The organism is Thiocapsa sp. C2-2m (assembly GCF_041903745.1).
In the GTDB taxonomy this organism is placed as follows: domain Bacteria; phylum Pseudomonadota; class Gammaproteobacteria; order Chromatiales; family Chromatiaceae; genus Thiocapsa; species Thiocapsa roseilacustris.
In genome coordinates, this window is sequence record NZ_JBBWVD010000038.1 from 1 (window position 1) to 53,266 (window position 53,266).

General features: G+C 61.8%; 54 protein-coding genes, 2 pseudogenes and 1 CRISPR repeat array. Of the genes and pseudogenes, 43 read left to right on the top strand and 13 right to left on the bottom strand.

Features of this window, described 5'->3' with window-relative positions:
• The 31 genes and pseudogenes from tuf to AADX97_RS23545 all read left to right on the top strand — a co-directional run.
• Positions 1-224, top strand: a pseudogene (gene tuf, locus AADX97_RS23395) (elongation factor Tu); the annotation flags it as partial.
• Between the two features lie 4 nt (positions 225-228).
• Positions 229-540 carry a 30S ribosomal protein S10 gene (rpsJ, locus tag AADX97_RS23400; RefSeq protein ID WP_007191159.1) on the top strand — a complete coding sequence of 104 codons (312 nt, stop codon included), beginning with the start codon at positions 229-231 and terminating at the stop codon, positions 538-540.
• Positions 541-550: 10 nt separating this feature from the next.
• Positions 551-1,201, top strand: a complete 651-nt coding sequence (gene rplC / locus AADX97_RS23405; protein WP_374234975.1) for a 50S ribosomal protein L3 — start codon at positions 551-553, stop codon at positions 1,199-1,201.
• Positions 1,202-1,207: 6 nt separating this feature from the next.
• A complete protein-coding gene (gene rplD / locus AADX97_RS23410; RefSeq protein WP_374234976.1) occupies positions 1,208-1,819 on the top strand; it encodes a 50S ribosomal protein L4 in 612 nt (203 codons plus the stop codon).
• Positions 1,816-2,112: a 50S ribosomal protein L23 gene (gene rplW, locus AADX97_RS23415; RefSeq protein ID WP_374234977.1), complete on the top strand. Its 297-nt coding sequence runs from the start codon at positions 1,816-1,818 to the stop codon at positions 2,110-2,112. The genes rplD and rplW overlap by 4 nt, the downstream gene beginning before the upstream one ends.
• Before the next feature lie 32 nt (positions 2,113-2,144).
• Positions 2,145-2,972: a 50S ribosomal protein L2 gene (gene rplB / locus AADX97_RS23420; protein ID WP_374234978.1), complete on the top strand. Its 828-nt coding sequence runs from the start codon at positions 2,145-2,147 to the stop codon at positions 2,970-2,972.
• A 19-nt stretch (positions 2,973-2,991) separates the two neighbouring features.
• Positions 2,992-3,270 (top strand): 30S ribosomal protein S19, encoded by a 279-nt coding sequence (gene rpsS, locus AADX97_RS23425; protein WP_374234979.1) that lies wholly within the window; start codon positions 2,992-2,994, stop codon positions 3,268-3,270.
• 12 nt (positions 3,271-3,282) lie between these two features.
• On the top strand, positions 3,283-3,615 hold the full coding sequence (gene rplV, locus AADX97_RS23430) for a 50S ribosomal protein L22 (protein WP_374234980.1): 333 nt from the start codon (positions 3,283-3,285) through the stop codon (positions 3,613-3,615).
• Between the two features lie 10 nt (positions 3,616-3,625).
• Positions 3,626-4,303 carry a 30S ribosomal protein S3 gene (gene rpsC / locus AADX97_RS23435; protein ID WP_374234981.1) on the top strand — a complete coding sequence of 226 codons (678 nt, stop codon included), beginning with the start codon at positions 3,626-3,628 and terminating at the stop codon, positions 4,301-4,303.
• A gap of 3 nt (positions 4,304-4,306) precedes the next feature.
• Entirely contained in the window at positions 4,307-4,720 is a 414-nt protein-coding gene (gene rplP / locus AADX97_RS23440) for a 50S ribosomal protein L16 (RefSeq protein ID WP_093027490.1), read from the top strand.
• Positions 4,720-4,920 (top strand): 50S ribosomal protein L29, encoded by a 201-nt coding sequence (gene rpmC / locus AADX97_RS23445; RefSeq protein ID WP_374234982.1) that lies wholly within the window; start codon positions 4,720-4,722, stop codon positions 4,918-4,920. The genes rplP and rpmC overlap by 1 nt, the downstream gene beginning before the upstream one ends.
• Positions 4,917-5,189, top strand: coding sequence for a 30S ribosomal protein S17 (gene rpsQ / locus AADX97_RS23450; protein WP_374234983.1), 273 nt, complete (start codon positions 4,917-4,919; stop codon positions 5,187-5,189). The genes rpmC and rpsQ overlap by 4 nt, the downstream gene beginning before the upstream one ends.
• A gap of 93 nt (positions 5,190-5,282) precedes the next feature.
• Positions 5,283-5,651 (top strand): 50S ribosomal protein L14, encoded by a 369-nt coding sequence (gene rplN / locus AADX97_RS23455; RefSeq protein ID WP_007191148.1) that lies wholly within the window; start codon positions 5,283-5,285, stop codon positions 5,649-5,651.
• A 13-nt stretch (positions 5,652-5,664) separates the two neighbouring features.
• A complete protein-coding gene (gene rplX, locus AADX97_RS23460; protein WP_120795548.1) occupies positions 5,665-5,982 on the top strand; it encodes a 50S ribosomal protein L24 in 318 nt (105 codons plus the stop codon).
• A 14-nt stretch (positions 5,983-5,996) separates the two neighbouring features.
• The gene (rplE, locus tag AADX97_RS23465; RefSeq protein WP_374234984.1) at positions 5,997-6,536 is read left to right on the top strand and encodes a 50S ribosomal protein L5; all 540 of its coding nucleotides are present in this window, start codon (positions 5,997-5,999) and stop codon (positions 6,534-6,536) included.
• A gap of 10 nt (positions 6,537-6,546) precedes the next feature.
• Entirely contained in the window at positions 6,547-6,852 is a 306-nt protein-coding gene (rpsN, locus tag AADX97_RS23470; RefSeq protein ID WP_374234985.1) for a 30S ribosomal protein S14, read from the top strand.
• Between the two features lie 106 nt (positions 6,853-6,958).
• The gene (gene rpsH, locus AADX97_RS23475) at positions 6,959-7,354 is read left to right on the top strand and encodes a 30S ribosomal protein S8 (protein WP_120795546.1); all 396 of its coding nucleotides are present in this window, start codon (positions 6,959-6,961) and stop codon (positions 7,352-7,354) included.
• 12 nt (positions 7,355-7,366) lie between these two features.
• Entirely contained in the window at positions 7,367-7,900 is a 534-nt protein-coding gene (gene rplF / locus AADX97_RS23480) for a 50S ribosomal protein L6 (RefSeq protein WP_374234986.1), read from the top strand.
• Positions 7,901-7,914: 14 nt separating this feature from the next.
• Positions 7,915-8,271, top strand: coding sequence for a 50S ribosomal protein L18 (gene rplR / locus AADX97_RS23485; RefSeq protein ID WP_213462001.1), 357 nt, complete (start codon positions 7,915-7,917; stop codon positions 8,269-8,271).
• Between the two features lie 10 nt (positions 8,272-8,281).
• Entirely contained in the window at positions 8,282-8,788 is a 507-nt protein-coding gene (gene rpsE, locus AADX97_RS23490; protein ID WP_093027509.1) for a 30S ribosomal protein S5, read from the top strand.
• 3 nt (positions 8,789-8,791) lie between these two features.
• Positions 8,792-8,998 carry a 50S ribosomal protein L30 gene (rpmD, locus tag AADX97_RS23495; protein ID WP_374234987.1) on the top strand — a complete coding sequence of 69 codons (207 nt, stop codon included), beginning with the start codon at positions 8,792-8,794 and terminating at the stop codon, positions 8,996-8,998.
• Positions 8,985-9,419: a 50S ribosomal protein L15 gene (rplO, locus tag AADX97_RS23500; RefSeq protein WP_374234988.1), complete on the top strand. Its 435-nt coding sequence runs from the start codon at positions 8,985-8,987 to the stop codon at positions 9,417-9,419. The genes rpmD and rplO overlap by 14 nt, the downstream gene beginning before the upstream one ends.
• Positions 9,420-9,437: 18 nt before the next feature.
• Positions 9,438-10,790: a preprotein translocase subunit SecY gene (gene secY, locus AADX97_RS23505; RefSeq protein WP_374234989.1), complete on the top strand. Its 1,353-nt coding sequence runs from the start codon at positions 9,438-9,440 to the stop codon at positions 10,788-10,790.
• 29 nt (positions 10,791-10,819) lie between these two features.
• Positions 10,820-10,933, top strand: a complete 114-nt coding sequence (gene rpmJ, locus AADX97_RS23510) for a 50S ribosomal protein L36 (protein ID WP_374234990.1) — start codon at positions 10,820-10,822, stop codon at positions 10,931-10,933.
• An 85-nt stretch (positions 10,934-11,018) separates the two neighbouring features.
• Positions 11,019-11,375, top strand: a complete 357-nt coding sequence (gene rpsM / locus AADX97_RS23515; protein WP_093027517.1) for a 30S ribosomal protein S13 — start codon at positions 11,019-11,021, stop codon at positions 11,373-11,375.
• 38 nt (positions 11,376-11,413) lie between these two features.
• The gene (gene rpsK / locus AADX97_RS23520; protein ID WP_007191136.1) at positions 11,414-11,803 is read left to right on the top strand and encodes a 30S ribosomal protein S11; all 390 of its coding nucleotides are present in this window, start codon (positions 11,414-11,416) and stop codon (positions 11,801-11,803) included.
• Positions 11,804-11,822: 19 nt separating this feature from the next.
• A complete protein-coding gene (gene rpsD, locus AADX97_RS23525) occupies positions 11,823-12,443 on the top strand; it encodes a 30S ribosomal protein S4 (protein WP_374234991.1) in 621 nt (206 codons plus the stop codon).
• Between the two features lie 22 nt (positions 12,444-12,465).
• Positions 12,466-13,476 (top strand): DNA-directed RNA polymerase subunit alpha, encoded by a 1,011-nt coding sequence (locus AADX97_RS23530; protein ID WP_374234992.1) that lies wholly within the window; start codon positions 12,466-12,468, stop codon positions 13,474-13,476.
• A 36-nt stretch (positions 13,477-13,512) separates the two neighbouring features.
• Positions 13,513-13,905, top strand: a complete 393-nt coding sequence (rplQ, locus tag AADX97_RS23535; RefSeq protein WP_374234993.1) for a 50S ribosomal protein L17 — start codon at positions 13,513-13,515, stop codon at positions 13,903-13,905.
• 61 nt (positions 13,906-13,966) lie between these two features.
• Entirely contained in the window at positions 13,967-14,716 is a 750-nt protein-coding gene (locus AADX97_RS23540; protein ID WP_374235033.1) for an S-adenosyl-l-methionine hydroxide adenosyltransferase family protein, read from the top strand.
• Positions 14,717-14,997: 281 nt separating this feature from the next.
• Positions 14,998-15,798 (top strand): tellurite resistance TerB family protein, encoded by an 801-nt coding sequence (locus AADX97_RS23545; protein WP_374234994.1) that lies wholly within the window; start codon positions 14,998-15,000, stop codon positions 15,796-15,798.
• 140 nt (positions 15,799-15,938) lie between these two features.
• Here AADX97_RS23545 and AADX97_RS23550 read toward each other — a convergent pair whose 3' ends face one another.
• Positions 15,939-17,336, bottom strand: coding sequence for a DEAD/DEAH box helicase (locus tag AADX97_RS23550; RefSeq protein WP_374234995.1), 1,398 nt, complete (start codon positions 17,334-17,336; stop codon positions 15,939-15,941).
• Between the two features lie 115 nt (positions 17,337-17,451).
• Between AADX97_RS23550 and AADX97_RS23555 the strand changes: the two genes are divergently transcribed.
• From AADX97_RS23555 to AADX97_RS23610, 12 genes and pseudogenes are all read left to right on the top strand, one after another.
• Positions 17,452-18,546 (top strand): B12-binding domain-containing protein, encoded by a 1,095-nt coding sequence (locus AADX97_RS23555; RefSeq protein WP_374234996.1) that lies wholly within the window; start codon positions 17,452-17,454, stop codon positions 18,544-18,546.
• Complete coding sequence (locus AADX97_RS23560) at positions 18,546-19,538, top strand: GGDEF domain-containing protein (protein WP_374234997.1); 993 nt, start codon at positions 18,546-18,548, stop codon at positions 19,536-19,538. Before AADX97_RS23555 ends, AADX97_RS23560 begins: the two co-directional genes overlap by 1 nt.
• A 145-nt stretch (positions 19,539-19,683) precedes the next feature.
• Positions 19,684-23,892, top strand: a complete 4,209-nt coding sequence (gene gyrA, locus AADX97_RS23565; protein WP_374234998.1) for a DNA gyrase subunit A — start codon at positions 19,684-19,686, stop codon at positions 23,890-23,892.
• A gap of 394 nt (positions 23,893-24,286) precedes the next feature.
• Complete coding sequence (gene serC / locus AADX97_RS23570; RefSeq protein WP_374234999.1) at positions 24,287-25,369, top strand: 3-phosphoserine/phosphohydroxythreonine transaminase; 1,083 nt, start codon at positions 24,287-24,289, stop codon at positions 25,367-25,369.
• 194 nt (positions 25,370-25,563) lie between these two features.
• The gene (locus tag AADX97_RS23575) at positions 25,564-26,748 is read left to right on the top strand and encodes a phosphoglycerate dehydrogenase (RefSeq protein WP_374235000.1); all 1,185 of its coding nucleotides are present in this window, start codon (positions 25,564-25,566) and stop codon (positions 26,746-26,748) included.
• Positions 26,748-27,854, top strand: a complete 1,107-nt coding sequence (gene pheA, locus AADX97_RS23580; RefSeq protein ID WP_374235001.1) for a prephenate dehydratase — start codon at positions 26,748-26,750, stop codon at positions 27,852-27,854. The genes AADX97_RS23575 and pheA overlap by 1 nt, the downstream gene beginning before the upstream one ends.
• A 178-nt stretch (positions 27,855-28,032) precedes the next feature.
• Positions 28,033-28,362 (top strand): UPF0175 family protein, encoded by a 330-nt coding sequence (locus tag AADX97_RS23585; RefSeq protein WP_374235002.1) that lies wholly within the window; start codon positions 28,033-28,035, stop codon positions 28,360-28,362.
• Entirely contained in the window at positions 28,363-28,848 is a 486-nt protein-coding gene (locus AADX97_RS23590) for a hypothetical protein (RefSeq protein WP_374235003.1), read from the top strand.
• A complete protein-coding gene (gene hisC / locus AADX97_RS23595; RefSeq protein WP_374235005.1) occupies positions 28,845-29,957 on the top strand; it encodes a histidinol-phosphate transaminase in 1,113 nt (370 codons plus the stop codon). The genes AADX97_RS23590 and hisC overlap by 4 nt, the downstream gene beginning before the upstream one ends.
• Complete coding sequence (locus AADX97_RS23600) at positions 29,954-30,826, top strand: prephenate dehydrogenase (protein ID WP_374235007.1); 873 nt, start codon at positions 29,954-29,956, stop codon at positions 30,824-30,826. Before hisC ends, AADX97_RS23600 begins: the two co-directional genes overlap by 4 nt.
• Positions 30,827-31,049: 223 nt before the next feature.
• Positions 31,050-31,289: pseudogene (locus AADX97_RS23605) on the top strand (PAS domain-containing protein); the annotation flags it as partial.
• Positions 31,290-31,296: 7 nt separating this feature from the next.
• Positions 31,297-32,052 (top strand): PAS domain-containing protein, encoded by a 756-nt coding sequence (locus AADX97_RS23610; RefSeq protein ID WP_374235035.1) that lies wholly within the window; start codon positions 31,297-31,299, stop codon positions 32,050-32,052.
• 13 nt (positions 32,053-32,065) lie between these two features.
• Here the strand turns inward: AADX97_RS23610 and AADX97_RS23615 are convergent, their stop codons facing one another.
• From AADX97_RS23615 to AADX97_RS23670, 12 genes are all read right to left on the bottom strand, one after another.
• Positions 32,066-33,373, bottom strand: coding sequence for an FGGY-family carbohydrate kinase (locus AADX97_RS23615; RefSeq protein ID WP_374235009.1), 1,308 nt, complete (start codon positions 33,371-33,373; stop codon positions 32,066-32,068).
• A 35-nt stretch (positions 33,374-33,408) separates the two neighbouring features.
• Complete coding sequence (gene queF / locus AADX97_RS23620) at positions 33,409-33,798, bottom strand: preQ(1) synthase (protein ID WP_374235010.1); 390 nt, start codon at positions 33,796-33,798, stop codon at positions 33,409-33,411.
• 911 nt (positions 33,799-34,709) lie between these two features.
• Positions 34,710-38,105 (bottom strand): DUF2126 domain-containing protein, encoded by a 3,396-nt coding sequence (locus tag AADX97_RS23625; RefSeq protein WP_374235011.1) that lies wholly within the window; start codon positions 38,103-38,105, stop codon positions 34,710-34,712.
• A 1,110-nt stretch (positions 38,106-39,215) separates the two neighbouring features.
• Complete coding sequence (locus AADX97_RS23630; RefSeq protein ID WP_374235013.1) at positions 39,216-40,565, bottom strand: ThiF family adenylyltransferase; 1,350 nt, start codon at positions 40,563-40,565, stop codon at positions 39,216-39,218.
• Complete coding sequence (locus AADX97_RS23635) at positions 40,565-41,185, bottom strand: hypothetical protein (protein WP_374235015.1); 621 nt, start codon at positions 41,183-41,185, stop codon at positions 40,565-40,567. The genes AADX97_RS23630 and AADX97_RS23635 overlap by 1 nt, the downstream gene beginning before the upstream one ends.
• The gene (locus AADX97_RS23640; protein WP_374235017.1) at positions 41,185-41,712 is read right to left on the bottom strand and encodes an NYN domain-containing protein; all 528 of its coding nucleotides are present in this window, start codon (positions 41,710-41,712) and stop codon (positions 41,185-41,187) included. The genes AADX97_RS23635 and AADX97_RS23640 overlap by 1 nt, the downstream gene beginning before the upstream one ends.
• A 261-nt stretch (positions 41,713-41,973) precedes the next feature.
• Positions 41,974-42,543 carry an AHH domain-containing protein gene (locus AADX97_RS23645; protein ID WP_374238830.1) on the bottom strand — a complete coding sequence of 190 codons (570 nt, stop codon included), beginning with the start codon at positions 42,541-42,543 and terminating at the stop codon, positions 41,974-41,976.
• Between the two features lie 73 nt (positions 42,544-42,616).
• Entirely contained in the window at positions 42,617-42,967 is a 351-nt protein-coding gene (locus tag AADX97_RS23650; RefSeq protein WP_374238831.1) for a hypothetical protein, read from the bottom strand.
• A 151-nt stretch (positions 42,968-43,118) separates the two neighbouring features.
• A complete protein-coding gene (locus AADX97_RS23655; protein WP_374235023.1) occupies positions 43,119-43,376 on the bottom strand; it encodes a hypothetical protein in 258 nt (85 codons plus the stop codon).
• 181 nt (positions 43,377-43,557) lie between these two features.
• Complete coding sequence (locus AADX97_RS23660; protein ID WP_374235025.1) at positions 43,558-43,731, bottom strand: hypothetical protein; 174 nt, start codon at positions 43,729-43,731, stop codon at positions 43,558-43,560.
• 127 nt (positions 43,732-43,858) lie between these two features.
• On the bottom strand, positions 43,859-44,833 hold the full coding sequence (cas1, locus tag AADX97_RS23665) for a CRISPR-associated endonuclease Cas1 (RefSeq protein WP_374235026.1): 975 nt from the start codon (positions 44,831-44,833) through the stop codon (positions 43,859-43,861).
• 6 nt (positions 44,834-44,839) lie between these two features.
• A complete protein-coding gene (locus AADX97_RS23670; RefSeq protein ID WP_374235027.1) occupies positions 44,840-45,442 on the bottom strand; it encodes a hypothetical protein in 603 nt (200 codons plus the stop codon).
• A 271-nt stretch (positions 45,443-45,713) separates the two neighbouring features.
• Positions 45,714-53,109: a CRISPR direct-repeat array (repeat unit 37 nt; unit sequence GTCCTTCATTCCCGACGTGCAGAGACACGCTGGAAAC).
• Positions 53,110-53,266: the final 157 nt, after the last annotated feature.

The following is a 53,266-nucleotide window of genomic DNA, read 5'->3' on the forward strand; positions in this document are numbered from 1 at the left end:
CCCCGTTCTTCAACGGCTATCGTCCGCAGTTCTACTTCCGCACCACCGACGTGACCGGCGCCTGCGAGCTGCCCGAGGGCATCGAGATGGTGATGCCGGGCGACAACGTGAAGATGACGATCAAGCTGATTGCGCCGATCGCCATGGAAGAAGGGTTGCGCTTTGCAGTGCGCGAAGGCGGCCGCACCGTCGGTGCCGGCGTCGTCGCGAAGATCATCGAGTAAAGGCATGAACAACCAGAGAATTCGTATTCGCCTGAAGGCGTTTGACCATCGCTTGATCGATCAGTCGGCCCGCGAAATCGTCGATACCGCCAAGCGCACTGGCGCGCAGGTGCGGGGTCCGGTGCCGCTCCCTTCCAAGAAGGAACGCTTCACCATCCTCGTCTCGCCGCACGTCAACAAGGACGCGCGCGATCAGTACGAGCTGCGGACGCATAAGCGCCTCATGGATATCGTCGACCCGACCGACAAGACGGTCGACGCATTGATGAAATTGGATCTGGCCGCGGGCGTCGACGTCCAGATCAAGTTGAGCTGAGGACGAACCCATGGCGATCGGATTGATTGGGCGTAAGGCCGGCATGACCCGGCTGTTCAGCGAAGACGGAGACAGCGTTGCCGTCACCGTCATCGAGGTTCAGCCGAACCGGGTCAGCCAGGTCAAGTCCGCCGAGACTGACGGCTACAGCGCGATTCAGGTCGCCTTCGGGAATCGGAGGGCCTCGCGCGTGACCAAGCCGCTGGCCGGCCACTATGCCAAGGCGGGGGTGGAGGCAGGCGAGTGTCTGCGTGAGTTTCGTCTCGAGAGCGGTGAAGGTGCCGATCTCGCCGTCGGCTCCGAGATTTCGGTCGACATCTTCGCGCCCGGCCAGAAGGTCGATGTGCGGGGGGTCACCAAGGGCCGCGGTTTCGCAGGTGCGATCAAGCGGCACCATTTCGCCGGACAGGATGCCACGCACGGCAACTCGTTGTCACATCGTGCCCCGGGCTCGATCGGTCAGAACCAGTCGCCGGGTCGCGTCTTCAAAGGTAAGAAGATGGCGGGTCATCTTGGCGCGGCCAATCGTTGCACACAGAACCTAGAGGTCGTGCGTGTCGACGCCGACCGGCAGCTTCTGTTGGTGCGCGGCGGCGTTCCCGGTCCGACCGGCGGGCGGTTGGTCGTGTTGCCGTCCGTGAAGCACAAGAACAAGGGTTAAGCACTCATGGAGCTCAGGATAAGAAACGACGGCGGCGGGTCGAGTCTGCAGGTAGCGGACACTGTCTTCGGCGTCGACTACAAGCCGGGTCTGATTCACCAGGTCGTCAATGCCTACATGGCCGGCGCGCGCGCCGGAACCCGTGCGCAAAAGACGCGTGCCGAGGTCTCGGGCGGCGGCGCGAAGCCGTGGCGGCAGAAAGGCACCGGTCGGGCACGTGCGGGTAGCTCGCGCAGTCCGATATGGCGCTCGGGCGGCGTCACCTTCGCCGCGAAGCCCCAGGATTACAGCCAGAAGGTCAATCGCAAGATGTATCGTGGCGCAGTGCGCTCGATTCTGTCCGAGCTGGTTCGCCAAGGGCGTTTGGTCGTTGTCGACGATCTGCGTGTGGAGGGCCCGAAAACCAAGGGGTTGCTGGCACTTCTCAAGCGCCATGAGCTGTCGAACGTGCTCATGCTGACCGACGGTCTCGACGACAACCTATACTTGGCGTCGCGCAACATCCCGAAGGTCGATGTGATGGCGGTTCAAGACGTTGACCCGGTCAGTATGGTCGCGTTCGACACGGTGCTTGCCACCGAGGCTGCGGTGAAGTACTTGGAGGAGCGACTGGCATGAACAACGAGCGTCTCATGAACGTCCTGTTGGCGCCGCTCGTCTCCGAGAAGACGTCTCGGGCCGGCGATCTTGCCGGTCAATACGGTTTCCGTGTTGCGACCGATGCAAACAAGCGCGAAATCGCGCGCGCCGTCGAGCTGATGTTCAACGTCAAGGTCGATGGGGTGCAGGTCCTGAACGTCAAAGGAAAAAACAAGCGGCACGGCCAACGCCTCGGCAAGCGCAACGACTGGCGCAAGGCTTATGTGCGTCTCGAAGCCGGCCACGATATCGACTTCGGCGGCGGCGCCTGAACGGGCCGGCCCACAGCAGCGGATAGACCAAGATGGCAATCGTAAAGACCAAACCGACTTCGGCCGGGCGGCGTTTCGTCGTCAAGGTGCAGTCGCCCGAGCTGCATAAGGGCGCGCCCTATGCGCCGCTCGTCGAGAAGAAGACGAAGAACGGCGGGCGCAACAACCTCGGGCGCATCACAGTGCGTCACCAGGGCGGCGGACACAAGCAGCACTATCGCCTGGTCGACTTTAAGCGCAACAAGGAAGGGGTCCCGGCGGTTGTCGAGCGTCTCGAATACGACCCGAACCGTACAGCTCATCTGGCGCTTTTGAAGTATGCAGACGGCGAGCGGGCGTACATCATCGCGCCGAAGGGGCTTGCTGTGGGTGGCCGTGTCGAGGCCGGCGAGGCCGCGCCCATCAGCGCCGGCAACTGCATGCCATTGCGGAACGTTCCCGTGGGCACCCAGGTGCATTGCATCGAGATGCGGCCCGGGAAAGGTGCTCAGATCGCGCGAGCCGCCGGAAGCTCGGCACAACTTGTTGCACGCGATGGCAAGAGCGCGACTCTGCGGTTACGTTCCGGGGAGATGCGCAAGATTCACGTCGACTGCCGTGCCGTGATCGGCGAGGTCGGCAACAGCGAAAACTCTTTGCGCAAGCTCGGCAAGGCCGGTGCATCGCGCTGGCGCGGTGTACGGCCGACCGTCCGCGGTGTGGTCATGAATCCGGTCGATCATCCGCACGGCGGCGGCGAGGGCCGGACCTCCGGCGGACGTCACCCTGTGACACCTTGGGGCGTACCGACCAAGGGTCACAAGACACGCAAGAACAAGCGGACCGACGCGATGATCGTCCGACGTCGCGGACGCAAGTAAATAAGGCGAGGTTGAGCAAGTGCCACGTTCGATTCGAAAAGGACCCTTTGTCGACCACCATCTGATCAAGAAGGTCGAAGAGGCGGTCGCGCAAAACAGCAAGCGGCCCATCAAGACTTGGTCACGCCGGTCAATGGTGCTGCCCGAGATGGTTGGGTTGACCATTGCGGTCCACAACGGGCGTCTGCACGTGCCGGTGCTCGTCAACGAAAACATGATCGGCCACAAGCTCGGCGAATTTTCATTGACCCGGACCTACCGGGGACATGCCGCCGACCGCAAGGCGAAGAAGCGCTAGCCGGAGATGGGGATGCGAGCCGAAGCAACACTGAAATATGCACGGGTCTCGGCCCAAAAGGCCCGGCTGATCGCGGACATGATCCGCGGGCGCGACGTCGAAGAGGCACTGAACACCTTGACCTTCAGCACTCAAAAGAGTGCTCGGATCATCAAGAAGGTCCTGGAGTCAGCGGTCGCCAATGCCGAGCACAACGAAGGCGCCGACATCGACGAGCTTAAGGTCGCGTCGATCCAGGTCGACGAGGGCCCGACCATGAAGCGGATTCGCCCGCGTGCCAAGGGTCGTGCGAATCGGATTATGAAACGCACTAGCCACATTCGGCTGACCGTGGCGGAAGGCTAAGGGGACCAGTATGGGACAGAAAGTTCATCCGACCGGCATCCGCCTTGGCATCGTCAAGGATTGGACCTCGAAATGGTACGCAACGTCGAAGGACTATGCGAATTTCCTCAATACCGATATCGAGGTGCGGTCCTTCCTGCGCAAGGAATTGGCCAAGGCATCGGTGAGTCGGATTCAGATCGATCGCCCGGCGAAGAATGCGCACATCACCATTCATACGGCACGTCCGGGTGTAGTGATCGGCAAGAAGGGCGAGGATATCGATAAGCTGCGTGCCAAAGTCTCCAAGATGATGGGGATTCCGGTTCATATCAGCATCGAGGAGATCCGTAAACCCGAATTGGACGCGCAGCTGGTCGCCGAAGGCATTGCGCAGCAGCTCGAGCGCCGCATCATGTTTCGGCGTGCCATGAAGCGCTCCATCCAGAACACCATGCGGCTCGGCGCCGAAGGCGTTCGCGTCAATGTTGCGGGCCGATTGAACGGCGCCGAGATCGCGCGAACCGAGTGGGCGCGCGAGGGTCGAGTCCCGCTGCACACGCTGCGCGCCGACATCGACTACGGTTTTGCCGAGGCGCGGACAACCTACGGGGTCATCGGTGTCAAGGTCTGGATCTTCAAGGGCGAGGTGTTCGGTGATCAGATCCCCGAGGAACCGGCGCCGAAAGCGTCCGCGAGAAGGGGTTAAGTTATGCTGCAACCAAAACGCACAAAATTTCGGAAGCAACACAAGGGTCGTAATCGGGGTCTCGCCCAAAGCGGCAACAAGGTGAGCTTCGGTGACTTCGGTCTGAAGGCGGTCGGGCGTGGCCGGTTGACGGCGCGTCAAATCGAGGCTGCACGGCGCGCGATTACGAGAAAGGTCAAGCGTGGCGGGAAGCTCTGGATCCGGGTCTTTCCAGACAAGCCGGTCTCGAAGAAGCCTCTCGAGGTTCGTATGGGCAAGGGTAAAGGTAACGTTGAGTACTGGGTGGCTCTGGTGCAACCGGGCCTTGTCCTCTATGAGATCGAGGGCGTAACCGAAGAGCTGGCGCGCGAGGCTTTCGAGCTTGCCGCAGCGAAGCTCCCTGTGCAGACCACCTTTGAGCGACGGATGATCTTGTGATGAAGGCGAACGAGCTGAGAGGGCGCAGCCCCGAGGATCTCCAAAAGGAGCTGATGAACCTGTTGCGCGAGCAATTCAACCTGCGGATGCAGAGGGGCACCGGACAATTGTCCAAGCCCTCGAAAATGAAGGCCGTGCGTCGGGAGATCGCTCGTGTGAAGACGATTATGGGCGAGCAGAAGGCGGGTGCGACATCATGACCGAAGAGACGTCCAGCAATCCGAGCAGCAACCGTACCCTTGATGGACGGGTGACGAGTAGCGCGATGGACAAAACCATCACAGTGCTCATCGAGCGCAAGGTCAAGCATCCGCTGTACGGTAAGTTCATGCGCCGCTCGACCAAGATCCACGCACACGACGAAGAGAATGCCTGCGCCGAGGGTGATCTGGTTCGGGTCGAGCAGTGTCGTCCGTTGTCAAAAACCAAGACGTGGCGCTTGATCGAGATCATCGAAAAGGCCCGTTGAGGCCGGTCGTGGACACCACGCTTCCTTCAAGGTTGCCGTGGCCGCCGAGACAACCGGTCATCCGGGCAGCACAACAGGTTTAGGTAAACAACAATGATTCAGATGCAGACCGATCTCAGCGTTGCCGACAACAGCGGCGCCCGGCGGGTGCAGTGCATCAAGGTGCTCGGCGGATCGCATCGGCGCTACGCGGGCATCGGCGATGTGATCAAGGTCACCGTCAAGGATGCGATTCCGCGCGGTAAGGTCAAGAAGGGCGATGTCTACAACGCGGTCGTGGTGCGTACGCGCAAAGGCGTGCGCCGTCCGGACGGCTCGACCGTGCGTTTTGACGGCAACGCAGCCGTCCTCTTGAACAACCAGCTTCAGCCGATCGGGACCCGCATCTTCGGGCCGGTGACGCGCGAGCTCCGCGGCGAGCGATTCATGAAGATCATCTCGCTCGCGCCTGAAGTTTTGTAGGGGGTTGTGAGAGATGCAGAAGATTAAGAAGGGTGACGACGTCATGGTCATCACCGGCAAAGACAAAGGCAAGCGAGGCACGGTGTTGAAGGTGCTCGACAAGGATCATGTGGTCGTGGAGAACATCAACATTGCCCGGAAGCATCAGAAGGCGAATCCGCAGGCCGGCGAGCCGGGCGGGATCGTCGACAAGGTGATGCCGATCCAGGTGTCAAACGTCGCGCTCTACAACCCGCAGAAAGGCGGCCCGGATCGAGTCGGTTTCAAGATTCTCGAAGACGGCCGAAAGGTGCGCGTATTCAAGTCGGACGGCGAAGTCGTCGACGTCTGACCGAAGGAAACGAGATGACCAGACTACAGAAAGATTATCAGGAACGTATCGTCGGGCAGTTGCGCGAGCGATTCGGCTTCAAGAGCGTGATGCAGGTCCCGCGAATCGAGAAGATCACCCTGAATATGGGTGTCGGCGAGGCGATCGCGGACAAGAAGGTCATGGATAATGCCGTGGCCGATCTGCGTCTCATCGCCGGTCAGCAGCCGATCGTGACCTTCGCACGCAAATCCGTCGCGGGCTTCAAGATCCGCGAGGGTTGGCCGATCGGCTGCAAAGTCACACTGCGGCGCGAGCGGATGTACGAGTTCCTGGACCGTCTGGTCAGCGTCGCCATCCCGCGTATCCGGGACTTTCGCGGCCTGAGCGCGAAGGCGTTCGACGGACGCGGCAACTACTCGATGGGCGTGCGCGAGCAAATCATCTTCCCCGAGATCGATTACGACAAAATCGATACGCTGCGGGGACTGGATATCACCATCACGACGACGGCGCGGACGGATGAAGAAGGGCGTGCGCTGCTCGAGGCGTTCCACTTCCCATTCCGCACCTGAGGTCGAGACGATGGCGAAAAAGAGTATGATCGCGCGCGATCGCAAGCGCACCCTGATTGCAGCCCGCTTTGCCGGGAAGCGTGCGGCCTTGAAGGCCGTGATCAACGACCGCGGCGCAAGTGGCGAGCAGATCGAAGAGGCATTGGCCAAGCTGCAGCAACTTCCACGCGACGCCGGTCCGACACGCCAGCAACGCCGTTGCCGGGTCAGCGGGCGTCCGCATGCGGTCTACCGCAAATTCGGACTTTCGCGCAACAAGATCCGCGAGGCAGTCATGCGCGGCGACGCGCCAGGCGTGGTCAAGGCCAGTTGGTAGAGTACGAAGTCCAGATCCCTACCGATGCGGTCAACCAGGCCGTGTCGGTTCATTGAAACCTGACGGGTATCGCACCGAAGAGGTGGCCTGACCCCCGGAGAAGCTCATGAGTATGTCGGATCCGATTGCGGATATGCTGACGCGTATCCGCAACGGCCAGCAGCGCGGCAAGATCACGATCGCGATGCCATCGTCCAAGCAAAAGGTCGCGATCGCGAACTTGCTGAAGGCCGAGGGTTACATCGCCGACGCGACCGTCGAGGCGAATGGCAACAAACCCGAGTTGGTGGTCAAGCTCAAGTACTTCCGGGGTAAACCCGTGATCGAGCAGCTCACCCGTGTCTCGCGTCCCGGCCTGCGGATCTACCGCGGCAAGGACGACCTGCCCAAGGTGTGGGCGGGACTCGGGATCGCGATCGTCTCCACGTCTCAAGGCTTGATGACCGACCGTGCCGCCCGCCAAGCGGGGCACGGTGGCGAGATCATCGCCTACGTCGCTTAAGAGGATCCGATCATGTCACGAGTCGCAAAGGCGCCGATTGTCCTGCCGAAAGGTGTGACGGTCGAGATTTCGGGCCAGGACGTCAAGGTCAAGGGCTCGAAGGGAACCCTGGAGTGGTCTGTCCACCCCACGGTGAATATTTCGCAAGTCGACGGGGAGCTCCGCTTCGCTCCGACCGAAGGGCACGAGAACGCCTGGGCCATGGCAGGGACCACACGCGCTCTGCTGAACAACATGGTGGTGGGCAGCAGCACGGGTTTTGTGCGCAAGCTCTCGTTGGTGGGAGTCGGCTACCGCGCGCAGGCGAAGGGCGATGTGCTGAGCCTGAGCCTGGGTTTCTCCCATCCGATCGATTATCCGGTTCCCGCGGGCATCACCATCGAGACCCCGAGTCAGACGGAGATCGTCGTCACGGGTGCCGACAAACAGCGCGTCGGTCAGGTTGCCTCGGAGATCCGAGGATTCCGGCCGCCGGAGCCCTACAAGGGTAAAGGCGTGCGTTACGCGGACGAAGACGTCCTGCGTAAGGAAGCCAAGAAGAAATAGGGGTCTCAGATACAATGGACAAGAAACAAGCTCGCCTGCGTCGCGCGACGCGGGCACGGGCGAAGATTCGCGAGTTGGGCGTGTTTCGCCTGTGCGTCCATCGCACCCCGCGTCACATTTATGCCCAAGTCATAGCGCCGGAAGGCAATCGCGTCGTGGCCAGCGCCTCGACGGTGGAGCCGACGCTTCGCGAAGCCATTCCGGGTCACAAGGGCAACATCGGTGCGGCGGCGACCATCGGCAAGGCGATTGCCGAGCGTGCACTATCCGCCGGCGTCGAGTCCGTAGCCTTCGACCGCTCCGGGTTTCGCTATCACGGCCGTCTCAAGGCGCTGGCGGATGCCGCGCGTGAGAACGGGCTGAAATTCTAGGGGTAAGAGCATGGCGAACTTCAATCCTAAGAACGAGGGGGATGATCTCCTTGAGAAGCTGGTCGCGGTCAATCGCGTCGCCAAGGTCGTCAAGGGCGGGCGCCAATTCGGGTTCGCCGCCTTGACGGTGGTGGGCGACGGCAAGGGACGCGTCGGTTTCGGTCGCGGCAAGGCCCGCGAGGTGCCGGTGGCGATCCAGAAGGCGATGGAAAACGCACGCAAAAACATGATCGAGGTGAAGCTCAACGGCAGCACCCTGCAGTACCCGCTCAACGGGCGGCATGGTGCGGCCAAGGTCTTCATGCAGCCGGCATCCGAAGGTACCGGGATCATCGCCGGCGGCGCCATGCGCGCGGTCTTCGAGGTCTTGGGCGTCCAGAACGTGCTGGCTAAGTGCATCGGGACCAACAACCCGATCAACGTGGTTCGTGCGACGGTTCAAGGGCTACGGACCATGAACGATCCCGAGACCATTGCAGCGAAGCGCGGCAAGACGGTCGCCGAGATCCTGGGGTAGACGATGGCCGACAAGAAGATGATGAAGGTCAAGCTGGTGCGCAGCGTCTACGGACGCCTCGCCAACCACAAGGCTTGCGTGCGCGGTCTCGGACTGCGTCGCATGAATCATGTGGTTGAGGTCGAGGATACGCCCTGCACGCGCGGCATGGTGAACACTGTGTCTTATATGGTCTCGATCGTGGAGGAATCTCGCGATGCGGCTCAATGATCTCAAGCCCGATGCGGGCAGTCGTCCCGTTGCCAAGCGGGTCGGTCGCGGCATCGGCAGCGGCCTGGGCAAGACCTGCGGACGCGGCCACAAGGGGCAGAAATCCCGCAAAGGTGGTTTCCACAAGGTTGGCTTTGAAGGCGGACAGATGCCGTTGCAGCGTCGGCTACCGAAGGTCGGCTTCCGGTCCCGCACAGCGGCGACACGCGCCGAGGTTCGGCTGAGCGAGCTTGCACGTGTCGAAGGCGACACGATCGACCTGCTCGCGCTGGTCCAGGCACGTGTTCTGAGCCACTCGATCAAGAGCGCGAAGATCATTGCTTCGGGTGAGGTCGGGCGGGCCTTCACGGTTCGCGGAGTGGGTGTCACCAAGGGTGCCCGTGCCGCGATCGAAGCAGCCGGCGGCACGATCGAAGACTAGCTTAAAGGCACGAATCGGATGGCTAAGAAAGTCGGATCGATGGGTCAGTCGCTTGGCGGTATGGGGCGTCTGACCGAGCTGCGGGCGCGATTACTGTTCGTGGTTGGCGCCCTTCTGGTCTATCGCATCGGAACCTTCATTCCCGTTCCGGGCGTGAATCCCGAGGCGCTGGCCATCCTGTTCGACCAGAACCAAGGCTCCATCCTGGACATGTTCAACATGTTCTCGGGTGGAGCCTTGGAGCGTGCGAGTCTGTTTGCGCTCGGGATCATGCCCTACATCTCGGCGTCCATCATCATGCAGTTGATGACGTCCGTGGTCCCTAAGCTGGAGCAGCTGAAAAAGGAAGGCGAGTCGGGGCGCCGGAAGATCACCCAGTACACCCGCTACGGCACGGTGGTTCTGGCCACCTTCCAGGCCGTGGGGATCTCGATGGCGCTGCAGGGACAGACCGCCGGCGGCTCGGCTCTGGTCAGCCATGCGGGGATGGGCTTCGTCTTTACGGCGACGGTGTCGCTGGTCACCGGGACGATGTTTCTCATGTGGCTCGGCGAGCAGATCACCGAACGGGGCATCGGCAACGGCATCTCACTGATCATCTTCGCAGGCATTGTCGCAGGACTGCCGGCTGCGCTGGGCGGAACATTGGAGCTGGCGCGGACCGGCGAGATGAACTCTCTGGCCGTGTTGGCCCTGTTCGCCATGGCGCTCGCGGTGACGGCCTTCGTGGTGTTCGTCGAGCGGGGTCAACGTCGGATTACCGTGAACTATGCCCGGCGGCAGCAGGGGCGGAAGATGATGCAAGCACAGAGTACGCATCTGCCGCTGAAGCTGAACATGGCCGGCGTGATTCCGCCAATCTTCGCCTCGAGCATCATCCTGTTTCCCGGCACCTTGGGGCAATGGTTCGGGAGCAGCGAGGACATGCGTTGGTTGGCCGACCTCACCTCGAAGCTGTCGCCCGGCGAGCCCGTGTATGTCCTCTTGTATGCCGCCGCGATCATCTTCTTTTGCTTTTTCTACACCGCCTTGGTCTTCAACGCCAAGGATACAGCCGACAATCTGAAGCGCTCCGGTGCATTCATTCCCGGCATTCGACCGGGAGAGCAGACGGCGCGGTACATCGACACGGTCATGACGCGTTTGACCGCGGCAGGTGCGATCTACATCACCGCGGTGTGCTTGCTGCCCGAGTTCCTCATCGTCGGTTACAACGTGCCTTTCTACTTCGGCGGAACATCTTTATTGATCGTCGTCGTGGTGGTGATGGATTTCATGGCCCAGGTTCAAGCTCACTTGATGTCACATCAATACGAGGGCTTGATGCGGAAGGCAAACCTTAAGTCGCCGGGCGCCGGCATGCTGCGCTGATTGGCGCTTGAGTCTGAAGGAGTGAACAAATGAAAGTGCGAGCATCCGTTAAGAAGTTGTGCCGGAACTGCAAGATCGTCCGTCGCAACGGCACAGTTCGGGTCATCTGCAAAGATCCGCGACACAAGCAACGCCAGGGATAGGATCTCGGGCTTGATTGAAAGCTGCTCTTTGATATACTGCGCGGTTTACCCGCTTCGCAATTTGGATTTCAGGGGTTTCTAAGCTATGGCCCGTATCGCCGGCGTCAACATCCCGGACAAGAAGCACGCCGTCATTGCGTTGACTTCGATTTATGGCATCGGCCGCGTGCGTGCCGCTGTGATCTGCGACGCCGCCGGTGTGCCGCGCGATGCCAAGGTCCAGAGCCTCACGGAAGAAGAGGTCGACAAGCTCCGCAACGAGGTCGGCAAGTTCTCCGTAGAAGGCGATCTGCGGCGCGAAGTGTCGATGAACATCAAACGTTTGATGGACCTCGGCTGTAACCGCGGAATTCGGCACCGTCGCGGCTTGCCGTTGCGTGGTCAGCGGACCCGCACGAACGCACGTACCCGCAAGGGTCCGCGTCGTCCCATCAAACGATAAGGGCGCTTGGGCGCAGCGAAAGGGCTGGATAACCTCGAATGGCTAAACCGACTCGTACGATCAAGAAAAAGATCAAGAAACAGGTGGCGGATGGGATTGCTCACGTCCACGCCTCGTTTAACAACACCATCATCACCATCACGGACCGGCAGGGCAACGTGCTGTCGTGGGCGACCGCAGGCGGCTCCGGGTTCCGGGGATCGCGCAAGAGCACGCCTTTCGCTGCGCAGGTTGCGGCGGACAAGGCCGGCCAAGCGGTCAAGGACTACGGCCTGCGCAACCTCGACGTCAATGTGAAGGGGCCTGGTCCGGGTCGTGAATCGGCGGTGCGCGCACTCAACAACGCCGGATTCAAGATCACGAGCATTACCGACGTGACGCCGATCCCGCACAACGGCTGCCGCCCGCCCAAAAAGCGGCGCGTCTGATACAGGAACAGGTAGAGACATGGCACGTTATACAGGCCCAACCTGCAAACTCGCACGGCGCGAGGGGACCGATCTCGCGCTGAAGAGTCGCGCACGCTCGCTGGACACCAAGTGCAACCTTGAGAAGCAGCCGGGGCAGACCACGGATCGTCGGCGCCGGCTCTCCGATTACGGTGTACAGCTTCGTGAGAAGCAGAAGGTTCGCCGTATCTACGGGCTGATGGAGCGTCAGTTCCGTAATTATTACAAGAAGGCGGCTCAGGCCAAGGGTGCGACCGGTGAGAATTTGTTGCAGCTCCTCGAGCGCCGGCTTGACAACGTCGTGTACCGGATGGGATTCGGCGCTACTCGCTCCGAGGCACGTCAATTGGTCAGCCACAAGGCCATTTTGGTCAACGGCCGCGTCGTGAACATTGCCTCCTACCAGGTCGGAGCCGACGACCATGTGGAGGTCCGAGAGGTCGCGAAGAAGCAAGTGCGCGTCCAGAACGCGGTGGCGCTCGCCGAGCAGTACGGCTTCCCGGATTGGGTCGAGGTCGATACCAAAGGTTTCAAGGGCGTCTTCAAGCGAATTCCGGATCGCTCGGACCTCCCGGCCGACATCAACGAATCGCTGATCGTCGAGTTGTACTCCAAGTAAGGAGCTTCGTGAGGGGCACTGAATGACTGACGCTATTGGCGAATTTCTCAAACCGCGCATCGTACGGGTCGAGGCGGTCGACGGCAGCTCGACGCATGCCCGGGTTTCGTTGGAGCCGCTCGAACGCGGTTTCGGCCATACCCTAGGCAACGCGCTGCGCCGGATTCTCTTATCCTCGATGGACGGATGGGCGGTGACGGAAGTCGAGATCCAGGGCGTCCTGCACGAGTACACCACGATCCCGGGCGTTCAAGAGGATGTTCTCGAGATCCTGCTGAATCTGAAACAGCTCGCCATCTCGCTCAAGGGTAAGGATGAGGCGACCTTCACGGTGAGCAAGACCGGTCCGGGTGTCGTGACCGCAGCGGACATCGCAATCGATCATACCGCCGAGATCGCGAATCCCCATCTGGTCATTGCGAACATGACCGAGGGCGAGCTGAGCATGTCGATGACGATTCGGCGCGGGCGCGGTTACGAGCCGGCAACCCAGCGTGAGCTCGACGAGGGCGATGATCGCCCGATCGGCAAGCTGCCGCTCGATGCGTCTTACAGTCCGGTACGGCGGGTCTCGATCGAGGTTCAGTCCGCGCGCGTAGAGCAGCGCACTGATTTGGATCGACTCGTGATCGACTTGGAGACCAACGGAACCATCGATCCGCGCGAGGCGATTCAGCGGGCGGCGACGATTCTCAAGGATCAGTTGTCCAGCTTCGTTGCACTGGAGGGTTCCGGGCCGTCCGATACCCACGTCTTCGAGGCGCGTGACGAGTCGCCCTACGATCCGATTCTGCTCCGCCCGGTCGACGATCTGGAGCTCACCGTTCGCTCCGCGAACTGTCTGAAGGCCGAGAACATTTATCTGATCGGCGATTTGATCCAACGTACCGAGGTCGAGCTCCTCAAGACGCCCAATCTCGGCAAGAAGTCGCTGACCGAGATCAAGGACGTGCTCGCGACGCGCGGTCTTTCGCTCGGGATGCGTCTCGAAAACTGGCCGCCGGACAATATCGCCGAGCTCGGCATTCGCTAACGCTATTCGATTTAAGAACTACTCGGGATTAGGACCATGCGTCATCGCAATGCCGGAAGGCACCTCAATCGCACCGGCTCGCACCGCGAGGCCATGTTTCGCAACATGGCGGCGTCGTTGTTTCGCCATGAGTTGATCAAGACCACGCTGCCGAAGGCCAAGGAGCTGCGCCGGGTTGCTGAGCCTCTGATCACGTTGGCGAAGAGCGATTCCGTTCATACCCGCCGCCTTGCGTTCGCGCGTCTGCGCGATAAGGAAGCCGTCGGCAAGCTCTTCGTCGAGCTCGGGCCGCGCTATCAGTCGCGTCCGGGCGGCTACCTGCGTATTCTCAAGTGCGGCTATCGAGCCGGTGACTCTGCGCCGATGGCTTACGTCGAGCTGGTCGACCGTCCCGCCGACGCAGTGGCCGTTGAAGACGACGAGGATTGAGGTGCGTCTCGATACGTTCGTATGCGAAAGCCGGGCTCCTGCCCGGCTTTTTTGTTGAGTGATGTCGCCCATCCGGCGTGTTGTCCTCGTCACCGATTTCGGTGACGGGATCTATGGCGGTCAGATCCGCGCTCGGCTCGGGGATCTGCTGCCCGGGGTTCCGGTCGTGGATCTCGTTCACGACCTCCCGGCATTTCGCGTCGATTTGGCCGCCTACCTCTTGCCTGCACTCGTTCGCGACATGCCTCCAGGCTCGATCTATGTCTGTGTTGTGGATCCGGGTGTCGGGGGTGCGCGCGACGGGCTTCTGGTCCAGACGCGCGATTCCTGGTTCATCGGCCCCGACAATGGGCTGCTGGTTCCGCTCCTGCATCGTGCCGAAGGTGCCGCCGTGGATCGGATCGGCTGGTGTCCGTCCGTGCTCTCGGCGAGCTTCCACGGCCGTGATTGGTTCGCCCCCGCTGCGGCACGCCTGGCGGTCGGCGCGGACCTTCAGCTGTGCCCGATCGATCCGGCCGACATGATCGGATCGGACTGGCCGAGGGAGCGCGCTGCGGTCGTTTACGTCGATCGTTTCGGTAATCTGATGTCCGGGCTTCAGGCGACGGGTCGACCGAGGACGCAAGCGCTGCGCGTCGGGGAGCGCAGACTCCGCCATGCTCGGACCTTCTGCGAGGTCGCATCCGGCGAGGCGTTTTGGTACGAGAACGCATTCGGTCTCGTCGAGATCGCGGTCAACCTCGGTCGAGCAGATCGCGAGCTGGGCCTATCTCCGGGTGATCCCGTCGGTCCATTCCTGCCCCTCGGCTGAAGCGATGGTCGCACACGCCGATGCGCCACTCGGAGCCGCTGCTTCGGCCCTGATTCCCACGATATTTATCGTTCTTCCCTTGTGTGCGATGAGAGATATACTCGGCGCGGCATAGAGACGGTGTGTCCGTCGGACACCTGATGTCGTCTTTGTGTTTAATGCTCCAAGCTTCGAATAGCCTCCTGTACCGTTCGCGTCATTCTGATCCCGTCTCGTTTCGATTGACGGTGAGGGCTCGGAGTGCGCGACGAACGATCGATCCATCCCTATCGGAGAACGACATGGCGAACTTCGGCGATCTACTCGGTAGCTTCATTCAGAGCAACATGGCGCAGTCCGGCACGGGTCGGATGGGGAACGCGCTGCAGGATCTTCAGGCAAATCTCGGCCGGATGGTCGGCGGTCAGAACGCCGGCAGCGGTGGCGCCGGTGGCGAGATGCTCGGAAACCTCTTGGAGATGGCGAAGGGCACCCTGGGGAGCGCCTCGCAGAATCCCATGCAGGCCGGCGGGCTCGGTGCCGTGCTCGGGTCGGTCTTGGGCGGGGGCAGCGGCTCCGTGAAGGGAGCCATGACCGGTGGCGCGCTGGCGATGCTGGCCGGGATCGCCTACAAGGCGTTCACCGAATCGGGCCAAGCGGCTCAGGCGTCCGGGATTCCAGCCGCAAGCGGACCCGCAGAGCTGCCGTTGGGCCTCAGGGCCCCGCAGACCGCGGCGGAGGAGCAGGCCATGGAGAACACCGCGCAGTTGATCATCAAGGGCATGATCAACATCGCCAAGTCGGATGGTCAGGTGAGTGTGGATGAGATCCAGCGTATCGTCGGCAAGATCGAGGCCGCCGGCATGGGCGCGGACGCACAGGAGTGGTTGATGACGGAGCTGCGCCAACCGCTGAATCTCGACGCCTTCGTGGCCGAGATCCCGAGTCCCGAGGTGGCCGCCGAGGTCTATGCGGCGTCTCTGCTTGCGGTGGAAGTCGACACTCCGCAAGAACAGGACTATCTGCGCCGGTTTGCCGAGAAGGCCGGGCTGAATCCGCTCGTCGTGCAACACATCCACCAGTCGATGGGCGTGACATTCTGAGGGCGTCGGAACGGGACTTGCCGCGGGGTGCGGGGTCCAGGGCAGGATACGAAAGGTCGGACGTTCGCCCCCCGCCTTTCGCTGTCTCGGGATGTCATGGCGAGTGCGCGTCTCGAAGGAGGCGTGCCCGCGGTTGCCGCTCAGTCGTTCGCGCCGTCGGCGACATCGGGTTTGGGCTCGGCAGCGGCGGTCCGTCGCTTCCCGAGCGGTGCATGGCCCGCCTCGACCCCGCCGCCAACACCGATCTCGGTCTTGGGTCGGCGTCGTTTCCCGATGTTTTTGCGGTCGCGCAGACGGTCTTTCGGTTTGGGCGATTTGGTCTTCGCGGCGACGGCCTGCGCGACGGTTTTTTTCGCCCCCTTTTTCGCCCCCGAGCGTTTGATCGGCCCCCCTTTGTACGAGGCCTTGAGCCCTTCGATGCTGCGGCGCTCGAGACCGAGGTTCAGATACCGCTCGATGCTCTCAAGCCGATTCCATTCGGAGGATCCGACCAGCGAGATGGCCACGCCTTGCTCGCCGGCCCGGCCGGTGCGCCCGGTGCGGTGCAGATAATCGTCCCCGCTGCGCGGCAGGTCGAAGTTGATCACCCGCTCCACGCCGGGGATGTCGAGGCCGCGTGCCGCGACATCGGTGGCGATCAGGACGTTGACCCGGCCGCTGTGAAGCAGGCCGACGACGCGATTGCGCTCCCGTTGCTCAAGCTCCCCATGCAGCACGGCCGCGCGTTGACCCTCGCCGACCAGATAATTACCGAGCGCCGTCGCCCCGTCGCGCGTATTGGTGAAGACTAGCGCCTTCTCGTAGTTCTCGTTGCGAAGCAGCCAAAGGATCTGCTGCTGCTTGTGCTCCGGCCCGTCGCTCAAGAGCACCTGGTTCGTGATATTCGGGTGCTGCTCGCGCACCGGGTTGACCGTCAGCACGCGTGGCTCGCGCAGCAGGGGTTCGGTGATTCGACTCAGACCCCGATGGTGGAGGGTCGCCGAGAACAGCATGGACTGGCGGGCTGGGTTGGTCCGACCGATAATGGTCAGGACATCGTCGACGAATCCCAGGTCGAGCATGCGGTCGGCCTCGTCGAGGACCAGGATCTCGAGGTCGCTCAGGTCCGCCTCGCCCATTTCCAGAAGCTCAAGCAAGCGACCGGGGGTCGCGACCAGGATCTCCGGGTTCTTGCGCAGAGTCGCGATCTGATGACCCTTGGAGTCGCCGCCGGTGATCACGCCGTTGTTCAGGCGCGTATAGCTGCCGAGGCGCGTGAAATGCACATGGATCTGGCGGGCCAGCTCGCGGGTCGGCACCAGGATCAGAGCGCGCGTCCCGCCGCCGGGGCGGCGCTCGCCGAGCAAGCGCTCCATGATCGGCAGCAGAAAGGCGGCGGTCTTGCCCGAGCCGGTCGCGGCCGAGACCAACAGATCCTGACCCTCCATCGCGGCCGGTATCACCTGCGCTTGGACTTCGGTCGGGGTCTCGAAACCCTCTTTCTCCAGTCCGCGTATGAGCGCGTCGGGAAGCAAAAAATCAGCAAAGTTCCTGTTCATAGTCGTCACGATACACCAAATCCGAGCCTTCGCGGCAGGCCGGGTGCGTTGGCGAGTCGGCTCGGCGAGAGCCAATGCCCATTCATGCTCGTGTGCACCGTGTTTCGGAGATCCCATGCCGACTCTTGATCCGGCGCTTGCGCCGGTTTCGCCGCAGGCCGCAAACAGCTATGACACCCATGCGGGCGCCATGGCCGGCCGCGTCTCGCAACTGATGGCCCGGCATCCGTATCTGAACACCTTTCTCGGTGGTCTCCCCTTTCGGCTGCTCGAGGCAAACCATCGCAATCACGCCGCCTTCATGTCCGAGGTCTTGAGAACCAACAACCTCGACCTCTTGGCCGAGACGCTGCCCTGGGCCTATTTTGCGTACGCGAATCAGGGTGTGTCGGTTGACTACTTCGCGGCAGAGCTCGAGCTGTGGATCCAGGTCATCGTCGACTCTCTTTCCCGCGAGGAGGCCGAGGCCATCCTCCCGATCTACCGTTGGATGCTGCGGGTGCACCCGGAGACCGTCCGCGAGGCCGCGCACTATGCGTCCGAGCCGGCCCCCGTTCCTGCCGATCGGGCGGCAGACTATGTCGAGATCCTCGATCGCTTGGTCGCGGGCGATCACTCGGCGGTCATCGAGCGTTGTCGGCATCTGCTCGCTGCAGGTATATCCTTCTCGCATCTGCTCCAGACGATCTTCTACCCGGCGATGGTGGAGATCGGCGCACGTTGGGAGCAGGGTCGCCTCTCGGTGGCGATTGAGCATCAGTCGACCGCGATGGTGTATCGCATTCTCTCCTCCCTCTACTACGAGCAACCCTTCCCGTCGATTGCCAGGGGAAGGGCGCTGGTGGCTTCGGTGACGAACGAGTTTCACGAGCTTGGTGCCTGGATGGTGACCACCTGCCTGGAGCTTGACGGCTGGGATGTGACCTATCTCCCGCGAGATTGTCCGCTCGATCTGGTGGTCGAGACCGCCTTGGCGGAGACCCCTGCGTTTGTCGCCTTGTCGGTCGGAATGCCCAGTCACGTGCAGTCTGCCCGCGCGACGATCGGCGCCCTGCGCGAGGCGCTCGGCCCCGGATCCCGGACCAAGATCCTGGTCGGCGGGCGTGCCTTTACGACGACTCCGTCACTGATCAAGTCGGTCGGCGCCGATCTCTTTCTGGCCGACTGCGAGTCGGCCGTGGCTTGGGCGAGAACGCTGGAGGCACCCTAATGGAGGCCGGCAAAACGGCGTCGATGGGGCATGCCTCCGCGCTCGACCCGGATTTTCTCTGGGCACTGTATAGCTACGTCATGGATTCGGGTCGGCTGCTCGTGGTCGAGGTCGATCGCGACGGCTGCATCATCGACTCGAACCTGACCTTTCGCTCGCGCTTCGCCGGGTTTGCAGGTGTCCGCGGAGAGCGCTTGTCCCGTTTTCTGAGCAGCGGAAGCGGTGAGCTGTTGGATATCGAGCCGGGCCTGCCTCGGCGCACGCCGATGGCTCGGGTCTTTACGACGCCGCTCGGCGGCGAGACCTATCTCTTCCATGCCTACCCGAGCGGGCAGGGTATCGTGCTCATTGGCGAGTTGGCCAACGGCGCGGAGAGCGACGTTGTCGAGCGGATGGGCAACCTCGCGATGGAGATGTCGCGTTTGGTGCGAGATCTGCGCAACACCAATCGGGAGCTCGCGCTCGCCAACGAAACCAATCAAGCCCTGGCACGCACGGATCCACTGACGAATCTCGCCAACCGTCGCTTCTTCATGGAGCGCTTCGACGACGAGATTGTGCGGGCTCGCATGAGCGACGCCCCATTGTCCCTGGTCATGGTGGATCTGGACCACTTCAAGCAGATCAACGATCGTTTCGGTCACGCCGGTGGCGACCTTGTGCTGGTCGCCTTTGCCGGTCTGCTGCAATCCCGGGTCAGGACCGGGGATCTTCCGGGGCGGCTCGGCGGGGAGGAGTTCGCCGTCTTGATGCCCGATGCGGGTGTTCAGACGGCAGTGGATGTTGCCGAACGTCTGCGCACGTCTCTGGCCGATCTGCGCCCTCTCGACGCAGCCTATTGCATCACGGCGAGCTTGGGTGTCGCGGAGCGCCGACCCGAGGAGGCGGCGGATGAGCTCCTGAGACGGGCCGACGATCTGCTCTATCAAGCCAAGAACACCGGCCGTAACCAAGTTGTCGCCTCGAGCGCAGCAGCGTTCGATCGGCCCTGAAACGGGGCGAACTGCCGACAAAGTGGCCGTCATGGATGGGGTCGGGGTGCCTCGCGTGGTAGACTTCATCGGCTAACCAAACAGCACAAACGCGGCCCGCCCCGGTGCTCCGCGCGGCACGCCTCAACGTCGGTTCACCACGCCCATGGCAGATTTCGCAAGAGAAGTCCTCCCGATCAATCTCGAGGACGAGATGCGCCAGTCCTACCTCGATTACGCCATGAGCGTCATCGTGGGACGCGCGCTTCCCGATGTCCGCGACGGTCTCAAGCCGGTCCACCGGCGTGTCCTCTTCTCGATGAGCGAGCAGGGCAACGTCTGGAACCGTGCCTATCGTAAATCCGCCCGAGTGGTCGGGGACGTCATGGGTAAGTACCACCCGCACGGCGACTCGGCCATCTACGACACCATGGTCCGCATGGCGCAGCGCTTCTCGATGCGTTACTTGCTGGTGGACGGGCAGGGTAATTTCGGCTGTTTCACCGGCGATACCCGGATCAAGCTGGCTGACGGCACCGAAAGAACGTTTGCGGAGTTGGCGCAGCGACCGTCCGACGAGATCTTTTACGTCTATGCGGTGGACGAGACCGGTAAGATCGTGATCGCCGAGGGGCGCCACGCGCGGATGACCCGCCCCAACGCCGAGCTGCTGGAGCTCACCCTGGACACCGGCGATGTCGTCCGCTGTACGCCCGATCATCGCTTCATGCTGCGTGATGGTTCCTACAAGGAAGCTCGGGATTTGACGCCGGACGATAGCCTCATGCCGGGGGTCTTCGACACGGCGCCGGTCAAGCCTGGACTGAATGACTATCTACGCATCCTCCAGCCGAATCTAGGACGCTATCAATTCGTTCATCACCTGGCCGACGAGTTTAATGTCGAGCGAGGTCGATGTGATGCAAAAGGTCCCTTTGTTCGTCATCACCGAAATTTCAACCGCTGGGACAATTCCCCGACCAATATTCAACGTTTGACATTCCTCGATCATCTGCACCTGCATGCCGAGCAGATCGGTGAGCTGTGGCAAGATCCTGAATTCCGCGAGGCGCAGAAACGCGGCGTACATAACTACTATTCCGAGCATCCCGAGGCTCTCGACACACGGCGCGAGCGTTTCATTCGTCAAAACCAGGATGATGACTTCAGGGCGGTGAATGGCGCTCGAACCGCTACGGGGTTGCGTCGTTTCTATGCGAAGAATTCGGATGCGAGGCGCGCGATCTCCGAGCGAATGCATGCATTATGGCAGGATGCCGATTATCGCGAAAAGATGTTCAAGGCGCTGACTGGCATCGAGAAGCGTCCTCTTTCCGATGATGAGAAGGCGAGGATCAGTGCCATCATCTCGGAGAAAAGCAAGCGCATGTGGGGTGATGACGACAAGCGGGGGCAAATCGTCGACGCGATTTGTCGCGCACTGTCGGCCGAGGATGTTCGTAGGAAGATCAGCGATGCTGTTAAACGACAGTGGCTTAACCCCGAATACCGAGCGAAGTTTCCGGCGGAACATTTTGCGCTCATGGCACAAACCTTGTGGCAAAAGCCGGAGACTCGCGATTTCCACCGTGAAAAAATCGCCAAGCAATGGGAGGATGATAAGTTCGTCCGGGCTCAGAGACAGGCCGTCATTGCCAGTAATGCAAGGCGTCTTCGCGAGGATCCTGATTTGATGCAGGATATCAACCGCAAGGCGGTGGAATCGCTGCAGGTTAGCTGGAGCAAGCCCGAGTATCGGCAGAAGGTGATGCAGCGCAAGATCGCAGGCTATGTCTACGATCTGACGAGACGATTCCCTGATTGTGACATCACACCTGAATTATATGAGTCGAATCGTGACCGGAACTGGATTCCGCGACTGAATAAGGCTGTCGAGTATTTTGGCGACTTCGATGCGCTCGTTACGGCAGGAAGGCATTACAACCATCGTGTCGTCAGCACGCGTCGACTCACCGAGCGGGCGGATACCTACGACATCACGGTCGATCACCATCACAATTTTCTACTCGCGTGCGGCGTCTTCGTTCACAACTCCGTAGACGGCGATCCGCCGGCGGCCATGCGCTACACCGAGGTGCGGATGACGCGCATCGCCGATGCGCTGCTCGACGATCTCGACAAAGACACGGTCGATTTCATACCCAATTACGACAACAGCGAGCATGAGCCGGTCGTCCTGCCGGCGCGCTTCCCGAATCTGCTGGTCAACGGCTCCTCGGGCATTGCCGTCGGCATGGCCACCAATATCCCGCCGCATAACCTGCGCGAGATCATCGACGCCTGTCTGGCGATCATCGACAACCCTTTGATCACTATTGAAGAGCTGATGGTCCTGGTGCCCGGCCCCGATTTCCCGACCGCGGCGCTCATCAACGGCGTGCGCGGCATCCGCGAGGCCTATCGCACCGGCCGCGGGCGTGCGGTCATCCGTGCCCGCACAATGGTCGAGGTCCAGAAACGCAGCGGACGCGAGGCGATCGTCGTCACCGAGTTGCCTTACCAGGTCAACAAGGCGCGGCTGCTCGAGCGCATCGCCGAGCTGGTGAAGGAAAAGAAGATCGAGGGCATCGCCCAGGACGGGCTGCGCGACGAGTCCGACAAGGACGGCATGCGTGTCGTCATCGAGCTCAAGCGCGACGCCTATGCCGAGGTGCTGCTGGCCAATCTCTACCAGCACACGCAGATGCAGCAGGTCTTCGGCATCAACATGGTTGCCCTGGTTGACGGCCAGCCGCGGACCCTGAATCTCAAACAGATCCTCGAATACTTCATCCGGCATCGCCGTGATGTGGTGACACGCCGCACCCTCTTCGAGTTGCGCAAGGCGCGCGACCGGGCGCATGTCTTGGAAGGCTATGCGATCGCGCTCGCGAACATCGACGAGATCATCGCCCTAATCAAGGGGTCGGCCAACCCGGCCGAGGCGCGCGAGCGTATGATGGCGCGCACCTGGGCGCCCGGCTCGGTCACCGGCATGCTCGAGCGCGCGGGCGCCGAGCACACCCGACCCGAGGAGCTCGAATCCGCCTTCGGTCTGACCGACGCAGGCTATCGGTTGAGCGAGCGCCAGGCCAAGGCGATCCTGGATCTGCAACTCCAGCGCCTGACCGGTCTGGAGCAGGACAAGATCCTCGACGAGTTCAAAGAGATCCTCGATAAGATTGGCGCCCTACTCATGATCCTCTCCGAATCGGATCGTCTCATGGACGTGATCCGCGAAGAGCTGACCGCGATCCGCGATCAGTTCGGCGACGATCGGCGCACCGAGATCCAGGTCGACCACACCGACCTCACGCTCGAAGACATGATCGCGCCCGAAGAGGTCGTGGTGACCATGTCGCATCAAGGCTATGTGAAGGCCCAGCCGATCAGCGACTATCAGGCGCAGCGGCGCGGCGGCAAGGGCAAGAGCGCGACATCCTTCAAGGAAGAGGACTTCATCGACCGCATCTTCGTCGCCAACTCGCGCGATACCGTGCTCTGCTTCTCCAGCCGCGGCCGGGTCTACTGGCTCAAGGTCTACGAGCTGCCGCAGGCCGGACGCGGTGCGCGCGGTCGCCCCATGGTCAACCTCCTGCCGCTGGAGCCGGGCGAACGCATCAACGCCGTGCTGCCGGTGCGCGACTACGAGTCCGGCTATTTCGTCTTCATGGCGACCAGTGCCGGCACGGTCAAGAAGACCCCGCTCGACGACTTCTCGCGGCCTCTGTCGCGCGGCATCATCGCGATCGACCTGCACGAGGACGAGGTTCTGATCGGCGTGGCCATTACCGACGGCAGGCAGGACCTCATGCTCTTCACCTCCGCCGGCAAGGCGGTGCGTTTCAGCGAGGGGGCGGTGCGCGCGATGGGACGGACCGCCCACGGCGTGCGCGGCGTGTCCCTTGCGCAGGGTCAGAAGGTCATCGCCTTGCTGGTGCCCGAGCCCGGCACCGTGCTCAGCGTGACCGAGAACGGATACGGCAAGCGCACCCGCGTCGAGGACTTCCCGACCAAGGGCCGCGGCACCAAAGGCGTGATCGGTATCAGTACCTCCGAACGCAACGGCGCCCAGGTCGGCGCCGTGCTGGTGCGACCCGGCGACGAGATCATGCTCATCACCGAGGGCGGCACCCTGATCCGCACCCCGATCGATCAGATCCCGGTCGTTGGGCGCAGTGCCCAAGGCGTGAAGCTGATCAATCTCGGCGAGGGCGAGCGACTCTGCTATCTGGAGCGGATCGTGGCGCTGGAGGGCGAGAAGGAGGGCAACGGGGAGCTCGCCGAGGATCAGGATCCGGACGAGCCAACCGGCGAGCCGATCGATGATGATCAGTCTCCCGAGGCCGATCCCGACAGCGATCCGGAGGCATAACAAGCGTTGTCGACCGGTTTCGGTGTGCGCAAGGCAACGGACGCGCGTCTTCGGAGGTGCTCACGCACGACTCCGGAAAATCGACAACCACGCCATCCATCGGCATCATGACGCAACAGATCGGAACCTGAATCACGTCGCGCCCTTTGCGCCTTCGCGGTTTGACACTCAGATGTTTTGTCGAGACTCAACCGCGTCCGGAGCGAGATGCTGATTTTCGAGTGAGCCCGCCGTTTTGCGCATCCGCGGCCCTTAGCGGGGACGCGGCTTAAAATGATCTGTTTTTTTAATATTTTAAACCTCGCCGGCTCCAACGGTCGTCAAGGCTGCCGGAGCCGATCCCATCCAAAAACATCGCATACCGCGCTGGGCGCGGTTTAACGGAGATCAACGAATGGCTCGGGTTTACAACTTTAGCGCCGGCCCTGCAATGCTTCCTGAGCCTGTCCTGAGCAGGGCGCGCGACGAGATGCTCGAGTGGCGCGGCAGCGGCATGTGTGTCGCCGAAATGAGCCATCGCGGCAAGGAGTTCATGTCGATCGCGGCCCAAGCCGAGGCCGATCTGCGCGAGCTTCTGGCGGTCCCGACCCACTACAAGGTTCTGTTTCTGCAGGGCGGTGCATCCACCCAGTTTGCGGCCATCCCGATGAATCTGCTGCGCGGCGCGACGAGCGCGGACTATCTGAGCACCGGCTCCTGGTCCAAGAAGGCGATCTCCGAGGCGCGCCGTTACGGAGAGGTCAAGGTGGTTGCCAGCACCGAGGCCGAACGCTTCACCCGTGCCCCGCGTCAGGACGAGCTGACCCTGAGCGACGATGCCGCCTACGTCCATTACACCCCCAACGAGACCATCGAGGGCGTCGAGTTCCCCTATGTCCCGGACACGGCCGGCAAGCCACTGGTCGCCGACATGTCCTCGACCATCCTGTCGCGTCCGATCGATGTCTCGCGCTTCGGACTCATCTACGCCGGTGCCCAGAAGAACATCGGCCCGGCCGGCCTCGTCATCGTGATCGTCCGCGAGGACCTGCTCGGTCAGACCCTGTCCGGGACGCCGACGATGCTGGACTACAAGGTCCAGGCCGAGAACGATTCCATGTACAACACCCCGCCGACCTACGCCTGGTATCTCGCCGGGCTGGTGTTCGAGTGGTTGAAGGGCCTCGGTGGCCTCGCGGCGATGGGCGAGATCAACGCACGCAAGGCCGAGCTCCTCTACAAGACGATCGATGATTCGGTCTTCTTCAAGAACCCGGTCGAGCCGGCGTCGCGCTCCTGGATGAACGTCCCCTTCACGCTCGCCAACCCCGAGCTGGACGATACCTTCATCAAGGAGGCCAAGGCCGCCAACCTGACCACGCTCAAGGGTCATCGCTCGGTCGGCGGCATGCGTGCCAGCATTTACAATGCAATGCCGCAGGAAGGCGTCGAGGCGCTGGTCGGCTTCATGCAGGAGTTCGAGCGCAAACACGGCTGAACCGCGTCTGCGGTGTGACATGCGCGGTCCGAGTTTTGGATTGGCCCCGCATGTCACCTCGGGCCTCGGCGCGGACGCGGTTCAGGATTAAATCCTTTTTTCTTTTTCTGAATCGCGTCGACTCAAAGGCCAGTTGACGCGCGCGACGCTCGATCCTCCAATTAACATCCGTTTATCACTCAGGACGCGATTCAGTGTTCAAGATTCAGACGCTTAATAATATCGCTGTCGCCGGGCTCGATCGGTTACCGCGTGATCGCTACGAGGTCGCCTCGGAGATCGCCAATCCCGACGCGATTTTGGTGCGCTCGGCCAAGATGCAGGCGGCGGATATCCCGCCGAGTGTGCAGGCGATCGGGCGTGCCGGCGCCGGGACCAACAACGTCCCGGTCGAGGCTATGACGGCGCGCGGCGTGGCGGTCTTCAATGCGCCCGGTGCCAATGCGAACGCCGTCAAGGAGCTGGTGATCGCCGGCATGTTGATCGCGGCACGCAACATCGGTCAGGCGTGGCGCTTCGCGCGCGAGCTCGAAGGCGACGACACGTCCATCCATCAGGCGGTCGAGGCGGGTAAGAAGCAATTCGTGGGCTTCGAGCTGCCGGGCCGCACCCTGGGTGTCATCGGTCTCGGCGCGATTGGAGTGAAGGTCGCCAACGCCGCACGCTCCCTCGGGATGCGCGTCGTCGGCTATGATCCGACCATCACGGTCAAGCGCGCCTGGCAGCTTGAGAGCGACGTGCAGCCGGCGCTGAGCATCGACGATCTGCTCTCGCGCTCGGATTTCGTCACCTTCCACGTCCCGCTCACCGACGACACCCGACGCATGATCAACGCCGAACGACTGCGCACACTGCGCAAGGGCGCCGTCCTGCTGAACTTCTCGCGCGACGGGATCATCGACGACGACGCAGTGGTCACCGCACTGGATCAGGGTCACCTCTATGCCTATTGTTGCGATTTCCCGAGCAATCTGTTGAAGGACCATCCTCGGGTGATCACCCTGCCGCATCTCGGCGCCTCGACCAAAGAGGCGGAGGAGAACTGCGCTGTGATGGTCGCCGAAGAGATCCGCGATTATCTCGAAAACGGCAACGTGACCAACTCTGTGAACTTCCCGGAGATCAATCTCCCTCGCAACGGCGGCTATCGAATCGCGATCGTCAACAGTAATGTGCCCAACATGGTCGGGCAGATCTCGACCGATCTGGCCGCAGCCGGGCTGAATATTCTCGATATGCTCAATCGTTCGCGCGGCAACGTGGCGGTGACCCTGATCGATATCGATCAGCGTTGCCCGGAAGACACGGCGAAGCAATTGCGTAATATCGACGGCGTCCTCTCCGTGCGTTGTCTCGGACCTCGGGAGCGGATCGATTGATGGAGCAGAACAGCACGAAGGGCGACGCCTTGGAAGACGTGCGGAATCGGATCGACGCGATCGATCTGGAATTGCTCGGTCTGATCAGCGAGCGCGCCCTTTGCGCCCAACAGGTCGCTCACATCAAGGCATCGGCCGACGGCAACCGAGTGCAGTTCTATCGGCCCGAGCGCGAGGTCGCGGTCCTGCGTCGCATCAAGGCCGCCAACCCGGGTCCGCTCGACGGCGAGGAGGTAGCACGACTCTTTCGCGAGATTATGTCCGCCTGTCTGGCGCTCGAGCGGCCGCTCAACGTCGCCTTTCTCGGTCCGGCCGGGACCTTCACCCAGGCTGCGGCCATCAAGCACTTCGGCCATTCGGTCAAAACCTTCGCACTGGCGACCATCGGCGAGATCTTCCGTGAGGTCGAGGCCGGCTCGTGCGACTTCGGCGTGGTCCCGGTCGAGAACTCGACCGAGGGCGTGGTCAGCCACACCCTGGACATGTTTATGACATCGCCCCTCATGATCACGGGCGAGGTGAGTCTGCGGATCCACCATCACCTCATGAGCGCGACGGATGATCTCTGTGCCATCCGCACGGTCTATTCGCATCAGCAATCTTTGGCGCAATGTCGAGGCTGGCTCGACCGTCATCTGCCGAACGCGGAGCGCGTCGCCGTCGGCAGCAATGCCGAGGCCGCAAGGACCGCGGCGACCGAAGAGGATGCCGCGGCCGTCGCCGGTCTCCAAGCCGCCGAGATCTACGGACTGAAGGTCCTCGCCGAGCGCATCGAGGACGAGCCCGGCAATACCACCCGCTTCCTCGTCATCGGTCCGCAGGACTCTCGGCCGAGCGGCCAAGGCCAGGACAAGACCAGCCTGCTGCTGTCCTGCCGCAACCAGGCCGGCGGCCTCCACAACCTGCTGACCCCCTTGGCCGCCCACGGGATCAGTATGACCCGCATCGAGTCGCGCCCCTCCCGCCGCGGGATCTGGGACTATGTCTTCTTCATCGACATCATGGGCCACAGAGACGACCCGAAGGTCGCGCTTGCGCTGGAAAACCTCAGGCAGGCATCGCTCTTGTTCAAGGTGCTCGGGTCTTATCCGCTGGCGGTGCTTTAGGCCGTTGATCCCAGATCGGTATGACAAGCATCTCGATCACGGACGGGTTCGATTCGATGTACGGCGTCCGCTCATGTGGGCATGATCTACGCGAGACGCTGTTTGCTGCGCGTCCCCGGCGGTCCGGTCAAGTCGCTCTGCTATACTTCGGATACCCCTTTGACGGAGTACCCGGTCGATGGAAACCATCGGTATCAAAGCGCTCCAAACCAATCCGAGCCTGCTCGGACAGACCCTCGACCGCGGCGAATATCTGCTCATCACGCGGCGCGGCAAACCGATCGGAATTGCCGCCGCCTTCGATGACAGGCTGCTCGACCTTGGCTTTCGAAAATGGATCGCCGTCCGATCCTTCCAGTCGGGTGATCTGAGCTTGGGCCAGGTGGCGCGGGTTTTCGAGAAGTCGCGCGAGGAGATGATGCGACTGCTCGGCGAGCTGGGTGTTCCGATCGCCGACTACCATCTTGCGGAAGAGCTTGAGACCCTAGACCGGCTTGCCCACCCCTGAATGAGGACCGTCGTCAGCGATACGACCGCGCTGATCGTACTCGCGGCGCAACAGCGACTTGATCTCTTCGCCGGCTGTTTCGAGCGTGTGTTGCTTCCCGATGCCGTCTATCGAGAATGGCTCGCCGGCGATCCCGGTGTGGCGGGGATCGTGCAGCAGCGGTCATGGCTCGAGGTGATGTCGGTGGATGAGGTGTCGCTGCTCGTCGAGCTTCGGACCCTGCTCGATCCCGGAGAAGCCGAAGCCCTCACGTTGGCGCGTCAGCGACATCTGCCGCTGATCGTGGACGAGAAGAAAGGACGGCGGGTCGCGCGGATGATGGGCATCCCTGTGCTCGGATTGGTCGGCGTCCTGTTGCTTGCGGTCCAGCGCGAGATCTTGGATTTGGACTCCGCGAAGCAGATTCTCGTGAACGCGAAAGAACGGGGATTTCACCTGTCCAACGGCCTCTACGAGGCGTTTATCATGAGATTGGAAACTCAATGACTGTCCACGACAATCCCTTCCTGCCCCTGACCGCCCCCGGAATTGCCGGGCTCACCCCTTACGTCCCCGGCAAACCGGTTTCAGAGCTGGAGCGCGAGCTCGGTATTCGTGACTCGGTGAAGCTGGCATCGAACGAGAATCCCTTGGGTCCCGGCCCACGGGCGCGCGAGGCGATCGCCGGCCTGATGGGCGAGATCGGGCGGTATCCCGATGGCGGCGGCTTCGAGCTGCGACGCGTGCTCGCCGAGTTCCACGGTGTCCCGCAGAGCGCGGTCACCATCGGGAACGGATCGAACGACGTGCTCGACCTGATCGCACGGACCTTCCTGCATCCCGGTGTGGAGTCGGTCTTCTCCGAGCATGCCTTCGCGGTCTATGCCATCTCGACCCAAGCGGCCGGCGCGACCGCGCGTGTCGCCAAGGCGTGCGACTACGGGAACGATCTCAACGCGATGGCCAGTCTCGTGACGGACAAGACCCGCGTGGTCTGGATTGCCAATCCGAACAATCCGACCGGGACCTGGCTGGCCGCCGCACCGCTCAAGTCATTCATCGGGGCCATGCCGCGAACCTGTATCGTGGTGGTCGATGAGGCTTACACCGAGTATGTCGGCGAGCCGGACTTTCCGGATGCCACGCACTGGCTCGAGTACTTTCCGAATCTCGTCGTCACCCGGACCTTCGCCAAGGCCCATGGTTTGGCGGCGCTGCGGGTCGGTTACGGACTCAGCGATCCGCAGGTTGCGGACCTGCTCAATCGGGTGCGTCAGCCGTTCAACGTCAATGCCTTCGCTCAGGCGGCCGCGGCCGCGGCGATCGGCGATCGCGAGCATGTGCGTGCCTCGGTCGAGCTCAACCGTGCGGGGATGCGGCAGTACCTCGATGCCTTCAAGCGAATGGGGCTCGCGTACATCCCGTCGGTCGGCAACTTCATCACGTTCGATGTCGGCCGGTCGGCCGGTCCTGTGAATCTGGATCTGTTGAAACGCGGCGTCATCGTGCGACCGGTCGGCAACTACGGTCTGCCCAACCATCTACGCATCAGCATCGGTCTCGAGGCCGAGAACGTCCGCTGCATCGCTGCGCTCGAGGATGTGCTCGCGTCATGATCGAGCGGCTGGCGATCATCGGGGTTGGATTGATCGGCGGATCCCTCGCCCGGGCCCTGCGCGAGGCCGGCGCCGTGGGGCGGGTCGTCGGCTGCGGACGCGGGCTTGCCAACCTCGAGCGGGCGCGCGAGCTGGGTGTCGTCGATCTGCTGACGCAGGATCCCGCCGAGGCGGTCGCGGGCGCGGACATGGTGTTCGTCTCCGTACCGCTCGGTGCCATGCGCGGGGTCTTCGAGGCGATTCGCGACCGGCTCGACCCCGCTGCGGTGGTCACCGATGGGGGTAGTGTGAAAGGCAGCGTGGTGGTGGATGCGCTCGGCGTCTTCGGCCAGGTGCCGCCGCGCTTGGTCCCCGGTCACCCGATCGCCGGCACGGAGCACAGCGGCGTGGAGGCATCCGTAGCCGAGCTCTACCGGCAGCGTCGCGTTATCCTGACCCCGTTGCCCGAGACCGACGCCGATGCACTCGCACGCGTTACCGCGATGTGGGAGACCTGCGGCGCCGAGGTCACCTGCATGTCGGTCGCCCATCACGACGAGGTGCTCGCGGCCACCAGCCATCTGCCTCACATGCTCGCTTTCGGGTTGGTCGATGCGCTGGCGCGCATGCGCGAGAACGACGAGATCTTCCGCTATGCCGCCGGCGGCTTTCGGGACTTCACCCGCATCGCTTCGAGTAATCCGGTCATGTGGCGCGACATCTGTCTGGCCAATCGCGAGGCCCTGAGCGCCATGCTGGCGCGCTTCGGTATCGAGATGACCGATCTCGCCGAGAGTATTCGCAGCGCGGACGGGGAGGGGCTGCTCGCCATCTTCGAGCGGGCCAAGGCGGCGCGCGATCGCTATGTGGACGCGCCACGGATCGATTGATTGCACGGCCGTGTGCGGCCGAGCATCTGGAAGGAGTCAGCGACCCGAGCCCTGGCCCTTGTGCGGCAGCCGATGGCTGGCGCGGCGCGCCGGCACATTCGCACTGAATTCCGTGCATATTCACACTGAATTGAAAGGTATCTGTCGGTCGCTGGATCTCGACCACGTCACGATGGCGGGCTATCCTCGTCGTCCATCGGTAATTATCAGCACGATCCGATTCATGCCTTTAGAAGAGACCGAGCAGCGTTTGACTCAGGGTGCCGTCGAGATACCTGACGAGGACTATCGTCTGCTTGTCGAGAACCAAACGGATCTGCTGGTGAAGATCGACCCCGAGGGGCGCTTTTCGTTCGTGAGCCCGAGTTATTGTCGGGTCTTCGGCAAGAACAAGGACGAGCTGCTCGGCCGGTCATTCATGCCGCTCGTCCACGAGGACGACCGCGCGGAGACCGCAGCGGCGATCGCGAATCGGTCTTTGCACCGGCTCCGTATCGCCCCCGGAGGTAACGGTCGACGCACGCTATCTGGCCATGCTCGGCTATGGCGTCGGCGAGATTCAGATCGATCTGCAGAGCTGGCGGCAGATCCTGCACCCGGAGGATCGCGACCGCGTCCAGACCCTTGCCGAGCAGGTGACGAACGGCGACCTCGATCGGTTCGATGCGGAATATCGAATGCGTCATCGTGACGGGCATTGGGTCTGGATCCAGGACCGTTCGCGGGTCTTCGAGCGGGACGCGGACGGCAAGGCGATGCGGGTTGCCGGCACCCACATCGACATCACCCGGCGCAAGGTCGCCGAGCTGAAGCTTGAGTACCTTGTCGACCATGACGAGTTGACCGGGTTGCTGAATCGGCGCGGGATCTGGCAATCGGTTCAGCGGATCCATGCCCGGGGTCGGCGTTCGGGACTGGCCTGCTGTCTTGCGATTCTGGATCTCGACCACTTCAAGCTGGTCAACGACGCCTACGGCCACGGTGTTGGCGACGAGGTGTCGAAACCGGTCAGCTTTCTCCGGCTCGATGTGAACCTCGTTCGGTTGGCCAACGAATCGGTGCGTGCGCGGTCTATCTTGGCCGCGATTCAGCACTCGGCGAAGGATCTCGGCATCACGACCATTGCCAAGCAAATCGAGGACGAAGGCACCTTGCAACGGCTCGTCGATCTGGGTGTCGAATGGGGCTCGTGGTATCTCTTCGGACGGCCTTCGGAGCCGAGCTGACAGGCCGATCGGGCTAGTCTCCTGAGCGATGCAGGGCGAGCAGAGCGGCACCGTAAGCGGCATCCTGATGTTCGGCGCTCATCACCGGGATCCCGAGGATCCGGGTGCGCATCGCCGTCCACGTCGGATTTTCCGCGCCGCCTCCGATGCTCGCGATCCGCCGAGGTGGCGGAGCGCCAAGCTCGGCCAACCGTGCGTAGCCTTCCGCTTCGATGCGGGCGATGCCTTCCAGAAGACCGTGCAGAAAGTCCCGCGGCTCGCTCGGGCGCGGCGAGAGGCGGGGTGCCAACTCGGGATCGTTCCTCGGAAAGCGCTCGCCGGGTCCGATGAGCGGGTAATAATCCAGGCCGGATGGGCGCTCGGGGTCGATGTCGCGGCTGAGCGAGACGATATCGGCGTCGCTGAAGAACCTGCGCAAGACCGCGCCGCCGCTGTTGGAGGCGCCTCCCACCAGCCAAGCGTCGCCGAAGCGGTGGCTGTAGATCCCGTAAGCGGATGCCGTCACCGGACGCTCCGACAGGATCTTCAGCACCAGCGTGCTGCCCAGGCAGGTCACCGCATCGCCGGGCTGCCGTGCTCCGGCGGCGATCACTGCGGCCGTGCTGTCCGTCGTCCCGGCAAGAACCCGGACGGTCGATGGCCAGCCAAGCCGGTTTGCGAGCCTTGTAACGAGGGGTCCGATCGGATCACCGGGCGCGACGATCCGCGGCAGTCTGACCCCTTCGGGGATCAGTGCCGACACCCAATCCGGCCAGCGCAGACGCTCGGCGTCGTACCCCAGCTTCAAGGCGTTGTTCCAGTCACTGACACCATGGTGCCCGGTCAGGCGCCCGGTGATCCAATCCGCTTGGTGTAACGCCAGAGCGACGCTGCCGTGCGGAGACCGCCCGCTCAGATGGATAAGCTTGGCTAGGCTCGCGCTCGGGCCGCGCGCCGGGCTGTCGGTCGGGGCCACCCGGTCGATCGCAGCGGCTTCCGCCGATGCGCGCCGGTCGTTGTACATCAGTGCCGGGCCGCAGGGTTCGCCGTCCGGCCTCGTCAGCAGAAGGGTCGCGGAGGTCGCATCGAGACAGAGGGCAACCGGCTCCCGATCGGGGAGCGCGGCGCCGAGCTGCGTCAGGGTGTCGAGCACGGCTTGCCACCACAGCTCGGGATCCTGCTCGTAGTGCCCCGGAGCCGGGCTCAGCGGCTCGGCAAGGTGGGTGCGTGCGCAAGCCAGATCCCTGCCGGCCTCGTCGATCACCACCGCGCGACACCCGGATGTGCCGAGATCGATGCCGATCCAGGCGAGACCGCGTGTTGACCTTGCGCTCGGGGCCATCGCGCGTCGGGATCCCTGTCGGAGATACGCCGAGATCAGGGGAGTTGAACGGGATCCGCGGGACGCCAACCGTCGGCGCGATGTTCGGCGACCACCGTGGTATAGATCCCTCCGCGGACGTTGAAGGCAGCGGTCAGGCGCATGAAACGCGGCTCGGTCGCCCTCACGAGGTCGCCGAGGATCTCGTTGGTGACTGCCTCATGAAAGGCGCCTTGGTCACGATAGGTCCAGACGTAGAGCTTCAGCGCCTTGAGCTCCACGCAACGCGCCTCCGGGACATACTCCAGGGTCAGCTCCGCAAAGTCCGGCTGGCCTGTTTTGGGACACAGGCAGGTGAACTCCGGGATTTGGATGCGGATGCTGTAGTCACGCTCGGGTTGAGGGTTGGGAAAGGTCTCGAGCGCACGGCTCGGGGCGGTGGACATGGTGCTTGGACTCCAGAAGCGGGGAAACGGATCGTTGCCTCCAAGGCGAATCGATCGGTGTGATTGCGAATACGGGGAGATTAACATGGCTGGCTCGGGCTGCTGAACCCGCAGCCCGGATCCCGAGCGCTGCGTCCCTTTCCGGGGGACGCACCATGGAATACCAGGGAATACCAGGGGGAGTACCAGGGACGGAATACCAGCGAAATAGCAGGGGCAGACCACGGTTTCCGGCGCTGTTGGGGAAACAGAAGAATTCGTCTCCTCAAGTTCACGTTAGCTGCCTAACGAGTGCACAGGCAGGCATTGAATCATGACCGCTACGGTCCTCATCGAGTCATCGGTGATCAGTCCGGTAGGCTGGGGTGAGATGGCCCCGGCGGGAGACGGGTAGCGCCGGGCTGGAGGGCCTCCACGACCAGTGGAGGATTTGTTTTGTCTGGTACGACCCCGGCATTCTGGATGTCTTTACAGAACGAATACGATCTGGAACAGGCCAGCGATGCACTGAGCGACGAGATGAACCGAATCGCGCGCGTTGCCTGATGTCAGGTGTCGTCGGGCGAGATTGTAGAGGTCTGTCAATGTCTTCGGATTCGAGAGCGATCTCTGGCACCACGTGGAATGGCAGGTCAAGCGCGGCAGCAATTGTCCCGCGGAAGGAAACTGCGGCATCCTGGTGTTACGGACGATCGGGTCAAAAGTCACCGGCAATGTCGACATCAATCTTTGCTTTCAGGCAAAAGGCACCGATGGCGTCCGGACGCAATTTAGGCGATTTCCGCAAACTTCCATACCCGTAGGTTGTGCTGACGATAGGAAGCACAACTTGCGCCGACGGTTGGTTGTGCCTCGCACGGCTCGGCACAACCTACGCCTTTGGCATGAAGGTTTCCAGAGTTCGCCTTGGCTCAGCACCCCGGCGTGTAACGCAGGTCCAGCGTATAGGGATGCTCCCCGGCCGGCTCGTGCGGCGGCGGGTCGATCGGGCCCGGGGTGTGGCCCATCAGCCGGAAGCGCGCGATGCGCCGACTCTCCGCCTCGTAGCTGTTGACCGGGAAGTTGCTTTCGCTGCGACCGCCGGGATGTGCGACATAGTAGGTGCAGCCGCCCAGGCTCGCGCGGTTCCACAGATCGACGATCTCGAACAGGAGCGGGCTGTGCGAGGGGATGGTCGGGTGTAGACCGGACGGCGGGCTCCACGCCTTGAAGCGGATCCCGGCGACGAATTCGGCCTTGCGTCCGGTCGGGCGCAGTGGTACACGCCGTCCGTTGCACACGAGCACATGACGGTCGCCGATCATGCCGTTGACCTTCACCTGCATCCGTTCCACCGAGCTGTCGACGAAGCGAGCGGTGCCCTGCGCCGTGACCTCCTCGCCCAGCACATGCCAAGGCTCGATGGCCGCGCGCAGCTCCATGTCGATGCCGTTCTCGGTGACTAGATCCCCGTAGTGCGGGAAGCGGAACTCGAAGAAGGGATCGAACCAGGCCGGGTCGAAGGGATAGCCGGCGCGCTGCAGATCGCAGATGACGTCGTTGAAGTCCTGCCGCACGAAATGGGGGAGCAGGAAACGATCATGCAGTTCGGTGCCCCAGCGCACGGGCTTGCGACGGTAGGGTTCCTTCCAGAAGCGTGCGACCAGGGTGCGCAGCAGCAGCATCTGCGCGAGGCTCATGCGGGCGTGCGGCGGCATCTCGAAGGCACGGAACTCGACCAGGCCCTGACGCCCGGAGGCGCTGTCGGGCGAGTAGAGCTTGTCGATACAGAACTCGGTGCGGTGGGTGTTGCCCGTGACGTCGGTCAGCAGGTTGCGCAGCACCCGATCGACCACCCAAGGCTGCGGCACCTCGCCGGGCGGCATCTGCTGGAAGGCGATGTCGAGCTCGTAGAGGCGATCGTCGCGCGCCTCGTCGACCCGCGGGGCCTGGCTGGTCGGGCCGATAAACATCCCCGAGAAGAGATAGGACAGGCTCGGATGATGCTGCCAGTAGCCGATCAGGCTCTGCACCAGATCGGGCTTGCGCAGGAGCGGGCTGTCCGCCGGGGTCGGGCCGCCGAGCGTGACATGGTTGCCGCCGCCGGTACCCGTGTGGCGGCCGTCGAGCATGAACTTCTCGGTGCCGAGCCGCGCCTGGCGAGCCTCTTCGTAGAGGATCTGGGTGTCGCGCACCATGTCGTCCCAGTTCTCGGACGGGTGGATGTTGACCTCGATGACGCCGGGGTCGGGCGTGACCGCCAGCTTCTGGAGCCGATGGTCGCGCGGCGGCTCGTAGCCCTCGATGATGATGGGCATCTTGAGCTCGGCGGCCGTATCCTCGAGACAGATCACCAGATCCAGCCAATGCTCGAGGTGTGTCAGCGGCGGCATGAAGCAGTAAAGCCGGCCTTCGCGCGGCTCGATGCAGAGCGCGGTGCGGATCAGATCCGGATGCAGGTCGTCGGGCAGGGCGACCTGCGGGTGCAGCGACTGGTGGGACTCGTCCGGAGGCGTCACGCGCCCGTAGCGCGCGGCGAGATCCTGCGGCCGGTGACCCTGCTCGCGGATGGTCTGCGGCGCTTGGGCCGGCTCGACCAGACGCGTATAACGGCGCGCCACCTCGTCGAAGGGCGAGCGCAACGGGGTGACCGCCTCGAAGGGGTTGCGCTCGGGGACGGTGTCCAGCTCGCCCTCGGGGATGTAGGGCAGGGCATCCAGTGGCAGGCGGAAGCCCATCGGGGAGTCGCCCGGGATCAGGAATAGGTTGCCGTCGCGGAAGGTCCAGCGCCCGCTCTTCCAGCGCCCCTCGGCACCGAAACCCCACCAGCGCAGCGGCAGCACATAGCCCGCGACGCGGTTTAGACCCTGTTGGAAGAGCCGGGTCAGGCGCTTGCGTTCGTTGGGGTCTTTGAGCTTGTTGTCGAGCGGGTCGACGTTTGCCGGCAGACGTGCCTCTTTCCAGAGATAGTAGAAGACGTCTTCATGGGCCTCCGACGCGAAGCTCGGATCCACACCCAGGTGACGGGCAAGCGTGCGCACGAAGGTCTCGGCCTCGGCAGGTCCGTGGCCGTACTGCGTGTTCTCCAGGCCGAACAGCTCGGGGTTGCGCCAGACCGGTTGTCCGTCCTTGCGCCAGAAACAGGACAGCGCCCAGCGCGGCAGTTGCTCGCCCGGATACCATTTGCCCTGTCCGATGTGCAGCAGACCGCCGGGTGCGAAGTGGCGCTTGAGGCGCAGCATCAGGTCCTCGGCCAGGATCTTCTTGGTCGGGCCTAGGGCCGCGATGTTCCACTCGGCACCGTCCATATCGTCGATCGAGACGAAGGTCGGCTCGCCCCCCATGGTGAGGCGTACGTCGTCGGCCTTGAGCTCGGCGTCGACCTGATGGCCGAGCGACTCGATCGCCGCCCACTGCTCGTCGGTGTAGGGCTTGGTGACGCGCGGATCCTCGTGGATGCGCGTGATCTCGTTGTGGAAATAGAGCTCGACCTCGCACTTGTCCGTCGCACCCGTGATCGGCGCGGCGCTGCGCGGTGCCGGCGAGCAGGCGAGCGGGATGTGGCCTTCGCCTGCGAACAGACCCGAGGTGGGATCGAGCCCGATCCAGCCGGCGCCCGGCACATAGACCTCGGCCCAGGCGTGCAGGTCGGTGAAGTCGGCCTCCGGACCGGACGGGCCGTCGAGCGATTTCACATCGGCCGTCAACTGCACCAGATAACCGGAGACGAAACGCGCGGCCAGACCCAGATGCCGCAGGATCTGCACCAGCAGCCAGGCGGTATCGCGGCAAGAGCCCAGACGCCGACTCAGGGTTTCTTCGCAGGTCTGGACCCCGACCTCCATGCGGATGACGTAGTTGATGTCCTGCTGGAGCCGCTGGTTCAGATCGACAAGGAAGTAGACCGTCTCGCGTTTGGTGCGATCCACCGCCGCGAGCCACTTCTTAAGCAGCGGTCCGCTTTCGGTGACCTCCAGATAAGGCGCAAGCTCCTTGCGCAGGTCGGGCTCGTATTCGAAGGGATAATAGAAGGCGTAGTCTTCGAGAAAGAAGTCGAAAGGATTGATCGTGATCATCTCGGCGATCACGTCGACCTCGACCGTCAGCGTCTTGGCCTTTTCCGGAAAGACCAGCCGCGCCAGGTAGTTGCCGAAGGCGTCCTGCTGCCAGTTGATGAAATGCTCGGCGGGTTCGACCTTCAGCGAGTAGGAGCGGATCGGTGTACGGCAGTGCGGGGCCGGGCGCAGACGCACGACATGCGGCGCGAGGCTCACCGCGCGGTCGAAGCGGTATTCGGTCTTGTGATTAATGGCGACGAGGATCGACATCGGGGCTGGGTTCCTAACTGAAGTGTCGGGTGTCGAGTCTGACTGTCGTACCGCGGCGCAGGCGGCGCTTGTTCAGACGAGGAAAGACGGGTCGATGTGTTGCTGTCTTGCCGTGGGGTGGCGATCCGCGGTGACCAATAAGCAAAGATCGTGCCGACGCATCGCCAAGGGATTCGGTTCAGGTGCCAACGATCCCACAAAACACCGGCGCTGTCTTGCGAAACGGCTCGCCTGTCGGATGCCGAGGTGTTTCGAGCTCAACGGGGACAGGGAGGTTGGACGCGCTGCGGCCCGAGTCGTTCGGTCGAGGGCGAGATGGATGGTGGGTCGAACGCCGGAACGGATCGGTGCGGATACCGAGCGGCGTGCCCCGCTTTGGCTCGGTTTGTTTGCCCCTTGCTGGTGCGGCCACGGTCGTCGACCTTGACGAACCGCGCGCAGGGCGACCCTGAAGGTACGGTGGTTTCAGGTGAACGAAAGTGCCGGCCGATCCAAACGCATCGGCCGGCGGCTTGAGCCCCGCAGCGCCGAATCGCGCTCGGCCGCGAGCCCGTGGCGCAGATCCAGGACCCGCGCCGGATTTGCGCCCTATACGACAGCGGCGATCGCCCGCCAGCCCGGAGCTCTGCCTGACCGTCGGTCGATCGGCCTCGGTGCGAACCTGCGACCGAGGCCGTGAGAGCCGTCAGCTCCCCGGTCGAGGCGGGGGAGGGGGCCCGACCGGGATCGGGATGTAGACGCAGCCAGGTGCGGTGCGAGCGATCGAGGTGGTTGAAGTGATCATCTGTTGTTCTCCATAGAAGGTCTTGGGACGATGAAAGGCTGACGGGACCGCATTGGTCCGAGTCTGGCTTTCACCTTGTCGCGTTGAAAAAAGTGCCGGTATTCACCGACACACCGGTCAAGCACTCCGGACGCGCACCGCTTCCGTTCAGCAGATCCGGTGCGACGTCCAGGCACGCAAGAGGCGGGCGGGTCTCGCTCGTAAGACCGGCCCATCGTGGCACGTGGCGCAGAGCGCCACGGGGCATGCGTGACACCGCAGAGCGGGTGTCACGAGCGACTGATGTTTTGGGTGGCCGGTCTTACGAGCGAGGCCGGCGGGCGGACTCAGGTCGCCACGGCAGGCGTGGCGTTCACGGCCCCGCACACCCGGCAATCCGTACCCATGGACAGCCGTTCCCGCGCTACGAGCGTGCCGGATTGCAGGTCGACCTGCAGCAGGTCGCGGACACCGAGGCCGGCGGTGCGGCGCTGGATCTCGGTCACCAGAAGGCCGGCGGTCACCGCGTTGAGGCTCATCACCGCCGGCGCGGCGACATCCGGCACATAGCCGTCGCTCAGGGCACGCGCGGCGACCTCGCCCCCGGCATAGGCGCGTGCCTCGATGGACGCCTGTCCCGGCGAGAGCCGACCGCTGCAGATCGGGCAATAGCGTCCGATCTCGGCGCCCGTCACCTCGGCGCGCAGACCGACGATCGCGCCATCCTCGGCGAGCGTGATGTCGGTTCCGGCCTGGAGATACTCGCGGCCATGATCCAGCGCCAGTTGCAGCGCCATGGTACGGCTCAGGTCGTTGTCGGTCACCGCCAGGATCAGGTCGCAGCGGGCCAGGGCGCGCTGGGCGGCGCCTGAGCGGTAGATGTCATGCGCGAGGGCAGAGATCTCCGGCGCCAGACCCAGACTGACCGACGCCTGACGGATCATCCGCTTGGCCACGCGCACCTTGAGGCGTCCGAGATCGCGGCGGGTAACACCCGGCAGACGGTTGAGGTTCGTCTCCTCGACAGTATCCGGGTCGATCAGCACGAAGCGCCGGAAGCCCGCGCGCGCCAACTGCTCGACGACCAGCAGGCCGAGTCCGCCGACCCCGAGCACGCCGACACGCATCTGATCCGCCGCCGTACGCAGTCCGGGACCAAATGCGCGCTGGCGCTCGAGCGCAGGCGATCCGTCGCTGGACGGATCCGCCACCATCGGGGCCAGTCCCAGAAACAACCGCCCGGGCTGAGTCTGACCGCGCGTCCACAGGCGGGCGCGCGGCACGCCGCCGGTCGGCCACACCAGGCTCCAGTAGCCGGGTACGCCCTGTTCGGCCAGCCATTGCGACAGGCGCGACTCGGCCGCATCGTCGGTGGTGCTGAACCGGTCGACGCCGGGCGGATGACTGTGCAGATGCACCGCCAGCCACCCCTGGCGCGCCACCTGGACCGCCCAGCGGTTCAGCCGCGCCGAGGCGGCATCCGTCAGGCTCAGTCCGCCGGCGGCAGTGTGGGCATAGTCCTCCGGGTCGAGGGTGAGCAGTTGCTCCACCAGCGCCGTCGGCGGTGCGCCGCGTTCGGTGCGCAGCGGCCGTGCGACGGCAAAGGCGAAGCGTTCCTGGAAGGGTTCCGGGTGCAGGAGCGCCCGCAGGCGCTCGGCCAGCCCCCAGGGAACCCGCAGCACGGGTTCCGTCCTCATCAGGACACCGCCCGATCCGCGAAGAAGGCCAGGGTCACGGTCAGGTAGCTGACCAGGGTGTGATGCCCGGGCCGCCAGGTGTCGGCCACGCCGCAGTACCAGTGCCAGCCCTCGCCGGAGAGGTCCGGCGCGCCGTGGTAGGCACGGTTGTGGAACAGGTGGCTGCGGTCCAGTTGCGCGCTGGCCGCGCCCGTGGCCAGGTAGAAGCCGATGGGCGCGGTGAGCGGGTAGGTCTTGGGCAGCAGCACCAGTGCATCGGTGCGCACGCCGCCCGGCAGGGTCAGACCGCGCAGGCGCAGCCGCCAACCCTCGGGGCTCGGCTCGGGCTGGCCGATGCCGCCGAAGCCGGAGCGGCGCAGGCCCTCCAGCTCACGGCGCAGGGCCTCGGGCAGCGGCGCGCCGCCCTTGACCACGCGCGGACCGGCGGAAAAGGTGTCGCCCGGCTTGACGGACACCTCGGCGTCCTTGACCACCTGCCCGGTGCGCACGCCCTGGTCGATGCCGGAGCGGTAGAGGCTCTCGTTCGGCCCCAGGCCCAGCAGGTCGGCCAGCTCGTCGTGCCGGATGCGCCCGTAGCCGGTGGCGCGCACAAAGCCGAGCTCATCGCGTTTCAGTGCCATCAGTGGTGTCCTCCGATCTGGTTGAGTGCGGTGTCGAGGTCGATGACCGAGTAGGCGGCGCGGCGCAGGTCGCTCGCGAGCATCTGCGGGCGGGCGAGCACCTCGGTGCGGATGCCAGCATCGCGCAAGGCCCACACCATCGGGGCGAAGTCACCGTCGGCCGCGGCCAGCACCACGAAGTCGGGACGCAGCCGCAGTGCCAGCGACAGGGTGGCGATCACCAGCCGCTGGTCGTCCGACTGCTTGAACGCGCCGTCGGGCTGACGCTTCGCCGGCGCCGGAATCACGCGGGCGCCGGCCTCCTCGAGGGCGTGCCGCTTGCGCGTGAAGTTGACCTTGTTGGCGGCGATTGCCTCCGGGTTGTCGTCGGCGACGCGCTCGACCAGCGTCACCAGCGTCTCCGTCAGATCGACCCCGTCGCCGGCGATCAGCTCGCGCATGCCCTCGATGGGGAAGTAGGGGTGCCCCAACTCGCGCGCGACGATCTCGCACGGGGTCAGGTCGATGGCAAGAATCTTCTTGATCATGGAAAACCTCGAACACATGTGGATGGCGCCCCTCCGTTCGGGAGAGGCAAACGATGGTTGTTGGAGCGGTTCGGAAACGGGATTGGTTCGATGTGGATGTCGCGCGGGCGGCGGCGAGCGCCACGGTTTCCCCGCGTCGGTCTTCCGCCCTGTCGTGACGGAAAAAACGGGGCGCTCACCGAAGAGTCGATCGGTGCTGCGCCGGCTTGAGCGCTCGGCAAGCCGAGGCGCCCGAAGCAATGTGGCGCGTCACCTCAGGGGTTAGGGTCGACACTGACGCCAGACCTTGTCCACCTGCTGGCCGTAGAGCGGACTGCCGGCGCCGATCCCGTCGCGCAGACAGGTTTGAATCCGTTCGAGCCGGCGACAGGTCTCGGCCTTCGACACTGACTTCGGGATCCCGTCCAGTGCCGTTTTCACGGCGTTGTTGTAGCCCGCGTGATAACCCTGATGCGGACGGATGGGACCCGGGGCCGGCACCTTGGCGCCCGGCATGCAGAGCCCGTTGACGGCGGCGTTGATGTCCAGAGCGCACTTCTGCACCGCGCGATGCTGTTCCAGCGCCACCGGGATGAGGTGATGCGCCTGCCAGCCCAACTGGCAGACCTTGTTCACGGCCTGCATGTTGCCGCGCAACGCCGTACCGTATTGCGAGCGCGGCATCGCACCGGACGCTTTCGGCGCGGAGTGCTTCGCCGTGGCTGCTTCGCTCAGGCGTTTCAGCGCATGCAGCCAGCTTGCTTGGGCAGGGGCCGAGCCGACCATGCCCAGCATGCCGAGGCACAAAACGACGCAGACCAGACGGCGCGAAGCAATGACGGGCATGGACATGTCTCCCTCCAGGGACGATAAGCGAAGGTGGCGGTGGATGGGCGCGCGGGGATACGCTCCCCGCGCGCGGCGCTCAACGGCACTCCGCACCGTCGAGCGCACGGCCGACCGCCGCGCCGGCCTCGGAGCCTGCGTAGCCGCCGCCGATCCCTCCGAGCACGGTCCCGGTGGCAGTCGCGGCGGCCACCACGGCGGTGCAGCTCGCCACGGCGCTGAGACCGCCGGTCACCGGCGCCAGCGCGACGCCACCGAGGCACAGCATGCTGCCGGCCCAAGTGCCGAGTGAGCTGCCGACGGAAGCGCCGGCTATGCCGCCACCGATCCCCCCGCCGGTTGCCCCGCCGTACTCGCCGTAGCAGTCGGCGGACACGGGTGGAGTCACCAGCAGGGCGCTCAGCGCCAGAGCAGGAAGTACAGTTTTCATCATCGATCTCCGAAACGTCAGGGTGGCTCTATCAACGAGCAGATCCAACGCAATGAACCGCGGTCGATCCCTGGCGGCGTCGTGGGACGCCGCCTTCAAGCTGTCGCGAGTGAAATACCCCGGGGTTTTACCGGCAGGCCGGTCGCTCGCCTCAGACCGCGCCGCTCGCGACGTGCGAGCGTTTTGCCGCGATCAGCCCCTCGCCGCGCTCGCCGAGCCGGCGCAGTTGTACGCGCAGGTTCCGGGTTGCCCGGAAGTCGGAGGGCGAGAACGGGACCGGGATGAAGTCCAGGGTGCGCTCGCTGCGCAGGCGCCCGTGGCGTCCGCCCCGCTCCCACTTGAGCCAGGGGTACTGCCGCAAGGTCTGCGAGACGACAGCGCGGACATCGGGATTGGTCGAGATCATCATTTTGGGAACCCTCGGCAAGATCTGTTAGGTGTGGGACAAGCACGGCCGCCCGGGTCGCGCTTGGGCGGCCCGGATCGGTCTTTCATCCTGTCGTGTCGGGAAAATCGGTGGCTTTCACCGGAAAGCCGGTTTGATGGTGTCTGCCGTGGCCGACCCTTGCGGGTCGGGTCGGCCGGCAGCCCTAGCGGCCGGCGCGACGGCCGGCGGCGTAGCCGCGGCGACTGCCGCGACGCTTGCCGGCGGCGTAGCCGCGACGACTGCCGTCCTGCTTGCCGGCGCCGTAGAGGCTGGCGCCCATCGCGACCAGGCCGGCCACGAACAGGAAGGTGAACAACGCAGCAAAGAAATCGCCCATGATTGGCTCCTCACGAGATGACAACGAGTGGATCGGCGGGGCGGCCAAGTGCCGTCCCCGCCATTGTTCTTTCACCTTCTCGCGTCTCGGAAAGCAGCGGTTTTCACCGACGAATCGGTCAATCCAGTCAAGCGACCTCTGCCAGCGCCTCAGGCTCGTCGCCGTCCGGCCCGGTATCACCCAACGCACCCAGCAGCTGGGCAAGCAAGCGCTGCATCGGCTCGAGTGCCAGACGATGGCCCTCGCGGTACCAGGCCGCGTAGAAGACAGAGCGCCCCTCGGAATCGAGACGTACTCCGTCGGTCGGGCTGTCGGTAAACTGCGCCGGTTTGAACAGCGCCTGACGCACCAGCAGGCCATGCACCCAGTCATCCAGCACCGCACGCGCCGGTTCGAGCAGATCCAGCGCCAGTGACTCGCGATCCGGATGCAGCGCATGCAGAAAACCGAGCTGAACATCGAGTCCGGCCTGGATCGCCAGCGGTGTCGCCTGGCCCTGAGCCAGGGTGTAGGCCAGCGACATCAGCGCATTGACCGGATCTCGCGGCGGACGGCGCGAGCGCCCGTGGAAGGCGAAGGTGCCGGTGTGCGCATAGCGCGTTTCCAGAGCACCGAAGTGCTTGACCGTCGCCGCCCCTTCCACGCCCATCAGAGCGGAGAAGTCACGGGCAAGCGTTGCCATGCGCATGGCGCGGTAGAACGCGTCTTCCAGCTCCGGGGTATGCCGATGCGCGCACTCGGCCATGCTGGCGAGCTTGGCGCACACCACGCGCCGTGCCAGATCCAGCCGCTGCTCGGAATCGGCATAGGCCAGATGTTGCAGATGGCGCCGCCGGACATGCCGGTGCGGCAAGTGCGCCACGCCGACCGCGGGTGCGCGTCCGCGCTTGGGCAGCGTCGTGAAGGGCACGGCGTGGGCGGCCAGCGCCTGCAGGACGCCGGTACTCAACTTCACATCGCCGTGCAACAGCACCGAGCCGAGCGCGCGCAGACCGATGCGCTCGCGCCGCCCGTCGGCATGGGTGAGGACCAGTGTCTCGTGCGTTCCCTTCTCCAGGGTTGCGCCGGCACGATCGACGACCAGGGCCAGATGTCCGCTCATGTTGGTTCACCAATGATGGGTTGCGATCGGGATCAACCACGGCGCCGCATGCTCGTCCATCCGCCACAGCGCCCGGCTGGCGCCAAGCGGATAGGCCCACAAACGATCGCTCGTCTCCAGATGGATGGAACAGCGTTTCAACAAGGCCGCCAGCCGTGTCGCGGGGGCGCGCAGCCAATAGACCGAGCGCTGCACCATCGCGCACTCCGCGGCCACCTCGGCGCCCACGGCACGCAATGCCGCCGTATCGGAGATGTCGTAACAGACCATGAAGTTGCCGATGTTCGCGCGCAGCCGCTCGGGTGTGCCGCACACGCCGCCGGATTGCGCCTCGGCTTGCAGGCCAGCCTTGCCCCAGACCAGTCGCAAGCCATCCAGCGGCCACCAGGCGGCCAGCCGATCCACGCTCGGATCACAGCAAGCGCTGACCTCGTTCAACAGTCGGCGCAGCTCGCCGGGGCCGAGCAAGGTTTCGTAGACCGAATACTGTTTGGCATGGTTGACCGCATCGAGCACCCGCCGCACGGCGCGCGCTCGACTGGGTGAACCGATGTCGTAGGCCACCACCATCAGGCGCGATGTCCCCCTTCCTGCAATGGTGATCAACATAGCGCGACTCCTCCAGACGCCGGATTGTCGTTGGAGACGGAACGGCGACCTTGAGCTGTAGCGAGGCCGGGGTTCGGGTGATAACATCGTTGCGCACTACAGGTTCGGCGCGCATAGAGTCTTTTCGTCCTGTCGTATGGTAAAAACAGGTAACTTTCACCGGAAATCCGGTAAGTCGGGTGTCCGCCGACACGGCGGTACCAGTCCGGACGAGTCGGGTTCCGTGGTCAAGCGACTGAACCGCAAGTGTTTTGCGTCTTTGAGTTGTAGGGTCCTTCATTCCCGACGTGCAGAGACACGCTGGAAACCGAAAATCGACTGCTATACTCGGAAGATTTTAGTCCTTCATTCCCGACGTGCAGAGACACGCTGGAAACTAGGTCCACAAAAACGATTTATTACTCATTTGGTCCTTCATTCCCGACGTGCAGAGACACGCTGGAAACCCGCAGCCGTTGCCGGGATGTTCGATGTTCAGTCCTTCATTCCCGACGTGCAGAGACACGCTGGAAACCCTGATCGATGTCAAAATGCACAGACAGTGCGTCCTTCATTCCCGACGTGCAGAGACACGCTGGAAACATTCTGCATACGGGCTGGCCGCGACGCTCGATGTCCTTCATTCCCGACGTGCAGAGACACGCTGGAAACAGCGTCCTGATTTAGCTTCCACGCACTGTCGTGTCCTTCATTCCCGACGTGCAGAGACACGCTGGAAACACCAAACAATTTCGTCGGCGACCTTGTTATGTCCTTCATTCCCGACGTGCAGAGACACGCTGGAAACCATACTCGAAAGTCTCGGCACCTGCGCCTTTTGGTCCTTCATTCCCGACGTGCAGAGACACGCTGGAAACGAACCTCATGAATACCATCGTCGAGGGTTGTTAAGTCCTTCATTCCCGACGTGCAGAGACACGCTGGAAACCGAACCAAATCCAGCAATGTTTGCAGTCAGGTCCTTCATTCCCGACGTGCAGAGACACGCTGGAAACATTTCTAAGACTATCCACGATTCGTGTAAGAGTCCTTCATTCCCGACGTGCAGAGACACGCTGGAAACATTAGTTTGCTCATCGAAGACGTACAAGCGTCCTTCATTCCCGACGTGCAGAGACACGCTGGAAACCCTCTTCTAAGGTTGCATAAGATCCTCCGAAACGTCCTTCATTCCCGACGTGCAGAGACACGCTGGAAACGAATGTATTACCAATACGGAGGGCGGGGAATGTCCTTCATTCCCGACGTGCAGAGACACGCTGGAAACCCTTTCGGACACACCGACCAACCGCCGAACATCCGTCCTTCATTCCCGACGTGCAGAGACACGCTGGAAACCATCAAGAATACATTAATTGTAAAAGGTAAAGTCCTTCATTCCCGACGTGCAGAGACACGCTGGAAACTATATTTCTTACGATGCCTTGGCTCACAAGCTGTCCTTCATTCCCGACGTGCAGAGACACGCTGGAAACTGTCGGGCCAAAAACTACCAGCATTTATATATGTTCTTCATTCCCGACGTGCAGAGACACGCTGGAAACAATCGTTGATCGAGCATTCGTTTTCGACCTTGAGTCCTTCATTCCCGACGTGCAGAGACACGCTGGAAACGAACAGGAACTACATACGAAGTTGCATTATCGTCCTTCATTCCCGACGTGCAGAGACACGCTGGAAACTTGAACTTGTATCCAATGATTGAATATATTTTGTCCTTCATTCCCGACGTGCAGAGACACGCTGGAAACTGTCCTTCCACTCGTCCTTGGTCTTGTGGACTTGTCCTTCATTCCCGACGTGCAGAGACACGCTGGAAACAAGGGCGGGGGTTCGGTCGGCCAACCGGGAATGTCCTTCATTCCCGACGTGCAGAGACACGCTGGAAACAAATACCAAGAGCTTGTACATCCTGACATTATGTCCTTCATTCCCGACGTGCAGAGACACGCTGGAAACCTTATTGCCAGTATGTCTTACTGCACGAGTAAGTCCTTCATTCCCGACGTGCAGAGACACGCTGGAAACATGCTTTCGCGCTTCTCCTTCGCCGCCTCGCTGTCCTTCATTCCCGACGTGCAGAGACACGCTGGAAACCGAAATGGGTTTTGAGTATCGCGTAGTTTTGTGTCCTTCATTCCCGACGTGCAGAGACACGCTGGAAACCATTGTATTATAAAATATTATATGTATATTTAGTCCTTCATTCCCGACGTGCAGAGACACGCTGGAAACTGTGATTTTATATTTTGTATTTTTAAGATCGTCGTCCTTCATTCCCGACGTGCAGAGACACGCTGGAAACTAAAGACAAAATGTAATTACTAGACTCTGTAGTCCTTCATTCCCGACGTGCAGAGACACGCTGGAAACTACTCGATTATCCTACATTTGATCATTTTCCGTCCTTCATTCCCGACGTGCAGAGACACGCTGGAAACGTATATAGTTTATATTTTAAATTCAACTAAGGTCCTTCATTCCCGACGTGCAGAGACACGCTGGAAACTTACCTCGTCGAAAACCTCGATCATGTTCCCGTCCTTCATTCCCGACGTGCAGAGACACGCTGGAAACATTTAAATAAAAATTTAAGTCCATGTTTAACTGTCCTTCATTCCCGACGTGCAGAGACACGCTGGAAACGGGAAGAAGTTCCTGAAATTACAACTGAATTGTCCTTCATTCCCGACGTGCAGAGACACGCTGGAAACAGAAAACCACCAACGGCATCTGGCCCCTTTGAGGTCCTTCATTCCCGACGTGCAGAGACACGCTGGAAACGATCCAGACGCTGGCGTAGACGACACTGGCTTGTCCTTCATTCCCGACGTGCAGAGACACGCTGGAAACAGTTACTTTGATTTCCGCCTCTGGCGGAAAGTCCTTCATTCCCGACGTGCAGAGACACGCTGGAAACATTAATTGAAGTATCAAATTTAAAAGTAATAAGTCCTTCATTCCCGACGTGCAGAGACACGCTGGAAACGCTTTTGCGGGTTTCTTCAGACTTATGCCGGTCCTTCATTCCCGACGTGCAGAGACACGCTGGAAACTGTATATAATGAAGATTTAAATTCAACATATGTCCTTCATTCCCGACGTGCAGAGACACGCTGGAAACGTTCGGTCGGCCACTCGGGTTTTATTTACGTCCTTCATTCCCGACGTGCAGAGACACGCTGGAAACCGGATTCTGTTATGCATCCGTGAGCGTCCGACGTCCTTCATTCCCGACGTGCAGAGACACGCTGGAAACCGTGGTTAAGCCTCCTACAGGTTCAGGACGTGAGTCCTTCATTCCCGACGTGCAGAGACACGCTGGAAACGCGGCCTGCCTTTAGATCTGCCTCGCTGTACGGTCCTTCATTCCCGACGTGCAGAGACACGCTGGAAACGCTCGCGCGTGTAAATGCCGTCGACCAGGGGTCCTTCATTCCCGACGTGCAGAGACACGCTGGAAACTATACGAACGGCGAGTTTACGATGAAACTTGTCCTTCATTCCCGACGTGCAGAGACACGCTGGAAACCATTTGGTGCACTGGGAAATGTTTTAGCAGGGGTCCTTCATTCCCGACGTGCAGAGACACGCTGGAAACTTTCATCAGTGCCTCCACAGGCTTTGTTGTCCTTCATTCCCGACGTGCAGAGACACGCTGGAAACCATTCTATCAAACTTTCTGCTAAGTTCTTTTGTCCTTCATTCCCGACGTGCAGAGACACGCTGGAAACTCATACCCTTCTCCTTTTTGATTTAAGGTGTCCTTCATTCCCGACGTGCAGAGACACGCTGGAAACGGTATGCCATTTCTGTTCTCCTTACTCGGTCCTTCATTCCCGACGTGCAGAGACACGCTGGAAACGTTGCCGTCACCGCTGATGAAAAAACGTGAGTGTCCTTCATTCCCGACGTGCAGAGACACGCTGGAAACATGAGGTGAGGGTAAGGATGTTCACTCGCGCATGTCCTTCATTCCCGACGTGCAGAGACACGCTGGAAACCATCGTGAAAGGCCGGCACGGGGACAGCCGCAGTCCTTCATTCCCGACGTGCAGAGACACGCTGGAAACCCACCCATTGTGGTGCATGGCGCTGCGCAAAGTCCTTCATTCCCGACGTGCAGAGACACGCTGGAAACTAACGCAGGATGAAGGAACAGCAAGACACGTCGTCCTTCATTCCCGACGTGCAGAGACACGCTGGAAACTTTATGTAATTCTTGTAATGAGGAGGGTCAACGGTCCTTCATTCCCGACGTGCAGAGACACGCTGGAAACGCGTCAAGTGCGCGGCAAATCTCAATTCCGGAGTCCTTCATTCCCGACGTGCAGAGACACGCTGGAAACTGACATAACGGCTCATTTCTGAGTCGTCATATGTCCTTCATTCCCGACGTGCAGAGACACGCTGGAAACGTAAATACCGTCGTCAAGAGTTGTTAGATGATGTCCTTCATTCCCGACGTGCAGAGACACGCTGGAAACTTTTCTCCACCATCAAGAAGTTTGACAAAAGAAGTCCTTCATTCCCGACGTGCAGAGACACGCTGGAAACATAACGGTTGTACCCTTTCGGGTGGTATGCGGTCCTTCATTCCCGACGTGCAGAGACACGCTGGAAACTCATATTAGTGTGAATTGCGTAATAACGTTTGTCCTTCATTCCCGACGTGCAGAGACACGCTGGAAACCTTTAGATGTTGATGCACCCGCAGTTACTAGGTCCTTCATTCCCGACGTGCAGAGACACGCTGGAAACTATGATCTAGCGGAGTAATTGTATTAATCGTGCGTCCTTCATTCCCGACGTGCAGAGACACGCTGGAAACGAGTAAGAGTTTCGGATGTCATATTCCAAAAGTCCTTCATTCCCGACGTGCAGAGACACGCTGGAAACAATCAACCACTCGGGATGAGCGTACAGAATGAGTCCTTCATTCCCGACGTGCAGAGACACGCTGGAAACTGTATACAATACAACAGAACCACCAGTAAAGTCCTTCATTCCCGACGTGCAGAGACACGCTGGAAACTCCCAATAATCTGTTTACGATTTTTAAAGATTGTCCTTCATTCCCGACGTGCAGAGACACGCTGGAAACTCAATTGTTTTAACAAATACATTATTTATTAATCGTCCTTCATTCCCGACGTGCAGAGACACGCTGGAAACGCCACGAACCGATACCCCTCGAAAGTTTCCGGTCCTTCATTCCCGACGTGCAGAGACACGCTGGAAACATTAATTGCGCATCACATGGAAACCGTAATCGGTCCTTCATTCCCGACGTGCAGAGACACGCTGGAAACTGAATAATACTTTCCACTTATAATTTCCAAATATGTCCTTCATTCCCGACGTGCAGAGACACGCTGGAAACTTATTACAAATTAGATAATTTCAAAAGTAATGTCCTTCATTCCCGACGTGCAGAGACACGCTGGAAACTTTTCCCATACGTATCGATACCACAAATGGAATTGTCCTTCATTCCCGACGTGCAGAGACACGCTGGAAACATAATGAAAATTTAGAACTTATTTCTACATTGTCCTTCATTCCCGACGTGCAGAGACACGCTGGAAACCATATCCGTTCCCTTCATTCAGTTTGAGGTACGTCCTTCATTCCCGACGTGCAGAGACACGCTGGAAACATTTGTAATGCAGATGAATCGTTCATTGATTTGTCCTTCATTCCCGACGTGCAGAGACACGCTGGAAACATTTAGATTGGAAGTTATATTTTCCACTTCGTCCTTCATTCCCGACGTGCAGAGACACGCTGGAAACTCATTCCGCTCTCTCCTTTTTAGTTTGAGGTACGTCCTTCATTCCCGACGTGCAGAGACACGCTGGAAACTTTGGGCAACGCCTGAACCAAAGAAATCAAAGGTCCTTCATTCCCGACGTGCAGAGACACGCTGGAAACCTTGCTCCCGGAACTGCGCGTAGAGGTCCATCGTCCTTCATTCCCGACGTGCAGAGACACGCTGGAAACCCTCAGCCCTGATTAAACGGTGTCGGCGTCGAGTCCTTCATTCCCGACGTGCAGAGACACGCCGGAAACCTTTTTGGCTGCGACCCTATGCTTATGCGGTTTGTCCTTCATTCCCGACGTGCAGAGACACGCTGGAAACGAGTTGATCGATTCGGAGTGGGTGAGCCATCAGTCCTTCATTCCCGACGTGCAGAGACACGCTGGAAACAGTGCCTGTCAGTAGCTCCGGCCCCAACTGCTGTCCTTCATTCCCGACGTGCAGAGACACGCTGGAAACAAAACTCCGGTGAAATTTGCCTTTTCCCAAAGTCCTTCATTCCCGACGTGCAGAGACACGCTGGAAACACCGAGATGCCACCAGAGCCTGAGAACCCTTCAGTCCTTCATTCCCGACGTGCAGAGACACGCTGGAAACGTGTTGAACGTGACGATGGCTCGCATGGCAAAGTCCTTCATTCCCGACGTGCAGAGACACGCTGGAAACCCGCAAGCCTCGCAGGATGGGAGTTCGATGCGTCCTTCATTCCCGACGTGCAGAGACACGCTGGAAACCCTGCGTGCGCACCGACAGCGGCACGGCCCCGGTCCTTCATTCCCGACGTGCAGAGACACGCTGGAAACCCATCCAGCTTTGGAACCCGACCGGGCAATAGGTCCTTCATTCCCGACGTGCAGAGACACGCTGGAAACCACTTCGAGGTATGTCTTGACATCGTATGCGATGTCCTTCATTCCCGACGTGCAGAGACACGCTGGAAACATACATCTCTTTTCTCCTTGTGATAAGTACTAGTCCTTCATTCCCGACGTGCAGAGACACGCTGGAAACCGAGCACTTCGCCTTCAATGGTTGTCATTTGACAGTCCTTCATTCCCGACGTGCAGAGACACGCTGGAAACGTTGTCAATGTGATATTCGTACATCGAATTGCGTCCTTCATTCCCGACGTGCAGAGACACGCTGGAAACATCCGATACCCTCTGGAATCGACGACTTAGATGTCCTTCATTCCCGACGTGCAGAGACACGCTGGAAACACTCCGTTGATGATCAGGTCCATCGTATAAAGGTCCTTCATTCCCGACGTGCAGAGACACGCTGGAAACTTTAAATCTGCGTTCCAAGGACGCCTTTGATGTGTCCTTCATTCCCGACGTGCAGAGACACGCTGGAAACTCTGACGTTCCAACTCCTTCAACTACTCCTTTTGGTCCTTCATTCCCGACGTGCAGAGACACGCTGGAAACGTCCATGCGGCGCTTCACGAAAGCGACTAGAGTCCTTCATTCCCGACGTGCAGAGACACGCTGGAAACGTGGGCGTCGTCGAGCATCAGGACCAGGCGACGGTCCTTCATTCCCGACGTGCAGAGACACGCTGGAAACCGCGCGACCCAACCCACTTCCAAACTCCATTTTGTCCTTCATTCCCGACGTGCAGAGACACGCTGGAAACGTATCGTTGCCGGGCAGGCGTCCTCGAGATACTGTCCTTCATTCCCGACGTGCAGAGACACGCTGGAAACTTTTTGCCCGCAACGGCGGGATGATCCACCTATGTCCTTCATTCCAGACGTGCAGAGACACGCTGGAAACATATTCATCGAACCGTTTGCTCCAATAAATCGTCCTTCATTCCCGACGTGCAGAGACACGCTGGAAACTTCCTTGTAAAGAACGAACCCGTGTGTAGAAAGTCCGTAACTGTTCAGGTCAGCTTGCCAAACAACCCCTTGGGGCGGTAAGTTTGCAACATGCCTAAGCCGCCATCGACAACCGACAGCCCCGACAGCAAAGATGCCGAACTGGCGCGGTTGCGGG

Bases quoted from the DNA above. Each gene is read 5' to 3' on its own strand.
- AADX97_RS23645 (WP_374238830.1), bottom strand. From the start codon at position 42,543: ATGTCCATGCCCGTCATTGCTTCGCGCCGTCTGGTCTGCGTCGTTTTG.
- AADX97_RS23530 (WP_374234992.1), top strand. From the start codon at position 12,466: ATGACTGACGCTATTGGCGAATTTCTCAAACCGCGCATCGTACGGGTC.
- rpsK (WP_007191136.1), top strand. From the start codon at position 11,414: ATGGCTAAACCGACTCGTACGATCAAGAAAAAGATCAAGAAACAGGTG.
- rpsN (WP_374234985.1), top strand. From the start codon at position 6,547: ATGGCGAAAAAGAGTATGATCGCGCGCGATCGCAAGCGCACCCTGATT.
- rplP (WP_093027490.1), top strand. From the start codon at position 4,307: ATGCTGCAACCAAAACGCACAAAATTTCGGAAGCAACACAAGGGTCGT.
- rplR (WP_213462001.1), top strand. From the start codon at position 7,915: ATGGACAAGAAACAAGCTCGCCTGCGTCGCGCGACGCGGGCACGGGCG.
- rplO (WP_374234988.1), top strand. From the start codon at position 8,985: ATGCGGCTCAATGATCTCAAGCCCGATGCGGGCAGTCGTCCCGTTGCC.
- rpmD (WP_374234987.1), top strand. From the start codon at position 8,792: ATGGCCGACAAGAAGATGATGAAGGTCAAGCTGGTGCGCAGCGTCTAC.
- AADX97_RS23550 (WP_374234995.1), bottom strand. From the start codon at position 17,336: ATGAACAGGAACTTTGCTGATTTTTTGCTTCCCGACGCGCTCATACGC.
- rplF (WP_374234986.1), top strand. From the start codon at position 7,367: ATGTCACGAGTCGCAAAGGCGCCGATTGTCCTGCCGAAAGGTGTGACG.
- rpsM (WP_093027517.1), top strand. From the start codon at position 11,019: ATGGCCCGTATCGCCGGCGTCAACATCCCGGACAAGAAGCACGCCGTC.
- AADX97_RS23640 (WP_374235017.1), bottom strand. From the start codon at position 41,712: ATGATCAAGAAGATTCTTGCCATCGACCTGACCCCGTGCGAGATCGTC.
- rpmJ (WP_374234990.1), top strand. From the start codon at position 10,820: ATGAAAGTGCGAGCATCCGTTAAGAAGTTGTGCCGGAACTGCAAGATC.
- rplC (WP_374234975.1), top strand. From the start codon at position 551: ATGGCGATCGGATTGATTGGGCGTAAGGCCGGCATGACCCGGCTGTTC.
- rplB (WP_374234978.1), top strand. From the start codon at position 2,145: ATGGCAATCGTAAAGACCAAACCGACTTCGGCCGGGCGGCGTTTCGTC.
- AADX97_RS23600 (WP_374235007.1), top strand. From the start codon at position 29,954: ATGATCGAGCGGCTGGCGATCATCGGGGTTGGATTGATCGGCGGATCC.
- cas1 (WP_374235026.1), bottom strand. From the start codon at position 44,833: ATGAGCGGACATCTGGCCCTGGTCGTCGATCGTGCCGGCGCAACCCTG.
- gyrA (WP_374234998.1), top strand. From the start codon at position 19,684: ATGGCAGATTTCGCAAGAGAAGTCCTCCCGATCAATCTCGAGGACGAG.
- rplX (WP_120795548.1), top strand. From the start codon at position 5,665: ATGCAGAAGATTAAGAAGGGTGACGACGTCATGGTCATCACCGGCAAA.
- rplQ (WP_374234993.1), top strand. From the start codon at position 13,513: ATGCGTCATCGCAATGCCGGAAGGCACCTCAATCGCACCGGCTCGCAC.
- secY (WP_374234989.1), top strand. From the start codon at position 9,438: ATGGCTAAGAAAGTCGGATCGATGGGTCAGTCGCTTGGCGGTATGGGG.
- AADX97_RS23585 (WP_374235002.1), top strand. From the start codon at position 28,033: ATGGAAACCATCGGTATCAAAGCGCTCCAAACCAATCCGAGCCTGCTC.
- AADX97_RS23660 (WP_374235025.1), bottom strand. From the start codon at position 43,731: ATGGGCGATTTCTTTGCTGCGTTGTTCACCTTCCTGTTCGTGGCCGGC.
- hisC (WP_374235005.1), top strand. From the start codon at position 28,845: ATGACTGTCCACGACAATCCCTTCCTGCCCCTGACCGCCCCCGGAATT.
- serC (WP_374234999.1), top strand. From the start codon at position 24,287: ATGGCTCGGGTTTACAACTTTAGCGCCGGCCCTGCAATGCTTCCTGAG.
- rpsQ (WP_374234983.1), top strand. From the start codon at position 4,917: ATGACCGAAGAGACGTCCAGCAATCCGAGCAGCAACCGTACCCTTGAT.
- rplN (WP_007191148.1), top strand. From the start codon at position 5,283: ATGATTCAGATGCAGACCGATCTCAGCGTTGCCGACAACAGCGGCGCC.
- rpsD (WP_374234991.1), top strand. From the start codon at position 11,823: ATGGCACGTTATACAGGCCCAACCTGCAAACTCGCACGGCGCGAGGGG.
- AADX97_RS23630 (WP_374235013.1), bottom strand. From the start codon at position 40,565: ATGAGGACGGAACCCGTGCTGCGGGTTCCCTGGGGGCTGGCCGAGCGC.
- AADX97_RS23590 (WP_374235003.1), top strand. From the start codon at position 28,363: ATGAGGACCGTCGTCAGCGATACGACCGCGCTGATCGTACTCGCGGCG.
- AADX97_RS23615 (WP_374235009.1), bottom strand. From the start codon at position 33,373: ATGGCCCCGAGCGCAAGGTCAACACGCGGTCTCGCCTGGATCGGCATC.
- AADX97_RS23560 (WP_374234997.1), top strand. From the start codon at position 18,546: ATGGAGGCCGGCAAAACGGCGTCGATGGGGCATGCCTCCGCGCTCGAC.
- rplD (WP_374234976.1), top strand. From the start codon at position 1,208: ATGGAGCTCAGGATAAGAAACGACGGCGGCGGGTCGAGTCTGCAGGTA.
- rplV (WP_374234980.1), top strand. From the start codon at position 3,283: ATGCGAGCCGAAGCAACACTGAAATATGCACGGGTCTCGGCCCAAAAG.
- rpmC (WP_374234982.1), top strand. From the start codon at position 4,720: ATGAAGGCGAACGAGCTGAGAGGGCGCAGCCCCGAGGATCTCCAAAAG.
- AADX97_RS23555 (WP_374234996.1), top strand. From the start codon at position 17,452: ATGCCGACTCTTGATCCGGCGCTTGCGCCGGTTTCGCCGCAGGCCGCA.
- AADX97_RS23635 (WP_374235015.1), bottom strand. From the start codon at position 41,185: ATGGCACTGAAACGCGATGAGCTCGGCTTTGTGCGCGCCACCGGCTAC.
- AADX97_RS23540 (WP_374235033.1), top strand. From the start codon at position 13,967: ATGTCGCCCATCCGGCGTGTTGTCCTCGTCACCGATTTCGGTGACGGG.
- AADX97_RS23670 (WP_374235027.1), bottom strand. From the start codon at position 45,442: ATGTTGATCACCATTGCAGGAAGGGGGACATCGCGCCTGATGGTGGTG.
- AADX97_RS23655 (WP_374235023.1), bottom strand. From the start codon at position 43,376: ATGATGATCTCGACCAATCCCGATGTCCGCGCTGTCGTCTCGCAGACC.
- rplW (WP_374234977.1), top strand. From the start codon at position 1,816: ATGAACAACGAGCGTCTCATGAACGTCCTGTTGGCGCCGCTCGTCTCC.
- AADX97_RS23545 (WP_374234994.1), top strand. From the start codon at position 14,998: ATGGCGAACTTCGGCGATCTACTCGGTAGCTTCATTCAGAGCAACATG.
- rpsC (WP_374234981.1), top strand. From the start codon at position 3,626: ATGGGACAGAAAGTTCATCCGACCGGCATCCGCCTTGGCATCGTCAAG.
- pheA (WP_374235001.1), top strand. From the start codon at position 26,748: ATGGAGCAGAACAGCACGAAGGGCGACGCCTTGGAAGACGTGCGGAAT.
- rpsE (WP_093027509.1), top strand. From the start codon at position 8,282: ATGGCGAACTTCAATCCTAAGAACGAGGGGGATGATCTCCTTGAGAAG.
- AADX97_RS23625 (WP_374235011.1), bottom strand. From the start codon at position 38,105: ATGTCGATCCTCGTCGCCATTAATCACAAGACCGAATACCGCTTCGAC.
- rplE (WP_374234984.1), top strand. From the start codon at position 5,997: ATGACCAGACTACAGAAAGATTATCAGGAACGTATCGTCGGGCAGTTG.
- queF (WP_374235010.1), bottom strand. From the start codon at position 33,798: ATGTCCACCGCCCCGAGCCGTGCGCTCGAGACCTTTCCCAACCCTCAA.
- rpsJ (WP_007191159.1), top strand. From the start codon at position 229: ATGAACAACCAGAGAATTCGTATTCGCCTGAAGGCGTTTGACCATCGC.
- rpsH (WP_120795546.1), top strand. From the start codon at position 6,959: ATGAGTATGTCGGATCCGATTGCGGATATGCTGACGCGTATCCGCAAC.
- AADX97_RS23650 (WP_374238831.1), bottom strand. From the start codon at position 42,967: ATGAAAACTGTACTTCCTGCTCTGGCGCTGAGCGCCCTGCTGGTGACT.